The following is a 57,671-nucleotide window of genomic DNA, read 5'->3' on the forward strand; positions in this document are numbered from 1 at the left end:
CTTCTTTAATATGTTTAAGATATTTCCAAAAGCTGAATTTATAAATGTAGCAGATCAGGTTCAATATCACAAAAATGAACAACGCCATGGTGATATAAACCGATGTCATGAGCAAAGCAAGCGGGCGAAGCGTTTCGATGCCGTAAGTGCCCACTGTATAAGCCATCCCGCCAAAGGCACCTATAGGGGCAACCTTCATTACGATGTGCATGATATTGAAAAAAACTTTAGATAGTTTCTCAAACAGGTCGGTTACTACTTTGCCCGAGTCGCCCATACGGCTCAACCCGAAACCGAAGAGGATCGCAAAGAAAAGTATCTGCAAAATATCGCCTTTGGCAAAAGCGTCGAAAGCATTGCCGGGCACAATATGGAATATAAAGTCGCTCCAATGCATTTCGGAAGCAGCTTTTTGGTACACCTCAAGTTTGCTGATATCGGCTTTAACTGTTGTTACAAAACCCTCGCCGGGTTTCACAAAGTTGGCTACAGTTACACCAATGATGAGCGCAAACGTGGTGACGATCTCAAAATACAGTAAAGCCTTACCGCCCACACGGCCCACCTTTTTCATGTCGTTCATGCCGGCAATGCCCAGCACAATGGTGAAAAATATAATGGGAGCAATCAGCATAGTAATTAAGCTGATAAATGTCTTGCTGATCAACTGTGCGGTCGGGGCAAATGACTTAAAGTAAAGCCCCACAATAATGCCCAGAATAATAGCAACAAGTACCTGAAAGGTAAGGTTGGTAAATAGTCGTTTCATTATAACAATAATACGATTATTAAGAACATAAAAAAGCCCGCCTTAAAACAAGACGGGCTTTTTAACACGGCTGGCAATATTTATCTCCAGTAACCGGCAACCCATACATAACCGCCGCGGCGATGATCCCAATGGCCCGGAACCCAAACTGCATGAGGACGAGGAGCTACGGCCCAATAGCCTGGGCGCTCAACATAAGTACGGCCTTTTGGCACCCATTCGCCTTCAATCCATACATGATGTGCCGATGGACGTGCGGGGCGTACAACCACACGGCCGTGGTGATACAAGCGGGTTTTAACTACAATTTGTGCATTACTATCGACGGCTAAAAATAGCAGCAAAGCTGCCGATACAAATAAAATTCTTCTTAGTGTTTTCATGGCTGTATTGTCTGTTGTTAATTATCATAAAGACATCAGCCCCGAAAAAAAGTTTAATTTTTAGTAAGGATGTTTTTTAAGATTGAAATTTTGGCGCCTTGAATGGTCAAATCCTTATCTTCGCTCCTATGTCACCTGCAGAAGCAAAACAACAAATTGAGGCACTATCGGCCGAGTTAAAGCAGCATACTTATAACTATTATGTGCTGGCCATGCCAACAATATCCGACTTTGATTTTGATAAAAAACTGGAAACGCTGGCTGCGCTCGAAAAGCAGTTTCCCGGGTTTTTAGACCCCGATTCGCCTACACAAAGAGTGGGTGGTTTTATTACTAAAGAATTTCAAACGGTACGGCATCGCTGGCCCATGCTATCATTAGGTAATACCTATAATGAGCAGGAGTTGCTGGATTTTGATCAACGCATCCGCAAAGCTATAGGCGATAATTTTCAATACGTGTGCGAACTGAAATTTGACGGCCTCTCCATGAGCCTGACTTACCAGAACGGCAAGCTTATCCGCGCGGTAACCCGTGGCGACGGCACACAGGGCGACGACGTAACCACCAACGTAAAGACCATACAAAGCATCCCCAAACAACTCAAACATGGCGATTACCCTGCCGAATTTGAGATACGCGGAGAGGTGTTTATGCACCTGAAAGCCTTTGAGCGCCTGAACCAGGAGCGTGTAGAAAACGGCGAGCAGCCTTACGCTAACCCGAGAAACTTTGCCTCAGGTACTGTGAAACTGCAGGACTCGAGCGAGGTAGCTAAACGTCCGCTGGACTGCTTCTTATACTTTTTATATGCCGAAAGGCCGCCATTCAAAACTCATTGGGAAAGTCTGCAAGCTGTAAAAAGCTGGGGTTTTCATGTAAATGAACATAGCCGCCTGTGTAATACGATGGATGACGTACTGGCTTTTATAAAAGAGTGGGACAAGCGCCGTTTCGACCTGAGCTATGATATTGACGGTATCGTTATTAAGGTAAACAGCTACGCCCAGCAGGAAGAGCTGGGCTTTACGGCCAAATCCCCTCGCTGGGCCATATCTTATAAATTTAAAGCTGAGCAGGTGCAGACCGAATTACTGGCGGTAACTTATCAGGTGGGTCGCACCGGGGCTGTAACCCCGGTGGCTAATCTAAAACCGGTATTGCTCGCAGGCACAACCGTAAAACGTGCTACGCTGCATAATGCCAATGAAATGCTGCGCCTCGACCTGCATAAAGGCGACTGGGTATTTGTCGAGAAAGGTGGTGAGATCATTCCCAAGATCATCGGCGTAAACATGGAAAAACGCGTGACGGGTGCACCGACTATAGACTATGTAACCGAATGCCCGGCCTGCGCTACACCGTTAACCAGGGTAGAGGGCGAAGCCGCATTCTACTGCCCTAATGATGAGGGATGCCCGCCGCAGATCACGGGTAAGATACAGCACTTTATTGGTCGAAAGGCTATGAATATTGATGGCTTGGGCGACGAGACTATAGAGGCACTGTATCAGCGCGGTTTTATACACCATATCAGTGATCTGTATAAGTTGTACGAGCAAATTGACGACCTGAAAAAGATGGAACGTTTCGGTGAAAAATCTATCAACAACATGCTGGACGGTATTGAAAAATCGAAGCAGATGCCTTTTGAAAAGGTGTTGTTTGGTTTGGGGATACGCTACATCGGTGAAACCGTAGCCAAAAAGCTGGCCGTGCATTTTAAAAACATTGATAACCTGATGGCCGCTACATTGGATGAATTGGTTGTCGCCGAGGAGATAGGCGACCGGATAGCCCATAGCATTATTGAATATTTCGGCAATGAACATCATCGCGAGGAAATAAAAAAACTAAAAGCAGCCGGCTTACAGTTTGTGGCCGAAGAAAAAGAGGTGGTGCTGCAAAGTGAAGCATTGGCTGGCAAGACCTTTATTATATCAGGCACATTCGAAAAATCGCGCGATGAACTGAAGGATATCATCGAACAAAACGGTGGTAAGATACTGAGCAGTATATCGGCCAAACTTAATTACCTGGTAGCCGGCGACAATATGGGGCCGTCTAAATTGGAAAAGGCACAAAAACTGAATATCCCTATCATCAGTGATGAGGAATTGATGGGGATGATAGGCGGGTAATTTATCTTATCAGCATAATAAAAAACGACATTTCGAGCAATAGCGAGAAACGAAATTTTTGTTTTTGTATTTTCTCTCGTCACCCTCATGTAAACATCCTCCCCAAGAACAATCGCGACCAATTTTTTGTCGTATTTTGTAGCAAGGCGACCATAGAAATGTCGTTTTAATAACTCAGCTACTTAATTTAAATTAATATGAAATACAATGAATTAACCCCGGACGAAGAGTGGGTAATACTGCATAAAGGTACTGAGCGCCCTTTCACCGGTGCTTTGTTAAATAACAAAGCGCAGGGGTTGTATGTATGTAAACGCTGCGATACCCCGCTTTATACTTCTGAATCAAAATTTGAGTCGCACTGTGGCTGGCCAAGTTTTGATGATGAGATATCTGGCGCAGTTAAACGTATATCTGATGCCGATGGCCGCCGTACTGAGATTGTATGCGCAAATTGCGGCGCTCACCTGGGCCACGTTTTCGAAGGCGAATACCTAACTCCAAAAAATATAAGACACTGCGTGAATTCGCTGTCAATGAAATTTGTGCCGGCGACATAACAAATTGCCTGCCGATAAAAGTCACATTCCGATAATATTTATTTAACAGGCTCTTTTTCAGTGGCTAAGACTATCAACAAAAAGTTTGTGAATAACTTATAGGTGATGTGAATAACTATCACTAACAACCAAAAAAATCATAGCCTATCTTTGGATTACAAGTTCTTTAAAACGCTCCTGAATGCCGGCGACCTTGTCGGTTTTGAGTTTTAAGGGCTTCAAATTTATCAAACGGCGGACACGCCGGCACACACTGTATAGACGTAGTTTTGTGGCGATTGGTGAGGGCGATTGACTAAGTAGTTTAGATGATAATTGAAGTTATCGTCAATTAAAATTAACTGCTGTGTGGCATTGTCGACTAAAATTTACCAGCCATAAAGCTTCGGTGAATAAAGTTTGAAAGGTTAAGAATTAAATATAAAGCATTAAGCGCATGGCAGAGGAAACTGAATTACTATTAAAGGAAAACAAGGATCGTTTTGTTATTCTTCCTATCAAATACCCGGCTATTTGGGAGATGTATAAAAAATGTGAAGCCAGTTTTTGGACCGCCGAAGAAATTGATCTTTCTGATGATATGAAACATTGGGAAAATCTAAGCTCGGGCGAGCGTCATTTTATCTCACATGTGCTTGCTTTCTTTGCCGCAAGCGATGGTATTGTGAACGAAAATCTGGCAATTAATTTCATGAGCGAAGTGCAGTTGCCTGAAGCCCGTTGTTTTTACGGTTTCCAGATCATGATGGAAAACATCCACTCTGAAACCTATGCGTTGCTGATTGATACTTATGTAAAAGACCCAACCGAGAAGGACCGCTTGTTTCATGCTATTGATACCGTGCCATGTGTAGGTAAAAAAGCGCAATGGGCACTACGTTGGATAAACAACGGCACATTTGCCGAGCGTTTAATAGCCTTTGCTGCGGTTGAAGGGATTTTCTTTTCAGGTAGTTTCTGCTCTATATTCTGGTTAAAAAAACGCGGCTTAATGCCGGGCTTAACCTTTAGCAATGAATTGATATCGCGCGACGAAGGTATGCACTGTGAATTTGCCTGCCTGCTTTACCGCATGTTAGAAAACAAGTTATCAAAAGAAGCAGCAACTGCCATTATTACTGATGCTGTTGAGATAGAAAAAGAATTTATCAATGACGCCTTACCGGTTAGTTTGATTGGTATGAACGCTAAGTTGATGAGCCAGTATATAGAGTTTGTTGCTGACAGGTGGTTGTCTGAGTTAGGATATGATAAAGTATACGGCGCAAGCAATCCGTTTGACTTTATGGAAATGATATCACTGCAGGGCAAAACCAATTTCTTTGAGAAACGCGTAGGTGATTACCAGAAGAGCGGTGTATTGAACAATCAGGAAAACAAATCTTTTTCTTTAGACGAAGATTTTTAATCAATAAGATATAGCATCCAGTTAAATAAATAAATAGTAACCCCGGTTGGGTCCAGTCCAGCCATAAAATGCCAAAATTATGTTCGTAGTAAAAAGAGACGGTAAACAAGAGTCTGTAAAATTTGACAAAATAACCGCACGCATCGAAAAGCTGTGCTATGGTTTAAACCCTGCACTGGTTGATCCGGTCGATGTGGCAAAAAAAGTAATTGAAGGTTTATTTGATGGTGTTACTACGTCAGAACTGGATAATCTTGCTGCCGAAACTGCGGCGTCGTTAACCACCAAGCACCCGGACTACGCGTTATTGGCATCGCGTATTGCTGTATCAAATTTGCATAAAAACACGGTTAAATCGTTCTCAGACACCATGCGTAACCTGCATACCTATATAGACCCCAAAACGGGTAAAAACGCTGCGTTACTGGCTGATGATGTTTATGAGATCATTGAAAAAAATGCTGAAGAACTGGATAGCAGCATTATTTATGATCGCGATTTTGGTTTTGATTACTTCGGTTTTAAAACTCTGGAAAAATCATACCTGTTAAAACTGGATGGCAAAATTGCCGAGCGCCCGCAACATTTGTTTATGCGTGTATCGGTAGGTATCCACAAAGAGGATATAGCCAGTGCGATCAAAACTTACAATCTGATGAGTGAGCGTTGGTTCACGCACGCTACACCTACTTTGTTTAACGCAGGTACTCCAAAACCGCAAATGTCATCATGCTTTTTGTTAACCATGAAGGATGACAGTATTGATGGTATTTATGATACTTTAAAACAAACTGCTAAGATATCGCAAAGCGCAGGTGGTATCGGCCTGAGCATTCACAATGTGCGCGCGACAGGTTCATATATCAGCGGTACTAACGGTACCAGCAATGGTATCATCCCGATGCTGCGTGTGTTTAACGACACAGCCCGTTATGTAGACCAGGGCGGCGGTAAACGTAAAGGCGCCTTTGCTATTTACTTAGAGCCTTGGCATGCGGATATCTTTGAATTTTTGGACCTGCGTAAAAATCACGGTAAAGAAGAAATGCGTGCGCGCGATTTGTTTTACGCACTTTGGGTGTCTGACTTGTTCATGCAGCGCGTTGAAGCTAATGAGGACTGGAGCTTATTCTGCCCGCACGAAGCACCTGGCTTAGCTGATTGCCATGGTAAAGAATTTGAAAAACTCTACAAAAAATACGAGAAAGAAGGCCGCGCCCGTAAAGTGATCAAAGCACAAGAACTTTGGTTTGCAGTATTGGATGCCCAGGTTGAAACCGGTACACCTTACCTGTTATATAAAGATGCTGCCAATAGCAAATCTAACCAGCAAAACCTGGGTACTATTAAAAGTTCGAACTTGTGTACAGAGATTTTAGAGTACACATCTGCTGATGAGATTGCGGTTTGTAACCTGGCTTCACTGGCCTTACCACGTTTTGTGCGCGAAGGTAAATTTGATCATGAGAAATTGTACGAAGTAACTTATCAGGCTGCTGTTAACCTGAACAAGATCATCGACAATAATTACTACCCGGTTGAAGAAGCGCGTACTTCAAACATGCGTCACCGCCCTATTGGTTTAGGTGTACAAGGTTTGGCCGATGCTTTCATCCTGCTGCGTATGCCATTTGAAAGCCCGGAAGCAAAGCAACTGAACAAAGAGATATTTGAAACCATCTACTTTGCTGCTATGACGGCATCAAAGGACCTGGCTATAAAAGATGGCCCTTATGAAACCTTTAAAGGTTCGCCACTGTCAAAAGGCGAGTTCCAGTTTGACCTTTGGAAAGTAAAACCTGAAAGCGGCCGTTGGGATTGGGAAAATCTGCGCTTAGACGTAATGAACCACGGTGTGCGTAACTCGCTCTTAGTAGCACCAATGCCTACTGCTTCGACTTCGCAAATTTTGGGTAACAACGAATGCTTTGAACCATATACCTCAAACATATACACCCGTCGTGTATTAAGCGGTGAGTTCATCATCGTAAATAAACATTTGCTGCGCGATCTGGTAAATCTTGGTATTTGGGACAACACCATGAAAGATAAGATCATCAGTGCAAATGGTTCGGTCCAGGATATTGCTGAGATTCCGCAAGATTTGAAAGACTTATACAAAACTGTTTGGGAGATTAAGATGCGTGACATCATTGATATGGCTGCCGACCGTGGCGCTTATATCTGCCAGTCGCAGTCATTGAACTTGTTCATCAACTCACCAAACGCTTCGAAACTGACTTCAATGCACTTCTACGCCTGGAAAAAAGGTTTGAAAACCGGTATGTACTACCTGCGTACACAGGCAGCATCGCAAGCGGTTAAATTCACTGTTGAAAATCAAGGCGGCAAAAACATGGACCCGGTTATACCGGAAGTGGTACAACAAGTTGCCGACGAAATACCGGCCGGCCCAACCTGCTCAATGGAAGAAGGCTGCGTGACTTGTTCGGCGTAAGTAGTTAATGGTTCATGGTTGATAGATCATAGAACTAATAAAATAAGACCATAGCCATGTCAGAAAGAAGAAATTCGGCTGACAATGGCTATGGTCTTTTTGTTTTACCTTTGTTTTTGATTGACATGGGCCATGAACTATGAACAATCAACAATGATCCAAATGTCCAAACACGAAATCATATCCTGCGACCGTTGTGGCGACCGCATTGAATGTAAGGCCAATTCTTACACAAAATGCCAGTGCAGCGTGGTGCCGCTAACCATCAACGAGGTGCAGTACATCAGCGAGAATTATGATGGTTGTATGTGTGCTAAATGTTTGCTGGAGTTGCAGGGCGAGTATAAAGAGATAATGGCTTAAATGGTATGTTACCCTGGGTACTCAAAGGGTGAGCGTAGACTTTGCCTCAGCGAGATACACCCTAGTACATAATTAGTAAATTATGCTAATTTAGAGCATCAATGTCCACCACCGTAAGCACATATATCCTCGTTATTAACGGCAAACCCGAAGGCCCGTTCACTATCGATGAGTTGAAAGCCCGTAACATCAAACCCACCGACTTCGTCAAAACCGAAACCATGGACGACTATAAAGAAGCCCATGAAGTTGCCGAGTTACGCGAGTTGTTTGGTTTTCAAAAGCAAGTGTTACTACAATACTATGGCTCGTTCGACCAACGGGCTACCGCTGCCTTTGTAGATTGGCTGATCGTATCAGCGATGTGTATTATACCCTCATTTTGCATTACCTTTTTTATTACTGACAAAACCATTGGCCTGGGTTTAGCGCTCAGTATGTTTGCACTGATACCCTTAGCTAACCTAATTTATCATATCCGGATGGAAAGCTCGCCCAAGCAAGCTACTTATGGCAAGCAATTACTCAAAATACGGGTTTGCGATATGCACGGTAAGCGGTTAACACTGACCCATGCTGCCAAACGGAATCTGGTTAAGGTGTTGTCGGTAGGTACTTTAGGTATCGGTTATTTATTTGCTTTCTTTAATAAGCAGCAGCAATGTTTGCATGATAGGGTAGCGGGTACGTTAGTGATTAAGGATAGGCTGTAACTTTCCTTTTTGTCATTCTGAGCAAAGCAAAGAATGACAAATGGTTTAATATCTTAGTACAAATTATAAACTCATGAAACCTGTTTTCCTGCTGTGCGCCTTGTTGGCCGCAATGACCACCAATGCGCAATCAATTCAAAAAGATACCATCCAGGTAGCCGACCCGACGATATTTTATGAGAATGGCCAATATTATCTATACGGAACAGGCAGCAACCGAGGCTTCCCGGTCTATCAGTCGCCCGACCTGATCAATTGGAAAGCAAACGCAGGGAAAGCTGAAGGCGGGTTAGCGCTGGTAAAAGGCGACAGCTATGGTGATAGATTATTCTGGGCGCCGCAGATCTTCAAAAACAAAGGCAAATACTATATGGCCTACGCCGCTAATGAAGACGTCGCGATAGCAGAAAGCGACAGCCCCCTCGGGCCGTTTAAGCAGTCGATGATCAGGAAGATATCTGGACCGGTGCACCAAATCGACCCTTATATATTTAAAGATACCGATGGCAAGTTGTACTTGTATTTTGTACGGCTGCAAAATGGTAACCGCGTGTTTGTCGCTCCGTTAAAAGATGATCTGTCGGACATTGACACGGCTGCGGCCAAAGAATGCGTAAACTCAAGTCTGGAATGGGAGAACACCGCGCACAAAAGCTGGACGGTATGCGAGGGCCCTACGGTGCTTAAACACAATGGGCTTTACTACCTAACCTATTCAAGTAACGATTACCAGAATATCGACTACGCTATTGGCTACGCTACCTCAACATCACCAATGGGGCCGTGGACAAAGAACCCGACTAATCCTATCATCAGCCGTCATACCGTAGGGTTTAATGGTACCGGGCATGGCGATGCATTTGTGGGTAAGGATGGAGGGCTGTACTATGTACTGCACACGCACTTCAGCAATACCAGGGTACAAAGGCGCAAAACGGCTGTTATCAAGTTGGCGTTTAGTAAGGATAAGCCTGCTAAGCTGATGGCTGATAAGGACAGCTTTAGGTTTTTGACGATAGATAAGTAATTTAAAAGAGTGTCCCCCCTTGAGGCACTCGAAGGGTGAGCGTCGGCCTGTAAAGCGTTTATCGGCCGTTGCGCTCATACTTCGACGGCTCAATATGGCACCCTGTTTTTTTTCTACACTTATGCGCTTAAAATAGCCGCCATATACTCGCGGCATTTAGCTACCTCTTTAACGTCGGTGGAGCCGGCCGGTACTTTGTATTCCAGCTCGATAGTGGCCGGGAACTTGTATTTTTTCTGTTTCATCAGCAGCAATACTTCTTTTATCGGAGTGTCGCCTAAGCCAAACTCAGTATTTGGGCCATTGTTAACTTTACGGTCCTTGAAATGCATGCTGGTAATGCGGGCGTGGTGCTTTTCTATAAAGGCGAGTGTGTCGGTATTATTACCTGCTACGTAATGCCCAATGTCCAGGTTAATACAATTATATTCAGATTGCGACATGGCAGTGTCCCACAATGTTGGCGTCGATTGGGTATGCGCGTGATAGCCTATGCGGATTTTATGCTTAGCGGCTATGTCGCCAATGCGCTGGGTCAGCGCATCGTTGTGCTCGGGCATTTCGCAATTACAATGATTTGCACCTAATGCCTTCGCTGCGTTAAAAGCGTAGTTAATTTCCTCGTCGGTATTGCCTGGGCCAAATACTACCGGTTTGTAGGCATAAATGGTAACGCCTGCATCTTTATATAGTTTACCTATTTCCTTAAATTTATCCATAGGGACGTTGGCGCGCCAGTTGGCCATTGCCTTGTTAAAATCAGTTGCAGATTGGCCCGCAACTTTTTTAGGAGCACCAGCCGACAGCTCCATAGCATCGCCACGCAGCTCAACACCACTGATATTGTCCTGCAAACAATATTGTAGCATATCCTCGGCTGTAACATTTTTCATGTGGCCGTAAGAGTAAGTGGTAACACCAATCAACACCCCGCCGACTACCGAGTTTGGTTTATCAGCTCCGCTAAAAATAGCGCTTGCAAAATTAGTTTTAGGCAATATCAACATACCGGCAGCGGCCAATGCACTACTGCCAATAAAGCCACGGCGGGACAGGTGTTTAGTTTCCATACTCGAAAATTGTGTTATAAATGGTTGCGGTAAGGTAGCAAAAATTTGGAAAGACCAACGATTGTCGGCCTAAAAACACCGTAACAATTTAGTTAGTACTGTTAAAATATGCCAGGATAGCTTTAGCTTGTTTCAGGTTTATTACTTCCAGTAAAGCTTCTTCATTAGCTTCGCGGATCTTCTTAACCGACTTAAAATATTTCAGCAGTTTCTCGGCTGTAGTTTTGCCAATACCATCGATCAGTTCCAACTCGGTAGCGAGCGTACCTTTGTCGCGTTTTTTACGATGGAATGTGATGCCGAACCGGTGAGCCTCGTCGCGCAGATACTGGATGACCTTTAGGGTCTCTGATTTTTTATCTAGATACAGCGGATACTGATCGCCCGGATAATATAGCTCCTCCAACCGTTTAGCAATGCCGATGACGGTAACTTGTTTATCAATACCCAGCAGCCTGAGGCTTTTCATGGCGGATGACAGCTGACCCTTGCCACCGTCAATCAGAATTAATTGCGGCAGGCCGGTATCTTCATCCAACACCCGACGGTAGCGGCGGAAAACCGCTTCTTCCATAGTAGCAAAATCATTCGGGCCCTCAACGGTTTTTACGTTAAAGTGGCGGTAATCTTTTTTGGACGGTTTGCCATCCTTAAATACCACAATAGCCGATACCGGATATTTACCCTGGAAATTGGAGTTATCAAAACACTCGATGTGTCGCGGTAGTTGGTTCATCCGCAGGTCTTTCATCATCTGTGTAAGCAATCGCTCAGTGCGCACTTCCGGGTTCAGTTTTTCATATTGGTCTATGCGCTCTTTTTTGAAGAACTGCACATTCTTTTGCGACAGATCGAGCAGTTTGCGTTTTTCGCCCAGTTTGGGTATGGTAAATTTAATACCGGCATCGCCCAGATCGGGTTTAAAGGGAACGATCACTTCTTTTGAAGTACTGTTATACCGGCTCCTGAATTCCATGATGGCTAATGTTAACAGCTCTTCATCGCTTTCGTCCAGCTTTTTCTTTATCTCGATGGTTTGAGTTTGGATGATGGTGCCGTTCATCACTTTCAGGAAGTTTACAAAGGCCATTTTTTCTTCGGATGCAATGCTGAATACATCGACATCAGTGATTGAAGAATTAACTACTGTCGATTTACTTTGATAATTCTCCAACAGGTCAAACTTACGCTTCAAACGGTGCGCCAACTCATAGTTCATGTTGGCAATGGCGTTTTCCAATTCGGCTTTCATTCTACGCAAAACCGAGCCGATCTTGCCATTTAAAATGTCTTTTATCTCTTCGATATTAGACTCGTAATCTTCTTCGGTCTGAAAGTCCTGACAGGGGCCTTTGCAGTTGCCTAACTGGTACTCTAAACAAACCTTGAACTTACCCGCCTCTATGTTTTGCCGGGTAAGCGCCAGATTACAAGTGCGTAGGGGGTATGTTTCTTTAATTAAACCTAAAATAGCATGCATCATGCTTATCGAGGCATAGGGGCCAAGATACCTGGAGCCATCCTTTACAATGCGGCGTGTCCAGAATATACGCGGATAGTTTTCGTTTTTGATGATGATCCAGGGGTAGGTCTTGTCATCTTTCAGCAACACATTATAGCGTGGCTGATGCTTTTTAATCATGCTGTTTTCCAGCAGCCAGGCATCGACCTCTGTATCAACAATAGTAAAAGTAATATTGCGGATTTTAGATACAAGCACCCGCGTTTTTGCATTGACGTTGGTATCTTTAACAAAATAAGAACTAACACGATTACGCAAATCTTTAGCCTTACCTATATAAATAAGTTCATTATCCTCATTCCAGTACTGATAGACGCCTGGTTTATGAGGGATATTTTTTAAAGCCGCACGATAATCGAATTTGCTCATATTTATACACTCATCACTACTTCCATTGCCAACGCATTATTGCGAAGAGGTACGACGAAGCAATGACGTGGGTGCGGTGGTTTAGAAGCTTAACTTCTTGTCAACGTCATTAGTGCCTTTTTGCTGTTGGCTATAAAGATCACAGTCAAGTACCGTAGTAAGCCCGCCTTTGGGTAATTCAAAGTCAATGTTCTTTTTGATGCCTAATGATTGATCGGCATAAACTTTTTTAAGATACAGTGCAAAAATCGGCAAGGCTGAATTTGAACCCTCACCCATACGCGTAGTGCGGAAATGAAAGTCACGGTTTTCACAACCTGTCCAAACGCCGGTAACCAACTTTGGCGTTACGCCGATAAACCAACCGTCAGAGTTATCAGATGTGGTGCCGGTTTTGCCGGCTATCGGGTTGGTAAAATTATATTTCCAACGCAGGCGGTTACCTGTGGCGCCCTGCATATCTACAACACTTCTCAGCATGTCAACCATTACGTAGGCGTTTTGGTCGTTCATCACTTGTCTCACTTTTGGCGTATGGTTATAAATTTCGTTGCCGTTTTTATCCTCAATACGCAGCAGATAGGTTGGTTCTGTCCAGATACCATGATTAGCAAATACGGAATAGGCAGCAGTCATATCCATTACAGTGGCATCAAATACGCCTAAGCAAATACTTGGATAAGGCGGCACATCAGTATGAATACCCATTTTCTTGATCAGTTCGACTACCGGCGGTGGTGTTACCTCATTCATCATATAAGCTGTTACCCAGTTTTGTGAGTGGGCAAGCGCAGTGCGCAAAGTGATCATGCCCGGCACAGTTTCTAATGGCGACGATCCCGGAGTCCAATCAGGCGCGCCCGGGCTCTTAATGGTGATAGGCACATTGTCAACCTGGTAGCATGGCGAGTAGCCATTGTCGATAGCTACTGCATATGTAAATGGCTTAGCAGTCGACCCTACCTGGCGTGCACCTTGTTTTACCTGGTCATATTTAAAGTGTTCAAAATCAATACCACCTACCCAGGCCTTTACATAACCCGTAGTTGGGTCCATGCTCATGAGTGCGTTACGCAGCAGCATTTTGCAGTACACAATCGAGTCGACAGGCTTCATTACCGTATCAATATCACCTTTCCAGGTGAACAGGTTGAGTGTATCAGGCGTATAAAAGTTGTGAATGATATCTTCTTCAGACATATCCTGGGCTTTCAACTCATGATAGCGGTCTGACTGATGAATGCCTTGGTCAATCAGTAATTTAAAGTTCTTGATCTTGGCAGATAGCTTAACACCTTTCCATTGCATATTGAACTGGTTTTGCAGGTCTCGCATGTATTCGCGCTGTGCCTCTTCGGCATATTGCTGCATGGTGTAATTAATGGTGGTATAGATCTTTAATCCATCACGGTCGATATCATATGGGGTACCATCTGCTTTGGTAATGGTTGACAATATTCTTTTTACATCATCTTTTAAAACCGATCTGAAATATGGAGCCAGCCCCTCGTTATGGTTCATAGGATGATAATCAATACCCAGCGGTTTAGCGCGGCATTCTTCAGCTTCCGCTTTGCTCAGAAATCCTTCTTCAACCATACGGCCTAAAACAAAATTACGCCTGGTAAGCGAATTTTTGGGATTCCGGATAGGTGAGTATAGCGTAGGGCCTTTAAGCATAGCTACCAGTACGGCAGCCTGGTCGGGCGTTAAGCGGGCAGGGGTAGTGTTAAAGTAGGTTTGAGCTGCCGATGCTACACCGAAGGTGTTACTGCCAAAGCTAACACTGTTGAGATACATGGTAATGATCTCCTGCTTGGTATAATGTTTTTCAATGCGCACGGCGATGAGCTGCTCTTTTAGTTTTTGTACGAAGCGGTTAATTACATTATGTGCCCGCCCCTCACTTGAAAACTGATTAAGGGCCAATTGTTGTGTAATAGTGCTTGCCCCTTGTTTATGGCCTATCAGGTTATAAAAAATAATGCTGAAAGTACGCCAGAAATCAATGCCCGAATGCTGATAAAAATGATTATCTTCTGTAGCAACCAATGCATTAATAACGTTTGGCGAAATGTCTTTAAAAGTTACATTAGAACGGTTTTCAACATAATATTTGCCAAGTATCTTTTTGTCTGACGAGATTATCTCTGATGCCTGGTTGCTTTTAGGGTTTTCAAGATCACGCAGCGAAGGTAACGTACCAAATATGCCGAAGGAGGTAAGCCCTATTAATAGCAACACAAATACAAAGCAGCCAATAAAAAACCTCCAGATGTACCAATTATATTTTCTTATATCCTGGGGCGATAACTTTTCACTCATTTTAATAGGGTTTGTTGATAATATTCAATATAATCATCCAATATTTTTTTGTCGGCTAATTTATCCAGATTTTCTTTGGTAACGATAAAAAAACTGTATTTATCGGCAGGCACCTTCATAATCTGCGGCATTAACGGAATAATGCCACGGGCATAATCCTTAGCTGCGTTTAAGTTGCGTAATGGACCTACATAGATCAGCTGGTTGTCTGCGCCGACGGTTTTTAGCTGATGGCTGATAGTATTTGCCCGAAAATTGATCCGGTTATACTGCCCGACGCCAAAACGCGACGATGACAGATCTATTGTGCCTGTGCTTACATTGATAACGAAATAGTAGTTGGTACTATCGTGCTCATTAAATAACGTTGACGCTTTTTCAGGCGCGGCAGTTGCCGTTATTTGCTGGTTCGCTGCATCGGCGGGTTTTATAACTCCCGGTACCATAGGTTTCTCCGTTGGTTTTTCAGCCGGCTTTTCAATTATTGTTGAAAATTGACGGTTGCGGTTAAATACGGCATCTTTTTCATACTCAACAGGCGGGATAAATAAAGCGCTCGTTGTATCAGTATTCATAATAGCAAAAGGTTGTGCCGAAAGTTCCGGCAAGTTCGCATCAACGTAAGCCAGGTGTTGTTTTACAAGCGGGGTGATTAATAGATCGTTAGGATAAGCATTAGCAATTTGTTGTAATTCGGCGCGAAACGGAGTAACCTTTTCAAGGTATCCGGAAGCGACAACTCTCAGGTAATAAATTTGCGGTGTGTATTTATTAGCCGGGTATTGTTTTAATAAACTATCGGCATTGATAATAACCTGGTCAAAATTTTTGTGACTATACAGGTCATACAGTTTATTATAAGCCTCAGTTAATTGCGCGTCTTTGTCATCCAGCTTTTTGCTATAACCGGGGTCGATGATCACTTTAGCATATACGGTTTCGGGATATGCTTTCAGGATGCGGTTTTTATAGTTATCAGACTTGGCAGCATCGATATCGCTATACAAGCGATAAAGACTATAATATATAGGTGCCTTATTCGGATCGTTTGGGTATTTGGTCAACAACAACTCATAATTGGTTATGGCCTCTTTTTTTTCTTCAAGAACGTCACGATAAAAGTTAGCCATGTCCAGATAAGCGTTATAAATCCGTGCGTTTGATTGTTCGAGCAGGGCAGTGGTGGTTGGCAAATCCTGCAGTAACTGTTGACGGTAATTGCCGGATGGTATCTGGTTGGTATTTTTTGGCTTATCTGCAGTCGGGGCGTCCGGGTCGGTCATTCCGGCTATAGCCAGATTTGTATTGCCGGTAACGCTGTTATTATTGCCTTTGCTGGCTTTGCGCCAATTGTCTTCTAATTTGCGATTGCCCCATTTTCGCTTAAACTCGGCATATCCCTGGCTTACTGCCACTGCGTTGTAAAAATAAAAGCTGCTTCCGGTGGCTGCCCTAGGCTGGGCCTGCAATCTGTTAACGGGGCTTGCAAGGCCAGAGGCAGAGCCGCTATTGCCTGTGTTAACCACTGTAGCAGTGGTTGGTTGCTGTAAAACGTGCGCATTAACTAATGAATCAATCGCTTTGGCGCGGGCCAGTTCGTCCAGTTTTGCTAAATTTTGTAAAGTATCTTCACGGGCTATGATCTGTAGTTTATCAACCAGCACTTGCAGGTTATTGCTTTTCTTTTGGATGGTTTGATAGCCAGGGTAGGCTGGCGGCAGGTTGATTAACGTGCTGTCGTAATATTTTTTGGCGTTAACGTAGTCGGCACGGTTGTTAAAATCAATGTCAGCAATACGCAGGTACGCTAACCCTTTTTGGTTTTGATTTTTCAAACTGCTGTGTACAGATAACTTATAATACTTTAACGCGTTGGGTATATCCTTGTTAGCGGCATAAATTTCGGCCACCTGGAAATAGATCTGGTCATTAAAGTCGATGTTGTTCTCGTCTTTCAATAAACTCAACAGTAAATCAATGCGGTTAACTTTAACACCATTATGCATTTGCTGTATACGGATGCGATTCAAGTTGGCATTAAAAGCCATTTCAAACGATGCGTTACTTTTTGCAACGCGGTTATAGCTTAATAAAGCGTCGTCGGCTTCATGGTTAAGTTCTTGCAGCTGCCCCAGGATAAACGTCCACCGCAGTTTTTCGTCAGCGTTTTTTGTTAAGCCAATGGCTTTTTTGGCGGCCGTCTCAGCCTCTGTATAATTTTGGATGTTGATATTATACTGCAAGGCCGCAGCATACACTCCTGCAGGCAGATGTTTCTTTTTTGTAAAATCTGATAAAGCCGAATCTAAAGTAGCCTTAGCTTCCCTGGTATTATTTAGATATAACAAAGCCCTGATTTTCCACGCATAAGCTTCCTGGGTTAACCTGATCTCTGTGGGGAAAGAATGGATTACATAGTTAAACAGTTCCACTGCATCAAAAAATTTACCATCAAAATAGTTGGCTTTGCCCATTACCAGGTAAGCACTACCTATATATTTACTCTGCTCTTTCTCATTAATAATAGTATTAGCGCGAAAGATTACCGCCTCCAGATCTTTATCCGCTGTGCCATTATGCGCAACAGTGTCCTGATATACGCTTAAAACATCCGCATATTCATCGATATAGGTAGCAGCATACGTTTCCTGTTTCTGGCGCAAAATCTCATCAGCATTATATAATATATTATAATGAGCAGTTACGTTTTGCATAAAACGATTAAAGCCGGTCTCTTTCTCGAACGAACAGGCAGCTAACAGTAAGATCAACAATCCTGCGAAAAAGTTAAATAGCTTATTTATAGTAGATATGTAGATGCGCTTCAAGTTAAAATCGGAATTATAAAAGCATTGCTAATTTAGTAAACATTATGCAATAGGATTTAATAAATTTGCGGATGTCAAAAAACGAATCAAACAATAATACCGACAGGGGTGCCCTGGCAAAATTTACAGGTATTGCCTTCCAGATGGTTGCGGTTATTGGCTTATTTGCATTCGCCGGTTATAAAATTGATGAAGCTGCCAGTCACCAAACCAAATGGGTGACCGCAATTCTGTCGCTCATCGGGGTGTTTATTTCATTGTACATTGTTATCAAATCCATAAAAAGTTGAAGCTGCCCGGCAAAATATTATCGTATTTATTATTTGTTATGATTTTAGCTGCGCTACCGCTGTGGTTGCACTATAGCGGCCATGCCGAGCTGCTAACGACTCATTTCTGGTTGCTTTTTTCCTTTTTATCGGCGCTTACACTGGTAGTGGTTATTGCGGTAATAAAGGGCCAGCAAATTAATGCCGAAAGGGGTTCTCAAGTGTTTTTGGCAGCTACGGTTTTTAAGATACTGGCCTGCCTTGTTTTTGCCCTTGTTTTCTTGCTGAAAAACAAGGTAAACAAGCCCATTTTTGTGGCTGATTTTTTTTATATATATTTCTTAAATATGGCCTTTGAAGTTTATACTTTGTTGCGTAACTTGCGCAACCAAAATTTAAGGTAAAAAACTTCATTTTGATGTATAAAAAGTCGATTTTGAACTCAAAAAAAATTAAGCAATTATTATTTTCTGCCGTTTTAATAATGGTTTCTGTTTGGTCGCTGCCGTCTTTTGCACAAGAAAAGGAGCATAAAGCAGAGGAGAAATTTAATCCGAAGGATGTGATCTTTGAGCACATTGGCGACTCGCATTCATGGCCTGTATTTGGCGATGTGATATTGCCCCTGCCTGTTATTTTATATACTGATAAGGGGCTGGAGGTATTTTCATCAGCAAATATCCGCGAAGAGGAAGTTAATGGTAAGCCGGAGAAAAAAATATATCAGGGCAAATATTATTCATATACAGCCGAACATGATAAGGTAGCTGTTGTGGACGCCGCCGGAAAAGTAAACGAAGAAGCCAGCAAAAAAATCCTGGATTTTTCTATCACCCGTAATGTAGCGAGCATGTGGCTGGGAATGGCAATACTACTGATTGTATTTTTAAGCATGTCATCGGCTTACAGAAAACGTAGCGGCAAAGCACCCAAAGGAGTCCAATCTGTATTGGAGCCGCTGGTAATGTTTGTGCGCGATGATGTGGCTATCCCTAACATCGGTGCCAAATATCAAAGGTTTATTCCATTACTGTTAACCATGTTCTTTTTTATCCTGATCAATAATCTGTTAGGATTGGTGCCTTTCTTCCCTGGAGGTTTCAACCTTACCGGTAATATTGCGGTAACCATGGTTTTGGCACTAATTACCCTGGTTGTAGTTAATGTGAGCGGTAACAAATACTATTGGAAACATATTTTCGCTCCTGATATCCCCCTTTGGTTATATATCATCATGGTTCCGGTTGAGATCATTGGTATCATTTCAAAGCCATTTGCGTTAATGATCCGTTTGTTTGCTAACATCACTGCGGGGCACATTATCGCGCTTAGCTTAATATCACTGATATTTATATTTAAAACATTGTGGGTTTCGCCTGCATCAGTATTGTTTGTGGTATTTATGGATGTCATAGAACTGCTGGTTGCGTTTTTGCAAGCCTATATTTTTACGATGCTTACAGCGCTGTTTATAGGCATGGCTGTCGAAGAGCATCATCATTAATCTGAATTAATTATCTATTAATATACACGTTTAAATTAACAAACAATGACTGGAAGTATTGCTGCAATTGGTGCAGGTTTAGCTGTAATAGGCGCCGGTATCGGTATTGGACAAATTGGTGGTAAAGCCGTTGAAGGTATTGCCCGTCAGCCTGAAGCTGCATCTAAAATCCAAACTAACATGATCATCGCTGCTGCACTTGTAGAAGGTGTGGCTCTGTTCGCGGTGGTTGTTGCCATGATTGGTGGCTAAAAAACTAAAAGAACAACCCGGAGCGGTTGGCACCGGGTCTGTTCTTTTTTTAATTATTTAAACACGATAAACATTATAAGATATATAACATGGAATTAGTTACCCCACATATTGGATTGGTTGTTTGGACAACGGTGTCATTCCTTATCCTGCTAACCATATTAGGTAAATTTGCCTGGAAACCTATCCTGGGTGCCATTAACGAGCGCGAGCGCTTTATTGAAGACGCTTTATTAAAAGCCGAGGCAGCTAAAGAAGAAATGTCTCGCCTTACCAATGAGAACGACGCTTTGTTAAAACAAGCCCGTGCCGAGCGCGATGTAATATTAAGTGAAGCTAAGAAGCTTAAAGATCAGATTATTAGCGAAGCTAAGGATGCTGCACATACAGAGGGCGCACGCATGATAGAGTTGGCTCGTATCGAGATCAATAACCAGAAGGCTATTGCCATGGCTGATGTTAAAAACCAGGTAGCGACTTTGTCATTAGAGATTGCAGAAAAGGTATTGAAAGAACAATTAGCCGATCAGCAAAAACAAAACGAGTTGGTTAGCCAGCTTTTAAAAGAAGTGAAATTATAAGATTAGTGATTGGAGGTTGGTGATCAGAGATTAGTTAAGTCTCACATCTCAAATTTCATGTCTCACATCTCATTAAAGAAAATATGTCAGAATTAACGGTAGCATCCAGGTACGCCAAATCAATCATTGATCTTGCACAAGAGCAAAACGCACTTGAGGCGGTAAATAATGATGTGGTGTTTTTCCTGAAAACCTTAAAGGCAAACTCGCAGTTGGCTGCGGTTTTAAGTAATCCTATCATATCGCACCAAAAAAAGCTGGCGATCCTTACATCGTTGTTTGGAGATAAAATGAACAAGTTTACCATTGAGTTCTTTAAACTGATGATAAACAAAGGCCGCGGAGATGTTTTATATACAACCGCTCATGAGTTTATTAACCAGTATGATGTGTTAAAACACATTACTCAGGCTTCTGTGGTATCTGCTACCCCATTGTCGGATGAAAATAGAGCTAAAATTTTGGCTGAAGTAAAAGCTAGTGTAGGTGGCGAGGTGACACTGGAAGCCAAAGTTGACCCGTCATTGATCGGTGGTTTTGTATTAACCGTTGGCGACAGACAGATAGACACCAGTATTGCAAGTAACTTAAGGAAATTGAAAAAGAACTTTGCTAAAGGCATTGTTTAATAATTACGTAAAAATCTCAAAATTTAAATAAAACTATGGTAGAGGTAAGACCAGACGAAGTATCAGCCATTTTGCGTCAGCAGTTGGCAGGTTTCAAGTCAGAATCTGAATTAGAAGAAGTGGGTACGGTACTCCAGGTGGGTGACGGTATTGCACGCGTCTATGGTTTAACAAAAGTACAATCGGGCGAGTTGGTTGAGTTTGACAACGGCTTACAAGGGATCGTGTTAAACTTAGAAGAAGATAATGTTGGTGTTGTATTATTGGGCCAGTCTGACGAAATTAAAGAAGGTGATACTGTAAAACGTACCAACAAAATTGCCTCTATTAGAGTGGGTGAAGGTATGCTTGGCCGTGTTGTGGATACTTTGGGTAACCCAATTGACGGTAAAGGCCCGATATCTGGCCAAACTTACGAAATGCCTTTAGAGCGTAAAGCTCCGGGTGTTATCTATCGTCAGCCGGTAACCGAACCACTGCAAACCGGTATCAAAGCTATCGATGCGATGATCCCTATTGGTCGTGGTCAGCGTGAGCTGGTAATCGGCGACCGTCAGACCGGTAAGACTGCGGTTTGTATCGATACTATCATTAACCAAAAAGAATTTTATGAGGCCGGCAAACCGGTTATCTGTATATATGTAGCTTGCGGCCAAAAAGCTTCAACCGTTGCAAACATCGTTCGCGCGTTAGAAGAAAAAGGTGCAATGCCATACTCAATTATTGTGGCTGCAAATGCGTCTGACTCTGCAACCATGCAGTTCTTTGCACCATTTGCAGGCGCCGCTATCGGCGAGTACTTCCGCGATACAGGGCGTCCGGCTTTGATCGTTTATGATGACTTGTCAAAACAAGCGGTGGCTTACCGTGAGGTGTCATTATTATTGCGTCGTCCGCCGGGCCGTGAGGCTTATCCAGGTGACGTATTCTATCTGCACAGTCGTTTATTAGAGCGTGCTGCTAAAATCAATTCAAACGATGCGATTGCTCAGTCAATGAACGATTTGCCAGAATCTATCAGAGGTATCGTTAAGGGTGGTGGTTCATTAACTGCTCTTCCAATTATCGAGACGCAGGCAGGCGACGTATCTGCATATATCCCAACCAACGTAATTTCAATTACAGACGGGCAGATATTCTTAGAGTCAAACTTGTTCAACGCAGGTGTTCGTCCGGCTATCAACGTAGGTATCTCTGTATCACGTGTAGGTGGTAACGCGCAAATCAAATCAATGAAGAAAGTAGCGGGTACCCTGAAACTAGACCAGGCTCAATACCGCGAGTTAGAAGCTTTCTCTAAATTTGGTTCAGATCTGGACGCTTCAACTAAAACCGTACTGGACAAAGGTGCACGTAACGTAGAAATTTTGAAACAAGGTCAGTATGCACCGGTAACTGTTGAAAAACAAGTTGCTATTATTTACTTAGGTACTAAAAACCTGATGCGTAATGTACCGGTAAACAGAGTGCGCGAATTTGAAAGCGAATTTACCACGCAGTTAGAGCAACGTCACCCCGAAGTACTTGCAGGTTTAAAAGCAGGTAAGTTTGACGATTCATTAACAAGTGTACTCGAAACAGTTGCAAAAGAACTGGCAGCGAATTATAATTAATAGTAAGCAGTCTAAAGTCTTAAGTCCCGAGTTGGTAGACTTAAGACTCAAGGCTTTGGACTTAAGACTAAAGCAATAAATGGCTAATTTAAAAGAAGTAAGAAACAGGATAAGCTCGGTTAATTCAACCCAGCAGATTACCAAAGCTATGAAGATGGTTTCGGCTGCTAAGCTGAAACGCGCTACAAACGCTATTGTTGAGCTGCGCCCTTATGCTAAAAAGCTTAAAGAGCTATTATCAAACTTATCTGCGAGTGTAGAGGACGGGTCATCGCCATTTTTACAGCAGCGCGAACCGGTGCGTGTATTGGTGGTGGCAGTTACTTCAAACCGTGGTTTGGCCGGTGCTTTTAACTCGAACGTTATCAAAACCGTTAACAACCTGATTGCTGAGAAATACAGCGAGCAGTTTAAGGCCGGTAATGTTTCTATTGTTGCTATCGGTAAAAAAGCGCAGGAGTTTTATGAGCGTCGTAAATACAATGTTATTGGTAACAATAATGAAGTTTACAACGATCTTAATTTCAATACCGTATCGGCTATTACTGAATCAATTATGGAAGGTTTCCTGAAAGGCCAGTATGACCGTGTGGAGATTGTTTATAACCACTTCAGAAACGCCGCCGTACAATTTTTGATCACTGAGCAGTTATTGCCTGTACCAAAATCAGAGCAGGAAGCTGAAGCTAAAAGCGCTAAACAGATCGACTATATCCTTGAGCCATCTCAAAGCGAGATTGTTGAGCAACTGATCCCTAAAAACATTAAGATACAATTGTATCGTGCAGTTTTAGATTCGGTAGCTTCTGAGCACGGCGCTCGTATGACCGCTATGGATAAAGCAACAGAAAACGCAGGCGACCTGTTGAAAGCTCTTAAACTTTCATACAACCAGGCCCGTCAGGCAGCAATCACCACTGAGCTTACCGAGATAGTAAGTGGCGCTGCAGCGTTGTCAGCATAGTAGTATCCACTAATGTATAAACAGAAAGCCCGTTTCATTTAGAAACGGGCTTTCTTGTTTTATAATTTGTCATTGCCACGCTTCGCTCCCAATGACAAGTGACTATACTATATCAAATCAAACCCAATGTCTTTCCTGAAATAACAGCCATCATAATAAATACGGCTGGCATCGGCGGTGGCTTGTTGCAGGGCATCGAACATATTGTCGCGCAATGCCGTAACCATCAGCACCCGGCCACCGGTGGCTAAAACATCCTCGCCGCTTTGGGTGGTGCCGGCTTGAAATACATGCGACCCCCGTACATTCTCAATACCGGTGATTGGCCTGTTTTTCAGGTATTCGCCCGGATAGCCGCCAGCTACGCATACAACAGTAGCCGCAACTTTATCAGATACTGCAAAATCAACTTCACGTAGAGTTCCGTTGGCTACGCCCAATAACAGGTCAACCAGATCAGCCTCTATACGTGGCAGTACGCTTTCGGTTTCCGGGTCGCCCATACGGCAGTTGTATTCAATCATATATGGGTCGCCACCGCAGTTCATCAGCCCTATAAAAATAAAGCCTTTGTAAGGAATGCCTTCCTGCTTTAGTCCGTTTACGGTTGGAATGATGATACGATCCTCAACTTTTTTGATAAAGGTTTCATCGGCAAAAGGTACCGGAGAAACCGAACCCATACCGCCGGTATTTAAACCCGTATCGCCTTCGCCAATACGTTTATAATCTTTGGCCGACGGTAATATTTTGTAGCTGCCGCCATCAGTCAAAACAAAAACGGATAATTCAATACCACTCAAAAATTGCTCAACCACTACCTTAGCGCTGGCTGCACCAAATTTAGCTTCAGTAAGCATGGCTTTTAGCTCTTGTTGCGCTTCTTCGAGCGAGGTGCAGATCAGCACGCCTTTACCGGCAGCTAATCCGTCGGCCTTCAATACAATGGGTAAGCCGATAGTTGGCAGATAAGCTAAGCCTTCTTGTAAAGTATCTGCAGTGAAAGTTTGCGATGCCGCCGCCGGGATGTTATGGCGGGCCATGAATTGTTTCGAAAAATCCTTACTACCCTCCAGTTGCGCCCCCTCTTTCTGCGGGCCGATAACTGGAACACCTTTAAGCTGATCATCCGCCAGGAAAAAATCATGTACACCGCGTACCAATGGTTCCTCGGGGCCAACCAGTACCAGGTTAATGTTGTTACTCAGAACGCATTGCTTAATAGCCTCAAAATCATTTACGCCGATGTTTACGTTGGTGCCGTACTGGCTGGTACCCGCATTACCGGGAGCAATAAACAATTTGTCGCATTTTGGGCTTTGAGCTAATTTCCAGGCGAAGGCACTTTCCCTTCCGCCCGAACCGAGGATCAGGATATTCATGGCCGCAAAGATAATTATTTGGTGGTAGGATATAATATTTTATAAATTAGATGAAATGAACCTGCATCACCTATGAAGTGCCAGTTTTTTTTAGTCCTCTTTTTATTAGTTTTATCACCAGCCGTATTTGGACAATTTACTGGCGACTCCTATAAAGATGCCAAGATTAAAGGCAAAGTAGACAGTGTCATTGAAACCAGATACTTAATTGATAACGATACAACGGATAGAAGCCGTTTTGATAGGTTTGTTTATATATTCAACGAAAAGGGCCGGATAGTGAAATCCACAGAACATTCTATGAATGGCTATTTTACATTGATAACAGTTTATAGTTATGATGATAAGGGTTATATTAAAGAAAAGCGCATTGATGAAAAAGATAAAAAGGTTGATACGCTTAGCCCCGTTTCAATCACAACTTTTACTTACGCTGCAAATCATCAGTCGGTTAAAGCCGACCGCCGTCAAACTTCTAAGAATAAGCCCGATTTCCTGACTGATTTTACGGTTAGAATTGATCTTGACAAATCGGGAAAGAGACTCAAGGACAGTTCTTTCTATTTTGGAACATCTCAGATAACACACCGGCACAACTATCGCTATAACACTAAAGGTGTTCTTGTTGAGCTGCGTGACGCTGAAGGGGCTTTAGGTATCATACCTTCTAAAACGTTTTTTACTTATGATGATAACGGTAACTTAGTCAAAGAAACGCGTATGTCATATCGCGGATATTACAATAAACCGCAAGCGCTTATAAAAACGTATATCCGTATATACACCTATCCCAAAATAGATAGCAAGCATAATTGGCTTATCAAAAATGAATACTTTGAAGGCAAGCTGGATAGGATAACAGAGCGCCAAATTACCTATTACAAATAGCCAACCTTTAACCTTTTTCTCCTTTAACCTTTCACCTCAAAAATGTACCTTTGCCTGTCATAATGACTTTAAAAATACAATGGCTTAATTATTGAGTTCGAGCCATTATATAAAACCAAATATGTTAAATTTTATAAGTAAGCTTTTCGGAAGCAAATCAGAACGCGATGTAAAGGCCATTATGCCTTTAGTTGAGAAGATAAAGGCAGAGTTTGCCAAGCTTGATCAGATAACTAACGATGAGCTGAGAGCCAGAACTATAGCCTTTAAAGAGACTATTAAGCAAGGGCTGGCATCAATAGATGAAGAGATACAGTCTATAAAAGACCAAACCGAAAACAACCCCAATATGGATGTTCAGGAAAAGGTTGAGCTGTACACCCAGTTAGATAAATTACAAAAAGACAGGGATAAAGAGCTTGAAGTTATCCTGTTAGATATATTGCCAGAGGCCTTTGCAGTAGTAAAAGAAACTGCCCGCAGGTTTACCGGTAACCCAACTGTTGAGGTTACTGCTACCGAGTTTGACCGCCATTTAGCTGCTAAAAAGAGTAACGTTATTATTAAAGGCGATAAAGCCATACACCATAACACCTGGATTGCTGCCGGTAATGAGGTAACCTGGAATATGGTACACTATGATGTTCAGCTGATTGGTGGTATTGTATTGCACCAGGGTAAAATATCAGAAATGGCAACTGGTGAAGGTAAAACGCTGGTAGCTACATTACCTGCATACCTGAACGCGCTGGCCGGACAGGGTGTGCATATTGTAACCGTGAATGATTACCTGGCACGTCGTGACTCTGAATGGATGGGCCCATTATATGAATTCCACGGTTTATCTGTAGATTGTATAGATAAGCATGAGCCAAACGGCGAGGAGCGTCGTGCTGCTTACCTGGCAGATATTACATTTGGTACCAATAACGAGTTTGGTTTTGACTACCTGCGTGACAATATGACACGCAGCCCTGAAGAACTAGTGCAACGTAAACTACATTACGCCATGGTGGATGAGGTTGACTCGGTATTAATTGACGATGCCCGTACGCCTTTAATTATATCAGGCCCTGTGCCACGTGGCGATGAGCATGAGTTTTATGAGTTAAAACCACGCATCGAGCGTTTGGTTAACGCGCAGAAAGCTTATATCAATACCGTATTAAACGAAGCAAAAAAAGCTCTCGCCGAGGGCAAAACCGGTCCTGACGAAGGCGGCATGTCATTATTACGTGCTTATCGTGGCTTGCCCAAAAACAAGGCTTTAATCAAGTTCCTGAGCGAGGGTGCTAACAAGCAAACCTTATTAAAGAGCGAGAACTACTATATGCAGGATCAAGAGAAAGAGATGCATAAAGTTGATGCAGAGCTTTATTTTGTAATAGACGAGAAACAAAACTCGGTTGAACTGGCAGAGAAAGGTATAGAATTGATCACCGCATCAGGCGAAGACCCTAACTTCTTTATAATGCCTGATGTAGGTACTGAAATTGCCGAGATTGAAAAATCTGATCTGTCTGCCGAAGACAAGATCGCCAAAAAAGATGAGCTGATGCGCGATTTCTCTATCAAGTCTGAGCGTATCCACTCGGTTAACCAGTTATTAAAGGCTTATACCTTATTTGAGAAAGATACTGAGTATATCATTGACGAGGGTAAGGTTAAGATAGTTGACGAGCAGACCGGCCGTGTACTGGATGGCCGCCGTTACTCTGATGGATTGCACCAGGCTATCGAAGCTAAAGAGAATGTGAAGGTAGAAGATGCTTCGCAAACTTTTGCAACCATCACCCTGCAAAATTATTTCAGGATGTACCACAAGCTTTGCGGTATGACAGGTACTGCCGTTACTGAAGCAGGCGAATTCTGGGAAATTTATAAGCTGGACGTTGTTGAGATACCAACCAATACGCCAATAAGTCGTTCTGATAAAGAGGATTTGGTTTACCGCACCGTTCGCGAAAAATATAATGCAGTTGCTGACGAGATTGTGAAACTGACAGAGGCCGGTCGTCCGGTACTGGTAGGTACAACTTCTGTTGAGATATCAGAATTACTAAGCCGTATGCTTAAACTACGAGGTATCAAGCATAATGTATTAAATGCCAAAATGCACCAGAGAGAGGCCGAGATTGTTGCCGAAGCCGGTACTACCGGCACGGTGACCATTGCTACCAACATGGCGGGTCGTGGTACAGATATCAAGTTAGGTGCTGGTGTTAAAGAAGCCGGAGGTTTAGCTATTGTAGGTACCGAGCGCCACGAGTCGCGCCGCGTCGACAGACAGTTACGTGGTCGTGCAGGTCGTCAGGGCGACCCGGGTTCTTCTCAGTTCTTTGTATCGTTAGAGGATAACCTGATGCGTTTATTTGGCTCAGAGCGTATATCAAACCTGATGGTGCGTATGGGTATTGAAGAGGGTGAGGTGATTCAGCACTCCATGATATCAAACTCTATTGAACGTGCCCAGAAAAAGGTCGAAGAAAATAACTTTGGTACCCGTAAACGTTTGCTGGAGTATGACGACGTTATGAACTCGCAGCGTACTGTGGTTTATACCAAACGTAAAAACGCACTATTCGGCGAGCGTTTGGACGTAGATTTGAATAACACTGTTTTTGATGTTGTAGAGGATGTAGTTTCTGAGTACAAAGATATGAACAACTACGAAGGTTTCCGCCTGGAGATCATTCGTCTGTTCTCTGTCGATCCGGATATTACGCAAGATGAGTTTTCAGGTACCTCTGTAAACCCGTTAACTGATAAAGTATTTGCCGAAGTAACGGAATTTTATAAACGCAAATCAGAAAGCATTGCACAACAGGCTTACCCTGTATTAAAAGATGTTTATAATACTCGCGGTAACATAATCGAGAGCATTGTTGTACCATTTACTGATGGTATGCGTGGCTTACAGGTAGCTGTTCCACTAAAAAAGGCAGTGGAAAATAATGGTATTGAGGTGATTAAATCATTCGAGAAAAACGTTACGCTGGCCTTGATCGACGATGCCTGGAAAGAACACTTGCGTGAAATGGACGAGTTAAAGCAATCTGTACAAAACGCGGTTTACGAACAAAAAGATCCACTCTTAGTTTATAAATTTGAAGCATTTAACCTGTTCCGCTCTATGTTAGCCACTGTTAATAAAGAGATGGTAAGTTTCTTGTTCAGAGGTGGTATTGCCGTGCAGCAATCGGCCGGCGACGTACAAGAGGCTAAACCTCAGCCAAAAACCGATATGCGCCAAATGCGCACCTCAAAACCTGAGATGGTTGGCGATGGCGGCGGTTTACCTGGATTTGAAGACACCCGCGAACCGCAAAAAGCTACTCCTATACGTGTCGAGCAAAAAATAGGTAGAAATGACCCCTGCCCTTGTGGCAGCGGTAAAAAATATAAAAGCTGCCATGGCATAGGCCAGGCGTAGTTATTTAATTTGTCATCGCGAGCGTAGCGTGGCGACCGCAAGGAGAAAAGAATAAAGCGTGCGATTGCTTCGTTCCTACCATGACAAAAAAAATAACATTGTCATCTCGAGCATAGCGAGAAAATCTATATATAGACATACACACATGCTCAGCATGTGTATAGATCTCTCCTGTTGGTCGAGATGACATCAAAATTATTGTCATTGCACCTTAGAGTCCTATCGGATTTTATTACTCGCAATGACAACAGTAAAATATGATGAAAAAAGCACCAGTTTATAGCGCACTTATTAGCCATATAATCGGGTGCTTTTTTTTTATGTCTATGTTTTTCGCTACAGCCGCCCACGCCCAAACCCGCGGAACAGTTGATGTAGTAAAAGACCCGCGTATTGACACGCTGGCTGCCCGGCGCTCTACCTTAAAAGTTGCAGGCGCTCCCGCAGCAGTGTATTCAACTTCGGGGTACGGCTATAGGGTGCAAATATATAATGGTTCAAGCCGTAAGGAGGCTTATAATGCACAAGCCCGGTTTGTTGAAGAATTTCTGGGCACCCGCACTTATATTAGTTATACTGTGCCCAACTATAAAGTTAGGGTAGGCGATTTCAGAACCCGTCTTGAAGCCGAAAAATTATTACAAGAATTAAAAGGTAAATTTACCAGCCTTTTTATCATATCAGGTAAAATCAACCCACCAAAAATATCTACAGGAAATGATTAAACAAAAGATACAAGAACTTTCTAAAAGCCTTTTTAATGAAGTGATTGCCAATCGCAGGCATATTCATAGCCATCCTGAGTTATCTTTTCATGAGGTTGAAACGTCAGCTTTTGTTGCTAAAAAACTGGATGAATTGGGTATTGGCTGGGAGCGCATGGCCGACAATGGGCTGGTAGCTTTAATAAAAGGCGAGAAACCTTCTGATAGGGTGATTGCCCTTCGTGCTGATATGGATGCGTTGCCAATTTATGAAGCTAATGATGTGCCCTACAAATCGCAAAACGAAGGGGTAATGCATGCTTGCGGCCATGACGTACATACCTCGTCATTGTTAGGCACAGCAAAAATTCTGACTGAATTAAAAAGCGAATTTGGCGGTACTGTTAAATTGATTTTCCAACCTGCCGAAGAAAGGCTGCCGGGTGGCGCAAGCCTGATGATTAAGGAAGGCGTGCTGGAAAATCCAAAACCAGATGCCGTATTAGGCCAGCACGTAATGCCTTTGATTGATGCCGGTAAATTTGGTTTCCGTGCAGGTAAGTACATGGCCTCTACTGATGAATTGTATGTTACCGTAAAAGGCAAAGGCGGCCATGGTGCCCAACCTCAACAAAATGTCGATCCGGTGATTATTACTGCACATATATTGGTAGCATTGCAACAGATAGTAAGTCGCTTTGCCGATCCTAAAAACCCTACCGTATTGTCCTTCGGTAAAGTGATTGCTGAAGGCGCAACTAATGTTATTCCAAACGAAGTAAAGCTGGAAGGCACTTTCAGGGCATTAAACGAAAAATGGCGGGCCGAAGCTCATATTAAAATGAAGAAGATGGCCGAAGGTATAGCCGACGCCATGGGCGGCAGTTGCGAGTTTAATATCATGAAAGGTTACCCCTTCCTGATCAATGAGCCTAAGCTCACCAACGAGACCCGCGCACATGCCGAGGATTACCTGGGCAAAGAAAACGTGGTCGACCTGGATATCTGGATGGCCGCAGAGGATTTTGCATACTACTCTCAGGTTTCTGATGCTTGTTTTTACCGCATGGGCACCCGTAACGAAAGTCGCGGAATCACCTCGGCCGTACACACCCCAACATTTGATATTGAAGAAACCGCGTTAGAGCAAAGCGTAGGTTTGATGGCTTATCTGGCTATTAAACAGTTGGGTAATTAATTGAATGTAATCTGAGCGCTGCTGTCATCCTGAGGCACTCAAAGCATGAGGGAAGGCCTTTACGCTCACCCTTCGAGAGCTTCAGAATGACACCAATTTTAATGCTAAGATCTCCGTTTCTACCCATGACAAAAAGTAAGGTTGTCATTTCGAGCAGAGCGAGAAATCTATACACGGACATTCACACCATGCTTAGCATGTGTATAGATATCTCCCTACGGTCGAGATGACATACACAAAATATTGTTATTGAACCTTCAGGGGCACGGATTTTATAACTCAGCAATAAATCGTAAATTGATTATGATCAAAAAAAGCTTATTAGCTCTGTTCTTCATGCTCTGCGCTTTCAATCTTAAAGCGCAGCAAAGTAATCTTAATAAAGACACTGTACTTAATGTAGTAATTGATTCGGTCATCAATATCCGGTCACATCGTTTAAATGCTCAGGACTTTATCGACGCAATACTGGCGGACACAGGTTTTTATAAAGCCTTTCGTAACATGAAACGGTATGGCTTTACTGCCGCTAACGACATTTACACTTACGATAAAAAGAACCGCGTAGACGGCGAAATTCATCGTCGCATCAGGCACACCATTGTAGCCGGCAAACCTAAAACCGAATATCTTTTTAAACAGGACAAAGGCAACGTATACAAGCACAACGGTAAATATGAGTTATATACTGTCGAGATGTTTGATTACATCTTTAATAATGCTTACAACTCGGGCTTCTCAGCTGCCGACCCGCTGGCTGGGGTAGGTAAGAACGGTTCTTACAAAGACAAACTTAAAACACTCATCTTTACGCCCGGGCGTAAGGTTACTGGCATTCCGTTCATCAGCGGTAAGACAGAGATTTTTGGACGTGATATGCGTCAGTTTTATTACTACGAATTTGCCCGCGGTAAATATCTGGATACTATACCGGTATATCGCTTTAAAGTGATCAAAAAGCCAAGCGTTGCCGATGGAGATGTCGTGATCCGCGAACTGACCACTATCTTCGATATGCGTACATTTAAAATACTGGGTCGTTATGTAGATATGAAATACAGCAACCTGTTTTTTGATTTTGATGTCAGGATGAACATCGAACTGCTTCCCTTTAACGGCGAATTACTGCCGGCTAAGATCAGCTATCAAGGCAGTTGGAACGTGCCATTTCACAAAGAGGAGCGAGCCAGTTTTTTGATTGTGCAGAAGGATTATCATAAATAGAACATATATATCTACGAGGTAAAGGGGCTCTCATGCTCATGCCCGAAGCATAAGCGCCGGCCTCTCAAGTATTAATAAACCCTGCACTTACCCTTCGAGCCTCAGGGTGACAGCCAAGTGCTTATAATAAAAAGCCCAACCATTACCGGCTGGGCTTTTTGGCATCGGTAACGTCTTATTTTCCGCCTACTTCTTTCAGCATTTCTTTTACGGCAGCTTCCAGTTGCTGGTCGTCGCCGGTTAATACGTTGTTATAGTCGTTAGTTACCCTGATATCCGGTTCTAATTCATGGTTCTCTGTCGGGTGGGTTTCATTAATGCCCCAGCTCGATATCATTGGTATACCAAAAGTTATCGAATTATCGATCTGGTTTTCCCACCAAACAGCGGTACCGGTACCGGCAACCGGCATGCCTATAAGTTTACCTATGCCCAACTCTTTATAAGCATACGGAAACATAAATGCATCGGAATAATTCCCCTCGCTTATCAGTACGCAGCTTGGTTTATCCCATTTATTGGCCGACTCACCGCCGGTAGTTTTATGTCCCTGCGGGCGCAGGTCAAAATAACGTTTACCACTTAAAAAGGTAACCAATTCATCGTGCAGCCAGCCGCCACCGTTAAAGCGGGTATCAACTATCAATGCTTTTTTGTTAATGTTTTTACCTAACACTTTATCGAAGGTAACACGGTAGCTTTCTTCGTTCATGCCCTGTACATGTACATAACCTACTTCGCCATGCGATAAACTATCAGTCAGGTGCTCCATTTTACGTACCCAGCGGTCATACAGCAAATTGTTTTCGGCACCGGCACCGATGGGTTTAACAGTTTCATTGTAAGTTGCTTTTGAGGCCGGGTCGTGGAAAGTAACCAGCGTATATTTACCGGCCTTGCCATTCAGTAATTTAGACCAGTCGTCGTCGGCTGTAATAGCATTTCCGTCAATCTTGTCAATTACATAACCACGTTTCATGTTGGTTTTGGCTATCGCGAAAGGTCCGCCGGTGATGATGTCTTTTACCACCAGGCCATCGCCGCCTTTTTGATAATCATAAATCAGGCCCAATGCTGCGGTGCGTTCGCCGTCGGGAAAGCTTGCTGAATAAATGCCGCCTGTATGCGATACGTTAAGTTCGCCAAGCAACTCGCTCAACAGCACCTGGAAATCGTAGCCATTGCTAACGTATGGTAAAAACTTTTTGTAGTTCGCAGTATAGTAAGCCCAATCTGCACCGTTTAGTTTAGGGTCATACAGTTTTTTAGGCACCTCTTTGCAAGCGTGGTCATAAATGTATTCGCGCTCTGCCGCCGCATTCAGTGTAAAGGTTGAATTAATAGGCACAGAACTTACTTTGCCATCGTCAACACCAATGCGCATAATGCCGCCGCCGGACAGCAGAAATAACCACTTTCCGTCCTTGGTCATTTCTAACGATCCACCTCCCGAATTGATCTCAGCAAGGATGCGGGTTTCGTGTGTGCGTGTTGAAAGTACCCAGAGATTGTATCCTTTATCGAAGCGGGCCAGATAGTAGAGCTTTTCGCCGTCTTTTGATAGTTTTGAATCGCCGATATGTGTTGAAACTGTGGTCAGGCGTCTGGTACGGTCTTCCAGGTTGTCCAGGTTTGGTACAAATTCAGGAACAGCTGGCGGCGTGATTTTTTTCTTTTGCGCTCTGGCAATGCTATCTGCCTTGGCTGCAGCTTTTTTAATGTCGACAGAATCGCGTTTATCGATCTCTGTCTTGAGACCCAGATCTTCTTTGCTCAATTCAAATTTGTCCCACGTTGCCTGGTCAAAGAACATGGCATAAATGTCGCCCTGAGCACCGCGGCTCAGGTTTTTCATGCCTTGTTTATCGCTCACCCAGTACATCATTTTATCGTTCATGCCAAACTGCGGATTGTTATCATCAAAGCCGCTTTCAGTAAGGTTAACACGGCCTTTCGAGCCATCCGCCTTAATTAAAACAATCTCGCTGTTGCCCAATGCATTAGCTTCTGACGATTGTGCCAAAATGTATTTGCTGTCTGCCGACCAAACAAAGTTCTGATCGCCATCGGCATAAGAATAGTTAACGCCTTCTGGTAATATGTCAATTGATTTTTTGCTGGCGATATCAAACACCTTAATTACATTACGCTCTTCCAGGTAAGCTATCTTTTTGCCGTCAGGCGATGGAACGGGTTCAAACTCATCTTTGTCGGTTGCAATAACAGGCTCAGTATTTAATGTAGTAGCGGCATAAAAATAAGGTTCGCTTTTGCTGGCGATAGTGACTTTATAAATATCCCATGATTTTTTGTTTTCAACCGAATAGATAATGCTTCTGCCATCGGGCGCAAATTTGATCATGCGCTCCTGGTAAGGCGTGTTGGTTATTCTTTTTACTATACCGCCCTCGGCAGCAGCGGCAAATATTTCACCGCGGTAAACAAAGGCAATTTCCTTACCGTTGGGCGATACTGCCATTTCTGAAGCGCCGCCCCTTACGGTTACGTTTTGGGTTTGATCGGCATTAAAATCTGCATTGATATCAATGGTAACCTTTTGCGGTTGGCCGCCTTCTTTAAGGGTGTATATTTCGCCGTTTTGGGTAAAGGCAAAAGTGCCGTTTTCTGCACGGGATAAATTACGTACTGGGTTTTTTTCGAAGGTGGTGAGCTGATTGATCTTGTTAATATCAGCTTCGCTTGAGCTGAAAAGGTTTTGATTACCGTTGCGCTCGCTCAGGTAATAGAACGTGCCGCTATTACCCCAAACCGGCTCGCGGTCTTCACCTTTATAGGTTGATACCTTAGTGTAAGTATTGTTTTTGGTGTTATATATCCAGATGTCGCGGGTTATGCCGGAGGTGTGGTGTTTACGGTAGGGGTTTTCATAGCCTTTGCTATCCTGAAAGATAAATTTATCGCCGGTTTTGTTAAAATGTACAAACTCGGTACCGGCCGAGTTTACCATAATACTGCGACCGCCTTTAGCCGGTACCTTATACAATTTGATAAAGTAGCCGTCCTCTGGAAAACGGACTGAACTTACTACGTCATGACGGCGGCTGCCGAAATAAATAGTCTCATCATCGGCCGAAAACTCATTGGGTATATCCCTGCTTGAATCAAAGGTAATTCGTTTGGCCATACCGCCATCGGCAGGCATCGTATAAACGTCAAAATTACCATAGCGGTCGGACGCGAAAGCAATGGTTTTGCCATTGTGGCTCCAAACCGGGTATCCGTTGTATGAGCTGTTGATGGTTAATGGTATGGCTGCGCCACCTGTGGCAGCTACCTTAAACAGGTTGCCTTTAAATTCAAAGGCTATCCAATTGCCGTCAGGCGAGATAGCCGGTTGCTGCATCCACATGGCGTGAGTTTGGGCAAATGAGTGGCACGCAGCAATGCCAATCATCAGCATAATCAGTGAGAACTTTTTCATTATGATAAGTTAATTTCAAGGTGTAAGATAAGTAAAACCAGATGATGTTACAACAGCCTTGGATGGACTTTAAAACTTTAATTTGCCCCGGGGTTTTGAATAGCGGGGAAAGTTGCCTTTAACTAAGGCGTATTGCCGGTATATCAGATGTATCACCTGTATCATGCTACAGTACAATACTTTTTGAATAAATCTGTCATGTTGTCATCTCCTTTAGATTAGCTTCAATAATGATAATAACCTATACTATTTTGTTGAAGCTAATCTAAAGAAATGACAAGGTGGTTAGGGCTTTAGTTAATCAGTTTGGGAAAGACTTACCAGTTTCAAAAACTTCGTAAGTCTTATGTTATGTTATGTTAAAACTCCGCGTTCTTTGGAAATCTTGGGAAAGGTATCACATCGCGGATGTTACCCATGCCGGTAACAAACAGCACCAAACGCTCAAAACCCAAACCAAAACCGGCGTGCGGACAAGAACCGAAACGACGGGTATCCAGGTACCACCACAATTCGTCTTTGGGTATGCCCAGTTCGTCCATACGTTGTTCCAGTTTTTCCAGGCGCTCTTCGCGCTGCGATCCACCTACAATCTCGCCAATACCGGGAAACAGAATGTCCATTGCGGCTACAGTCTTGCCATCCTCATTCTGGCGCATGTAGAATGATTTGATCTCTTTCGGATAATCGGTCAATATCACCGGTTTTTTAAAGTGCTTTTCAACCAGGTAACGCTCATGTTCTGATTGCAGGTCGGTGCCCCAGCCTTCAACCAGGTATTGAAACTTTTTCTTTTTGTTAGGGGTCGATTCTTTCAGAATATCGATAGCCTCGGTATAAGTCAACCGCTCAAAGTTGTTATCCAAACAGAATTGCAACTTTTCGGTCAATGTCATCTCTGAACGCTCGTTTTGCGGCTTTTGCTTTTCCTCGTCCAGCAAACGTTGGGTCAAAAACTCAATATCTTCTTTATTTTTATCCAGGGCATAGGCAATTACGTATTTCAGTAAAGCCTCGGCAGTATCCATGTTGTCGTTAATATCGGCAAAGGCCATTTCCGGCTCAATCATCCAGAACTCGGCCAGGTGGCGGGTAGTGTTTGAGTTTTCGGCACGGAAGGTAGGGCCGAACGTATAAATATCGCTCAGTGCCATCGCCCCAAGTTCGCCCTCTAACTGGCCCGATACTGTCAGGTTAGCCGAGCGGCCAAAGAAGTCCTGTTTAAAATCAACCTCGCCATTGTCGCCTTTAGGTACATTATTCAGGTCGAAGTTGGTAACGTGGAAAGTCTCGCCCGCACCCTCTGCATCACTGGCAGTGATGATTGGCGTATGCAGGTAAACAAACCCACGCTCTTCAAAAAATTTATGTATAGCAAATGCCAGGCTGTGGCGTACCCTGAAAATCGCCCCAAAAGTATTGGTGCGGAAACGCAGGTGTGCTATCTCACGCAAAAACTCCAGGCTGTGTTTTTTTGGTTGCAGTGGATACTTTTCGGGATCGCTGTCGCCTAAAATCTCGATAGTTTTAGCTTTGATCTCGACCGACTGACCTTTACCCAGCGACGGCACCAAATGGCCAAACACGCTGATGGCGGCGCCGGTGGTGATGCGTTTCAGCAGGGCAGGGTCGGTATTTTCAAAATCAACTACAACTTGTATGTTATTATTGGTCGAACCATCATTTAAAGCGATGAATTGATTATTGCGGAAGGTGCGAACCCATCCTTTAACGGTTACATCAATGTCTGTCTGTGTGCTTTCTAATAATGCTTTGATCTTAATGCGCGTACTCATTGTAGTAAAAAATTTAGAGCCGCTAAATTACAATTATTTGCCTTAACTGGTGGCCTAAATTTATAAGGTTGATCTCTGACATCCGAAATAAAAACAATAATTTAGGCACCATGAAAGGTTTGGGTAAGCTCATCTGGCGTTTTGTTAAATTATTCCTGATTTTGTTTATAAGCATCACCGTTTTATGGGTGATTACCTATCGCTTTATTGATCCGCCGGTTACCTGGTTAATGATAACACGTGGCTTTGAACGCAAAGCAGACGGTAAGGACTGGAAGATCGACAAAGAATGGCGCGACTTTGACGATATAGCCGATGGCATGAAGCGTGCCGCCGTAGCAGCTGAAGACCAGACCTTTTTAGAAAATCATGGATTCGATTTTCATGCAATAGAAAAAGCTATCGAGAAAAACTCGCGCAGCAAAAAACTGATTGGCGGCAGTACCATATCGCAGCAAACAGCCAAAAACGTTTTCCTGTGGCCGGGCCGGTCATGGGTGCGCAAAGGCTTTGAGGCTTATTTTACTTTGCTGATAGAAGTATTCTGGAGCAAGCGCCGTATTATGGAAGTGTACCTGAACGTAATTGAAATGGGCGACGGCATTTATGGCGCCCAAGCGGCGGCACAGGCCTATTTCCATAAAGATGCTTTTGATTTGACTCGTGCGCAGTCGGCTGCTATAATCTCTATTTTACCAAGCCCGCTTAAATGGTCGCCAACTCATCCGAGTGATTTTGTACGACATCGGCAGTACCTGATCATGAAGAATATGCGCAGGTTAGGGCCGTTGGATTTTTAACGTTTCCGGTAATCTGTCGTTCTGAATAACGAAGAATATGCGAACGTGCTATCTCCGCCCGGCAGATGCTTTGTTCCTCAGCACAATGTACGTTGGTGGTTATTTTCGCTTAAATAAGATTCGTCGCTACCGTTCAGAACGACAAATATTCGGTATGACCAATGATAGTACAGCAGCATAACCTACTGAACCAAGTCCCTGAACAATTGTATATGCCAGCTATCTTTAAAGGGCACTTCCCATTTTGAATTAAGCTCAGTAAGGTTTTGCACCAGGTTGTTATAAACAACAGTATCAGCGTTGATACTTCCGTCTTTTAATTTTTCTTCAAACTGATGACGGGGCAGTGAAAGCACTTCATCGGCTTTTCGATAGGCCAGGTTAAAGCGGTCAAATAAATTTAGTCCAAATTCCTGTTCCAGGCGTTTCATAAAATTCACTGATTTATCAATAGAGCAGCCACTGGCTCCTGCCTGGGTCTCGTCGACAATCAGGATGAAAAAACGGTTATAGCGAATTTCGGCTTTAGCTTTTAGCTGGTTGTTATGGGCGGTCCACTCGGCAGCGAAAGAGTCAAGGCGTTGTTGTATTTGCTGTACTGCGTCGTCTGACAACTTTTTGTCAGACTGATAGATCCATACTCTCGAATTTTCAGAAAATTGCATATGCAAAAATATCGATTTATTAATTTAGAGCGTTATTTTTGTTGTCATGGCAAAATCAGTTCTGTCAAAAAGCAGAAAAATAGTATTCTTATTTTCCATTATTGCTGGCGCTGTGGTTAGCTTGTGCTTTGTGGCGGGCATGACTGACCAGGACTGGCTGAGCTGGGGAAACAAATGCCTCAACGAGTCGTACGACCCATCGACAGACATCAAGATCAAAAAATGGGAACTGAGCCTGACCGATGACTCTTTCATCCGCTTGAGAAAAACTTATCAAAACGGTAAACAGGAGTATTTCTCGTTTTATCTTCAAAAACTCGACGACATCGAGTACCTGGGCAATGTAAACAATGGTACGCTTGAACTTAAAAGCAAATCTGACGATATCATCGTTCAAACCTATAATGACCGCAAGGGCAACGTCGACTCAATGGCCAGCGTGCTCAATATCCCCGTAAAAAATATGGGGAATGAACGTTTGGATAGCCTGGAGCAGGCACTCAACTATTTTAAATCAAAAGGATTATAATCCGTTTGCCCGGGCTGTAATTTCGGCAATATCCAGTACCTTTATTTCATCCTCTTTGTTGTGATTTTTCACACCGTCGCTGAGCATGGTCATGCAGAAGGGGCAGGCTGCGGCCACCACCTGCGCATTTATGGAAATTACCTCGTCGATACGTTCCATGTTAATGTTTTTATCGCCTTTTTCGGGCTCTTTAAACATCTGCGCACCACCCGCACCACAGCACAGGCCATTGCTTCGGCAGCGTTTCATTTCAACGAGTTCGGTATCTAAAACTTCGAGTGCCCGGCGCGGTGCTTCGTAAACATCGTTACCGCGACCCAAATAGCAAGGGTCATGGTAAGTGATGCGCTTGCCTTTGAAGCTTTCGCCGCCCTCGGCTTTTAGCTTCCCGTCGTCAATGAGTTGCTGTATCAGCTGCGAATGGTGGATCACTTCATAAGTGCCACCTAAACCTGGGTACTCATTTTTTATGGTATTAAAACAATGCGGACAGCCGGTCACTATTTTTTTGATGTTATAACCATTTAGTACCTCGATATTGGTCATGGCCTGCATCTGGAACAAAAACTCGTTGCCCGCACGTTTGGCAGGGTCGCCGGTGCAGCTTTCCTCTGTACCCAATACGGCGTAATTAATACGTACGTGATGCAATATCTTGCAGATATCGCGGGTGATTTTTTGCGCGCGCTCATCAAAGCTTCCGGCACACCCTACCCAGAATAGTATTTCAGGTTCTTTGCCTTCAGCAACTAATTGGGCCATGGTAGCGACTTCACCCCAGCCCTCTGCAGAGGGCTGGGAATGTTGATTTATATTGTTTGTCAGATCTTCCATAATTGAATTATTAAAGTCCTTCTCTTTGGGGAGGATTTAGGTGGGGTGCCCAATTAAAACGGTCGGCATTGCTATATTTCCAGGGCGCACCATTGTTCTCCACATTGCTGAACATACTGTTCAAACTTGACGGGGCCTGCGATTCTTCCATCACAACATAGCGGCGCATCTCCATAATAATAGCCAGTGGATTAATATTGACCGGGCAGGCGTCTACACAAGCATTGCAGGTGGTGCAGGCCCAGAGTTCTTCGCGGGTAATGTAGTTGTCCAGCAATATTTTGTTGTCTTGAAAGTCCCTGCCATGTTTGTCGATGTTATTACCCACCTCAGTGATCCGGTCGCGGGTATCCATCATGATCTTACGCGGCGACAACAGCTTGCCGGTGATATTAGCCGGGCAAACCGATGTACATCGACCGCATTCGGTACAGGTGTAGGCATCCATCAGGTTTTTCCAGGTTAGGTCGGTAACGTCTTTGGCACCAAAGCGTCCAGGTGTGGTACTTTCAGGAACATAAGAGGGATCAAGCATAGCTTTAACTTCTCCGGTTACCGAAGCCATATTGGTGATCTTACCCTCGGGTTCCAGGTTAGAGTACCAGACATTGGGAAAAGCCAGCAAAATATGGAAATGCTTGGAATAAGGCAGATAATTCAGGAAAGCTAGTATACCCGCAATATGGAACCACCAGCAAGCCCGCTCTGTTATTGCCAACACATTTGGGTTATCAGACAGGAGAGGAGCAATTAAACTACTTGCCGGGAAACTGCCCGCTTTTATATAATGACCAAAATGTAAAGCCTGCAATTTATAATCGGCTGCGTTCATGGTAATAAAAGCGGCCATCAGGCATATTTCTATAATCAGGATATAATTGGCATCGCTTTTAGGCCATTCGGTCATTTCCACTCCGTTAAAACGTTTCAGGTGGGCAATGTTTCTGCGAGCGAGAAAAGTTACGCAAGCTATCAGCACCAGTACGGCCAGTATCTCAAAACCGCCAATCAATAACCCGTATAAACTGCCCAACGGTTTTGAGAAAACACGATGCGAGCCGAATACCCCATCGATTATGATTTCCAACACTTCAAGATTGATGATAATAAAGCCGATATAAATAAAGAAATGCATTACTGCAGCCAGCGGGCGCTTGGTCATTTTGGTTTGGCCTAACGCAACTTTTAGCATCACAGCCCAGCGTTGGGCGCGACGGTCTGATCTGTCAATATCTCTGCCTAACAATATATTACGGCGTATTTTAACCGCGTTGTTGGTAAACAGGTAAATGGCAGCTAACAATATAAAAATGAAGATCAGTTGTGAAATCATTATGCGTGCATAGTATTAATCAAAGATAGATTTATCTGTCGTCTATAAAAATAATAGAATGCAATTACGGCCGTAAAGTTTACTGGTGAATTTTAACTATTTGATTTACTGCTGAATTTGTAGCAGTTAAAAAGAAATTTGAAAAAAAAATATCGATAAATAAAAAAAAAGCTACATTTGCAGTCCCGAAACGGGCGATGGTATCATAGCTCAGTTGGTAGAGCAAAGGACTGAAAATCCTTGTGTCGCTGGTTCGATTCCAGCTGATACCACAAAATCCAAAAAAGCCTTTAGACTTTAAGTCTAAAGGCTTTTCTGCTATTTAAAGGATGGTCCATCTAATTGGGTTAACAGATGGAAATGTTATAATACTGTCAACTATGGCATGGCTACTAACGGTGGCTTTGGTCTGCCCGGCAAGCCAGGAGTTCATCGCAAATATCTGGCCGCAGCTATGCTGGCAGGATTGGCTGTTGGAGCTTTCTTAGCAAGACTGTAAAGGTCATATACCTAATTAATTATTTCCATAAATCAAAACAGGAATTATAGGTAACTTAAAGGACATAAAATCTTTTATACCCTAACAATTTGATAACCTTAAACGTTATAAAGTTGCTATGCTGTCTGATACCGAAATCATTCATATCCTTACCAGATCCAAAGATGCAACGGCGATTTACGATGACGCCGAATTGCATATTAGATTTGTTAATGATGCTATGTTGCACATTTGGGGTAAAGACAGAAGTATCATCGGAAAGACGCTGGAGGAAGCGCTGCCTGAACTTAAAGGCCAACCTTTTGCTGATTTATTAAAAAATGTTTGGGCGACAGGCGAAACCTACCAGGCTACCGACACGCCGGCCACATTAATAATAAACGGCGAGGTAAAAACATCTTATTTTGATTTTGAATTCCGGGCGTTGCTTAACGATACCGGACATACAGCGGCTATATTGCACACTGCTACTGACGTAACCAGCCGGGTATTGGCATTGAAGCAAGTCGCAGAAAAACAACAGCGTGAGGAACAATTGGTCGAGGAATTGTCTGTCACAAACGAGGGCTTTCTAACGGCTAACAATAACCTGCTGGCAGTGAACCACGATTTGCTGATCTCCAATGAAAGCATTAACCGTTTAATTTCCCGTTTGCAGGAATCTGAGGAGGATTTTAAGCGTTTGATGGCCCAAGCCCCAGTAGCTATTCTGGTTTTTAGAGGACCCGCAATGGTAATCGAAATGGCAAATGCGCCTATGCTCGAAATCCTGAATAAAGACGAGAGCGTCATCGGCAAACCTTTACTGGAAGGTCTTCCTGAATTGAAAGGCGAGCATGCGGCTAACTTGCTGTTTGATGTTTTTAACACAGGTAAACCATTAGACGGAAGCGAGGTGCCTGTGCGTTTGATACGTAATGGTGAACTCGAAATACGATATTTTAATTTCAGTTATCAACCTTTGCGTGACGAGAACCATGTCATTGGCGTAATGGATGTTGCCGTTGAGGTAACAGCCCAGGTTATGGCCCGAAAAAATCTGGAGTCTATAATTACCGAACGGACGGCGCTTGAACAAAATCTTCGTGGTAATGAACAGCGATTGCAAGGTATATTGGATACCATGGCCGAGGGCGTAATTATTGTCGACGTAGATTGCGCACCAATTTATGCTAACCCTATGGCGCAACGGATTATGGGCATGTCGCAGCAGACGTTTTTTGACCATAAATACAATGATATGAAATGGCAAAATGAACGTGTTGATGGTACACCGATGCCTATGGATGAGCATCCCATCTATGTAGCTTTGAAAACCGGCCATTCAGTTTACGATCAGGAGATTGGCATTGTGACTCCGAGTGCTGAAAAGATATATATATCAATTAACGCCGCACCGATAATTAATGATCGGGGCCAGATCACCGGTGGTATTGTAACTTTTACAGACGTTACCAACCGTCGCAAAATACTACAACAAAAAGACGATTTCATCAGCGTAGCCAGCCATGAACTAAAAACTCCACTTGCCTCGCTTAAAGGGGCCTTACAATTACTGGATCGAATGTTGCCAGATATCTCGCCCGAAATGCTGACAAAATTAGTAGGGCAGGCCAACAAGAGCTTGAACAAACTTACAGACTTGGTTAATAGCTTACTCAACAGCAATCGCATCAGCCAGGGGAGTTTTCCGATTCATAAAACAACTTTTAATTTAAAAAATATGATTGATGACTGCTGTCAGCATATCCGGTCTGCCGACACTCATACTATAACATTAAAAGGAGATGCTGAACTCTCGGTTTGCGCTGATGAACAATTGATTGACCAGGTGATTGTCAATCTTATAAACAATGCGGTTAAATATGCTCCGTTGTCAAAAAAAATTGTCATTAAGATTGAGCGCTTGGACGACCATGCAAAAATTTCTGTAACAGACTTTGGACCGGGTATACCACCAGATAAGCTTCCCCATGTTTTTGAACGTTATTTTCGCGCAGATTATGGCAGCGTCAAATTTTCAGGACTGGGGTTGGGTTTGTATATATGTGCCGAGATCATCGAAAAGCATGGCGGAAGAATTGGCGTACATAGCAACTTACGAAAAGGCAGTACTTTTTGGTTTACGTTGCCCTTAGATGCTTAATTGCAATCCTATTTTATATTCTCATTCTTCTCTTTTTTGCCTCTCTGTTTGCGGATAATAAACCACAGCGCTACAATTACAAAACCTATAATAAATACAAAAGCTAATGGTAACAGCATATCTTTTTGTTTTAAGAGTAACAACCCTTTGCAGGCTTAGTTTTTGTAAATCATAGAAATGGTGTTTAACACCAAATTAACAGGTATTAATTCGCGAGTGATATACGGTTTGTTAACGAGTTAAAGGCCAGATAAACAAAGCGGCAGTGCCCGTGTTAATAGTCTGAAGATAAAATATAATGACAGAGCAGCTCAAACTTGATAAATTATATAGCAAGGCTTACGATTTCCTTCTGTTATACGGGCCGCGATTTCTTATAGGAATGATTGTGCTTTTTGTTGGCTTTTGGCTCATCAAAACAATGCTGAACTGGTCGCAACGCAAAATGCACCACAAACAGGTAGATCCAACCATCAAGCCATTTTTGATTAGTCTTATTGGCGTTGCATTACGCATAATGCTCATACTATCAGTAATGCAGATTATTGGTATTCAAATGACGCTGTTCAATGTGTTGATCGGTGGTTTAAGCGTGGCCGCCGGTTTAGCTTTGGCAGGTAATTTGCAAAATTTTGCCAGCGGCATTGTCATCTTACTACTTAAGCCTTTTATTGTAGGCGACAATATTAATACGCAAGGCATGGAGGGCACGGTCACCGCTATTCAGATATTTTATACCATTGTTACGACATTTGATAACCGCACCCTCATTGTTCCTAATAGTCAGCTTTCAAACCAGGTAATAATTAATACAAGCCGCGAAGGTAACCGCAGGTTGGACATCAACTATAAAATTCCTAACAACGTGGATATTAAACAGGCTAAAGAGATCATTGCCAAGACGCTGGACAATTCTGAAGAATGCCTTATATCGCCCCAAAAACGTATTGGTGTGGGCGAACTGCTGCCTGACGGCTACGTGTTAAGCATTAGCGTATGGGTAAACGCACACGGGTTTCAGGATACCAAGTTGCTTGTTCAGGAAAAAATTTTACAGGACATTAAAGACGCCGGCATCAAAATACCGGGAATGTAATCAATGCTGTTGTAAAAACACCTTTTTTACTGCTTCAAGATAACCGTAGCCGTTGACGTTGTCGGGCTGCAGATAGCTTGTTTCGGTCCACTCGTTCCAGCTGTTTATGGTAATAAGCGGTGTTTGTTTAGGATGCGCATCGGCATAATCCCTGGCCATGCGCAGCGCTTTTTCGAAATTTTGCGGTGTGTTGTTTTTTACCACGGCGCTTTTACCTGTCCGCGGACTGTTGTCCCACCCAATGCTGATGTGCGGATAGTAAGGGATGTCAAATTCTTTGTCAATTTTTGCCCACTCTTTTTTAACCGTTTCAAGGATGTTTAGGTAATCATCATTAACATTTATAAAGTGCGCAAACTGGTAGTGCGTTGCGCTGGTAAAGCCCAATTGCTGCAATACTGCATTTTTGGGTTTCTCACCTTTATTGGCATCAAAGCCACTAAAGTTAAAATTGCTGCTCCACATAGTAAATTGCAGGTCGAGGCCGGGGAACCCTGCTTTCTTTGTCTCATCGCGAAACCATTTCAGTGCGGCTATGGTTTGCTGTAAACCACCTAAACCGTTGATCAGATTAGGCAGGTCATAGATCATAAATACCGGTTTACCGTTAATCTTGTAATACTGTGGCAGCTTAAAATATTTACCGATGTTGCGTTTGCAGATTTTTTCAAATTCGTCACGGTCGACTTTGCCGGTCCAGATCACATTGTCTTCGTGATATTTATTTAAGCGGGTATCCCAGGTGTTTACAACGTCATGATTAGCCCACATCAAATAAAATTTCATCTTATTATTGTTAGCAGCTTTCAGAAAACCATTATCCAGCGTAGTTTCCATAAACGGGCGTCCATCATACCAGTACCAATCAAAGATAAACACGTTAACTCCATGCCCTGCAGCCTGGTCAATCTCCATAGACATTACAGCCGGATCAGCTTCATTAATGGTACCCCATAGCGGTTTGCGGTTCCAATAGTGGCCAGGGTAACGGTCCTGCATATTCATGACCGTTTCCCACTCACCAATACCTGATGGCCAGAACGGGCGCAGACGCGGATCGTCGCTGGCATAGGCGGGATATAAAAATGCAGCTACATCATAATGGCGTTTGTCGACTGGTTTTTTTTCTTGTGCCGATGCTGATAAACAGCTTAAAAAAGTACCTATTAAAATCGCAATAAAATTGATCTTTTGCTTCATGGGTAATATATCAGGCATAGCGTAGATTTGCTCTAACAGTTTATAAATTGGTTGGATAATTGGCAACGGGAGCTCAATTATCCCTATAAAAGTATCTGATCTTATTTTAGTAACTGTCCTCAACTGTCCTGTTTACTAAAATAAGATCTTTCGCTAGCTCGGAATGGCAAGCTTATCAATACTTGTCAGGCTTCTTTATTTCGCTTGTTCAGTAATCCATTTTTTCCTTAAAAATCTGCGGATAGGCTCGTCTAAAAATTTCAATACTACATAAGCCAGTAATATCAATAAAGCTGTACCGATGACAATGATCCAGGTCATTTCACCAAGCGATGGTTTATATTTTGCAACATAGCTCATAAACAACCATATAAACGGATAATGGATCATGTAGAGTGGATAGGAAATCTCGCCCGACCATACACACAGCTTTTCAAAACGCGATGTCAGCCCTGCACCCACGCCTAACGACAGGATCAACGGGTAAACAAACACCACGATCAGCGGCTCGGCAAACCAGTTGGTTGAATTGGAATAAGGCGTTAGGAAAGTTGTGAAAAGTAATATAGCCAAACCGGGAAAGCCTAATTTAGATTTGATCTTGGCACCTGTGCGATAGATCAGAATGCCGGCTAAAAAAGAGAATAATACCCTGGCGCCGCCACCCCAAAAAGTGTCCCCGCTCCAGCCTACGCTAAGGTTAGTTGCCTGCTTTGATTCATAAAACAACAAGGCCGCGCCAACAATTACCAACACCCAAAGCAGTTTATTGCGGTTACGTAATTTTACCAGTACCAAAGCATAAACGATGTTGGCAATATACTCCCAAAACAATGACCAGGTCGGCGGGTTCAGGTGAAACAGGTTAAAATAACGCTCGCGGACAATGGCGTACGGTACCATGGTGCATCCGCTTAGCAGCAGCAGCCAAAGTTTATCGGCATAAGTTTTCCATAAGTTAGCGTATGGGTCGAGTACAAAAGCTACCAGCCCCCAAACCGCACCGATGATAACCAGCGGGTGCAGACGTATCAGCCTCAATTTAAAGAATGAGCCGATACCAATCTTTTCCAGTTTGGCGTCATAAGCGTAAGCAATCACAAATCCCGACAGGCAAAAAAAGAAATCGACCGCCAGGTAAGCGTGTGCTATAAAGCTTTTAGTATAATCAGGTACGGCAATCTCCATAAAATGGAAAATCACTACAGATATGGCAGCAATGCCGCGAAGGCCGTCAAGCACCTCGAAATGCTCTTTGGTTTTTAACAAACCCGCAGTGGGGTGGGTAGTGGTCATCAATCAGTCCCTCTATTGTTGTTTCAAAATCTCATCAACTGATTTACGGCTCAAACCATAAATAAACTTTTGGCCCGGATAGTATTTTTCGCGAAGCTCAAAGTTTTCAAACGCCGGCCCTCCCGGAAGGTTGACATATTGTCTGGGGTCCGGGCTGGCACCGGCCCAATAGTTAGCACGGCCATTTACCCTTATTTGTAATGAGGGGTCATAGCTTGCGCCATCCTTGCGCCAGTATTGGGTTAGTTTAAAATCAGGGCGGTAGCGCCAGCCTTTTTTGGCACTGTAGGCGCTGTCTGTTGGCCATGTGTTTAATTGGGCCAGGCTTTCGTTTTGGGTGGCCAGGGCTATAGGGCTGCCGTCCTTTAGTTTAAGCATTTGGGTTACGGGGTAAGCCTCTTTTTCGATAAAGTCAATACCCGCATAATCGCTGTATAGTTTACGCGAGTCTATCACTTTATTATTTAAATGCAATAACCTTAACCGCGAATAATTGCCCATAGTAGCGGTCAAGGCACATCGGTCCATGTGGGCGCTGTTAGCTTTGTTGTTGATCTCGAAACAAATTTCCTCCGGCCGATCGCTGCGAATGCTGATCTTCAAATAGGGTGCAGCTTTATCTAAATACTGTTCCATAAACACAAACAGGGTTAGTTGCTCAGTTTGTGGATGTTTTGAATCTGGATGCGAGATGACGCCGTGACTGATACTTACCGGGTTATAAGCATCATTGGTTTTTGTATCACTGGCCCACATAAGTTTGCCCCATTTGCCGTCGGTAGCAGAAGGTGATATTTCGCTGAATTCAATCTTCCCGTCGACAATAGGCTCAATGGCAATGTAATTAATCAGGTAAATTTTTCCGTTGTACTCATAGCCAACCTGTATCAATCCTCTTGGGCCGCCAGAGCCTTTATGGCCGGTTTCAACAGCGTTTGGCCATAAGCAGAATACAATGCCATTATGTATGCCCCACATCGGTTTGTCTGATGATGTTTCGGGCCGTATCCATTTGGCTTGTGCCTGGGCTGCACTATTGAACAGCAAAGTAAATAGGAATGCGAAGTAAAAAGCTAACAGCTTATTTTGATTATCAGGGTTATTTGTAAAAGGCATTGTCGATTTATTGATAAAAAGGCTTAAAGATATTTTTTATCACTTAACCCCGCAAGAAAATTGACTGCAGATAAGAAAATTGTTATTTTACAAAATATGATCAAAACGCTGGAAGGTTACTATCTGTCAAAACCTGAGCCGTACCAGAGCTGCCTGCTGGCGCTGCGCGATATTGTACTTAACACTCGTCGGGATATCTGCACGAACGTAAGTTTCAAATCCCGTTCTTTACCTACAAAGGCAAGAAGCTGGCATACCTATGGTTAGATAAGAAAAAGTTAAAGATGGGTTTTTGCCTGGACAAAAGATTGCAGCCGGTAACTGAAGGCATCAAGCTAAAAGATAAATATGAGTCGATGATTATTGACCCTAATGATGATATTCAGGTAGACATCATCTTGCAAAAATTAGAACATTATATAGCGCTTATTGATCGGGCTTTGTAATTAAGCTATTATTAAGCTATTATTTAGTGTTTAAAAATGTTGAGCCTATAATTTAACATTTCTTTAGAGTCAAAAGTTGCAAGTAAAAATTTTGTGCATAAGGCCATGTGCATCAGGACATAGTTATATTTGTTATGTTGGTTAGTGGCTAAACTTAGCAATAACCCATGTAATTAGACGCTAATTAAACCAAATCCTAATATAATGAGAGCAAACCTTCGTGGCAGTAAGTTGACTTTTTTATTGCTGTTGACGGGCATAATAGCTGGTAATCGGTCAATGGCCCAGACTAATGATAAACCTTTATATCTCGATTATACCAAACCTGTTGAGGCCAGGGTTAAAGATCTGATATCGCGGATGACACTGGAAGAAAAGGCCGAGTATCTGAATCATAAGGGGCCTGACATTCCGCGTTTCGATATTAAGTCAGACAAATGGAATCAGAGCTTACATGGCGTAGTTTGGACGCAGCCAACCACAATGTTCCCGGTATCAATAGCTATGGCAGCAACGTGGGACCCTAAACTGGTTTATAACGAGGCGTCTGCTATATCAGACGAAGCACGTGCCATTTACAACGGCTGGCATAACGATCCTGATTTTAAGGGCGAAAAGAAGGGCTTGATCTATCGCTCGCCGGTAATTAATATCAGTCGTAACCCATATTGGGGCCGTATAAATGAGTGCTTCGGCGAAGATCCTTATCTGGATGGCCGCATCGGTGTAGCCCATGTTAAGGGTTTGCAGGGTAATGATCCTCATTATTTGAAACTGGTATCAACTTTAAAACACTACGCAGTTAATAACGTGGAAACTGACCGCACCAAACGCTCGGCCACGGTGAGCGAGCGCATGCTGCACGAGTTCTGGCTGCCGCACTTTAAAGATTGTATTGTTGAGGGAGGTGCACAATCTGTCATGGCTTCATATAATGCTATTAACGGCGTACCCAACAATATTAATCATATGATGTTAACCGACATCCTGAAAAACAAATGGGGCTTTAAAGGTTTTGTAGTGTCTGATCTTGGCGGCGTTAATACCATGGTTAATGGCCATGAAAAAGGTCAGATGAGTTATGAAGAAGCCGTTGCCAAATCTATCAATGCAGGTTGTGATTTTTCTGATAAAGAGTTTATGCAATATATCCCGGTGGCAGTTAACAAAGGATTGCTAAGCATGGCAAAATTAGACGAGTCATTATCCCGGGTTATGCGCGACCGCTTTTTGCTGGGCGAATTCGACCCACAGGATAAAGTACCTTACAGTAAAATACCAATGAGCATAATTGGCAGCTCCGGGCACATTGCGTTGGCATTAAAGGCAGCGCAGGAGTCGATGGTATTATTGACTAACAAAAATCACCTATTACCGTTGGATAAAAATAAGATCAAAACCATAGCAGTTATTGGTCCGCATGCTAACATGTTTACTGCCGGCGGCTACAGTGGTAAGCCTATTGATGCAATAAACCCTATGCAAGGTATTAGAAACCGTATGGTATCAGGTACTGAGATCATTTATGCCGCGGGTGCGCAGATAACCCCTCCACACAGGGCCAATGCGCCGGCATTTGATAAAGAAGCCGAGTTACAAAAGGCCGTAGATGCTGCTAAAAAAGCGGATGTGGCTATTGTATATGTGGGCACAACATTAAATGTAGAGGCCGAGGATAGAGACCGTACCTCGTTGGGCTTACCGGGTAATCAAGAAGATTTGGTTAAAGCGGTATTGGCGGCCAACCCACGCACTATCGTAGTGTTGATGAATGCAGGTCCGCTGACTATTCCATATATTAAAGAAAATGCGCCGGCAATTTTAGAAGCCTGGTGGCCGGGCGAACAGGGCGGTAATGCTATTGCCGATGCGCTGTTTGGCAACATCAATCCGGGCGGTAAAATGCCATTGACAGTTTATGCATCAGAGGCGCAGGTCCCATCGCAGGATGAGTATGATGTAACCAAAGGGTTTACCTATATGTACATTAATGGCGCACCTCTGTTTCCTTTTGGCCATGGTTTAAGTTATACGGCTTTTGCATACAGCAATTTGAAATTATCGGCCAAACAAATAAAAACCAGTGGCGATATCACCGTTTCTTTCAATGTGAAAAACACTGGTAAAGTAACCGGAGATGAAGTGGTACAATTGTATATTCATGACGTTAAGCCGAGTTTAAAGCGCCCTATGAAGGAGTTAAGGGGATTTGAACGTGTCACTTTAACGCCAGGTCAAACCAAGACAGTCAAGATGACTATACCAAGCAGCAGGCTTGCGTTTTATGATGAAAAAATTCATGATTTCAGGGTGGAGGCTGAGCCTATTGACGTGATGGTAGGCAGTTCGTCTGAAGATATTCGTTTAAAATCGCAGTTTGAGGTTGTTAATTAATAAAATAATTAAGACCCAGAAGCGTCGTCCGTTAAAACAGGCGACGCTTTTTGTTATAATTATATTCTAAATAAAACGCTAGTTGATTATTAATAGCTAATTTTAGAATCAATTTTTTAAATATCCCTTGAGAAAGTATCTATTGATTTTCTGCGTTTTAATCGCGCTGTTTAGTTGTAAAAAAAGCACCACTATGCCTGGTGATAGTAACACTCCAGGCAACAGCAATACAACCGTTACCGACGCTGACATAACATCAGCCAAAATAGAAGCAAAAAATAATAGCGGCAAAATTACCGACGACATTGACTGTACAATAGCCGGCGACTCAATAACCGCGATTATTCCCGATATGTCGGCCGGCAAAAAACTGGCATTAACGTTCACCACAAAAAGTGCGGGTACTATAGTTAAAGTAGGCGATACTGTGCAAAACAGTGGTACTACGGTAACTGATTTTTCAAAGGTTGTTGGCTATGCAACTGCTTCGACAAGCGGCGCTACCAAGTTATATAAAGTAGTTATCCGTTCGTTTACAGGCCTGCCGATATTTTATCTAAATACCAGCACAGGCGCGGATGTAACTTCAAAAGATGCGTATATAACCGGCAATCTGGTGGTTGACGCCAATAACAGTTATAAGCAGGATATAACCAATTTGTCGCTACAGATAAAAGGTCATGGTAACTCAACCTGGACTAATTACCCTAAAAAGCCTTACAAGATAAAACTCGATAAAAAAGCTTCGATGCTTGGCATGGGAGCGGCTAAGGATTGGATACTGCTGGCCAATTATAACGACAAAACATTAATGCGTAACAAGATTGCTTTTGAGCTTGGTCGACGCCTTAAATCTGACTTTGCACCCGAAAGCCGGTTTGTCGAGGTGGTTTTAAACGGACAGTACTGGGGTAATTACTTGTTGACAAGCGCAGTTGAGATCAATCCAAACCGGGTTAACATCAGTAAAATGACAGGCTCGGACGTAGTACCTACCGGCGGATTCCTGGTTGAAGAGGATTATAAACTGGATGCTGCGATCAATTGGAAGACAACCCAAAATGTACCATTTGCAGTAAAAGATCCGGATGAGCTTACTACCGATCAGGTTGCTTATATTAAAAATTATATGCAGGCTACAGAAGACGCACTTTACGCGACTAACTGGACCGACCCGGTTAGCGGCTACGCAAAATATATTGATGCCGACTCGTTTATGCGCTGGTATGCGGTTAATGAAACCGTAAAAAACCAGGACTCGTGGGATTTTAGTAGCATCTTTTATTATAAGGACAAAACCGGTAAGTTGGGCATGGGCCCAATTTGGGACTTTGATATAAGCCTGGGCAATTGCGATTATTCAGTATCAAAAGATCCGGAAAACTGGTACACCCGATATGGCAAATGGATGATTCGCCTGGCGATAGACCCCACATGGAATTTTAAATGGCGAGCCATGTGGAAATCTATACGAACAAAAGAAGTTGAACAAATATTTAAAGATATCGACCACACTGCAGCTTATCTTAAACTTTCACAGGAGCAAAACTTTAAGAGATGGCCGACTCTGAATACTTATGTATACCCTAACGCTGTGGTTTTAGGAACATATGATAAAGAAGTAGCTTATATGAAAGATTTCATTACCAAACGTGTGGCCTGGATGGATGCGCATATTAGCAGCTACTAAATTCCGCAGAAATTATAAAATAAAAGAGGGCTATTTACCGTCCTCTTTTTTTATGCCTTTTAGCAAAGCGTATATTGACATGGCATGGCCATGTCCCAGGTCAAAATCATCTTTTAACCATTTGGTAACGTCTCCGGCTTTTGCTTTTAACTCGCCGTTTTGTGTAAATCCTTTTTCTTCAGCCATCTCCCTGAAATCGGCGGGCGATTTGCCGGTCTTGGCTTGTATATTATCCAGATAAATGACATAGGTTATATTTAGTTGACCAATCAAATATAGCCGAACAATCTATTGTTTAAATCCGTCAGGTAAAAAATCAAGCGATACGGAGTTCATACAAAATCTTTTGTAAGTTGGTGCCGGTCCGTCGTCAAATATATGACCCAGGTGCGAGCCGCATCTGGCGCACAATACTTCCGTTCTCTCCATTCCAAACGATTTATCTTCGCGATATTTAACAGCATCTTTCCTTGCTGGCTCAAAAAAGCTTGGCCAGCCGCAGTCACTCGCAAATTTGGCATCAGACCGGAATAGCTTGTTTCCGCACACCGCGCAGTAATAGGTGCCTTTGTCTGTACTTTTCCAAAACTTGCCTGTAAAAGCCCGCTCTGTGGCTTGCTCGCGGGCAGTGGCATACAAATTTGCCGGCAGGATCTTTTTCCATTCAGCATTCGATACATTTAAATGGCGTGTATCGGTATTAGAGTAATAAGGATTATTTTCATGACCGCTTTTGGTTTTAAGGTGTTGTGCGTTGGCACCGCAAGCCCATCCTAAAAGCATAGTGCCTAAGAGCATTAATTTTTTCATCGTTTCAATTTGTTTTTAAACACTGCCTTAAATTTTTCCAGCTCAGGCTGTATCACATATTTACAATAAGGTTGAGAGCCGTTTAGGTTGTAATAGTTCTGGTGATAGTTCTCTGCTTTATAAAAAATCTTAAAAGGAACCACTTGCGTTACAATAGGCGATTTATAAGCTTTGGCCATATTTAGCTTTGCTATATAATAATTAGCCTTGTTTTTCTGATCGGAATTATGATAAAAAATAGCCGAGCGATATTGTGTGCCCACATCATTACCCTGCCTGTTTAGCTGGGTTGGATCGTGTGCTACAAAGAAAGCCTCTAATAGTTCATCATAAGTAATTTGTTTGGGGTCATAGATGATGTTGCAGGTTTCGGCATGGCCGGTAGTGCCTGTACAAACCTGGTCATAGCTTGGGTTAGCTATATGGCCGCCGCTAAAACCCGAGATTACTTTTTTAACCCCGCGCAGTTGCTGGAATTTTGCTTCAGTACACCAAAAACAGCCCATGGCAAAGGTAGCCGTGTCAACAACTGCTTTTGCATATAGCGGGTTAATAATTTTTGCCGGCGATGCAAAAAGCGATATAACGCCCGTCTGCATTACTATTAATAGACAGATTATCTTTTTCATAATATTATAACTAACGAAGATAGTCGTGTTTGGGATGTTTTCCTTACATCGAAGTGGCATATTCTGATAATGCACTGACAATCGGCGGCTAATAAAAATACTATAAAGAATTTGAAAATAATTGGTATTATGTATTGCATAGTACTATATAAATGTGTTATCTTTGGTTTGATTTAAAAAATGAAACATGAAAACCTTAACAATCAATTTAATAGGCATATACATGATAGTTGCAATGGCAGCTTGTCAAGGCTCGCACAGACATGTAGTAATTAAAACTGGCGACAATTACAATATGACATGTATAGAATATTGGGGACGTGTAGTTTTTAACACAGAAGGCACGGGTATTTTACATATCAGCCCCAATGGTTCTGTAAAATACAGCCATGATAATCAGCAACTGGTTGCCGAGAGTGATTACCGGGGCCACATTACCTACCGGATAAATGGCGGCGAAAAGGAACAGCAGCTTAGTCCGCCAGAAAAGTTATTTGTAGCCAGTGCCATCAAAGAGATGATTAAACACGGCCACAATGATCATTGATAAATAGAATGCAATCGATTGGATAATAAATGTAAATTATTAACTTTACCCCTTGACCCACAAGGGTAAAGAACCAATTTATATCCTATTTTCATGAAAATTATAGCGCGATTAGCACTAGCTATGGCCTTGTTGTGTCCGGCATTTGTGGCGCAGGCCAAGCCGGTTTTAAATGACGAAGTCGTTATTCAGGACGACTCATTACTGGTAGCATTCGACTCAGGCACGGGTGCCCTGGTGCGCATGGAACGCAAATCCACTCATTGGGTTATTCAACGCCGTCCCGAGCTGGGTACCACTTTCAGAATGCTGGTGCCCCTGCCTAAGCAACGCAGTAACTACGTGATGGGAACCGGGCAACCGGCTCGTGTTGAGAAGATATCAGATCATGAAGTGCGCATCCATTGGGATAAACTGACTAGCGATCACGGCGGCGTATTGCCGATGAAATTTACAGGTGGTGTTGTTTTAAACCATGGTAAGCTTACTTTTTCCGGATCATTAGAAAATAATTCTGACTTAACTGTCGAGACAATCGATTATCCATATCTGGGCGATTTTTCACGCCCGGCCAAAACATCGCCAATGCAAGTTAAAGCCATGTGGTATGGTAACCTGGAGTCGGCTGAATTATTTCCGAATTTTGGTAACGACAAAGGCTATTGGGGTACCTTTACTCCAATTAAAACTTTTGATACCAACCGCAGCCTTTTTATCTTAATACAGACCCCGGGTCAGGGTATCTATGTCGAAATGCAGGATCCATTTCAAAAGTATTTATTGGAGTTTACTTTTGTACAAAATCCCGGCGTCGAACAATCAGTTAATGCACCGGTGCCGCAGGTTGATGAGATTGATGGCCACCCGGTGAATCTTGAATTTCGGACCTGTCATTTCATTTTTGCGCATCCGCATACAAAATATGACCTGGCACCTGTAGTAATACAGTGTTATAGCGGCGACTGGCATAATGGCGTCGACTTGTACAAAAAATGGCGTAATACCTGGTTCAAGGCACCGCACGAGCCGGCCTGGGTTCAGGATGTGCATTCATGGTTCCAATTACAGATCAACTCGCCCGAACAGGATTATCGGGTTAAATATAAAGACATTGTACAGTACGGGAAAGAATGTGCCGAAAACGGCGTTGGAGCCATACAACTGGTAGGCTGGAACGAGGATGGCCAGGATGGCGGGGACCCAAGCCAAAATACTGATCCGAATTTAGGCACCAGGCAGGATTTAAAAGACGCCATTAAAAAGGTGCAGGCCATGGGCGTAAAGATGATCATGTTTGGTAAGCTTAATTGGGCCGATAAAACTAAGGACTGGTACAAGAACGAGCTTTACAAGTATGCGGCTACCGACCCTTACGGCATTCCATACGAACATGGTGGCTACAGCTATTACACACCTACGCAACTTGCAGGTATTAACACCAGACGTCGTGCGGTGATGGATTTTGTAAGTCCGCAGTTTCGCGATCGTATTACCAAGGAGTTTCAAAAATTGTTAGACTTAGGGGGGGCAGGCTGGTTGTTTGATGAGAATTGCCATCACGGACCGGTTAAGTACAGCTTTGCTACCAATCATGGTTATACCGCGCCGGGTTATATTTATAGTGGCGACATGCCGCTGGCCTCGCAACTGCGTGCTGCTGCTGATAAGATCAGTCCTGATTTTCTTTTTGCGGGAGAAGGCCACATGGATTGGCTGATGCAGTATTATTCAACCTCATACTTCCGTATCAATGGTGGCTCGATACCAGTTTGCCGTTATTTAGATTCGCACTCGCCGCTGATTGTTGCCGTAAATGGTTTTGATGA

General features: G+C 43.2%; 48 protein-coding genes and 1 tRNA gene (2 of these 49 running past the window's edge). 31 read left to right on the plus strand and 18 right to left on the minus strand.

From position 1 onward, the window contains the following. Positions 1–769: the 5' portion of a C4-dicarboxylate transporter DctA gene (gene dctA, locus ABD772_RS09745; protein ID WP_345103354.1), read on the minus strand. It extends 455 nt beyond the left edge of the window; 769 of the gene's 1,224 nt are visible here — the first part of the coding sequence; the start codon lies at positions 767–769; its stop codon lies off the left edge, out of view. An 80-nt stretch (positions 770–849) separates the two neighbouring features. Further along, entirely contained in the window at positions 850–1,152 is a 303-nt protein-coding gene (locus ABD772_RS09750; RefSeq protein WP_345103356.1) for a hypothetical protein, read from the minus strand. 128 nt (positions 1,153–1,280) lie between these two features. Here ABD772_RS09750 and ligA point away from each other — a divergent pair, with 128 nt between their 5' ends. The 7 genes from ligA (at position 1,281) to ABD772_RS09785 (ending at position 9,822) form a co-directional block, all read left to right on the plus strand. Continuing rightward, a complete protein-coding gene (ligA, locus tag ABD772_RS09755) occupies positions 1,281–3,293 on the plus strand; it encodes an NAD-dependent DNA ligase LigA (RefSeq protein ID WP_345103358.1) in 2,013 nt (670 codons plus the stop codon). A 197-nt stretch (positions 3,294–3,490) separates the two neighbouring features. After that, entirely contained in the window at positions 3,491–3,853 is a 363-nt protein-coding gene (locus ABD772_RS09760; RefSeq protein WP_345103360.1) for a methionine-R-sulfoxide reductase, read from the plus strand. 436 nt (positions 3,854–4,289) lie between these two features. Next, positions 4,290–5,261, plus strand: coding sequence for a ribonucleoside-diphosphate reductase small subunit (locus ABD772_RS09765; protein WP_345103362.1), 972 nt, complete (start codon positions 4,290–4,292; stop codon positions 5,259–5,261). A 79-nt stretch (positions 5,262–5,340) separates the two neighbouring features. Continuing rightward, positions 5,341–7,719, plus strand: a complete 2,379-nt coding sequence (locus ABD772_RS09770; protein ID WP_345103364.1) for a ribonucleoside-diphosphate reductase subunit alpha — start codon at positions 5,341–5,343, stop codon at positions 7,717–7,719. Positions 7,720–7,881: 162 nt separating this feature from the next. After that, positions 7,882–8,082 (plus strand): cysteine-rich CWC family protein, encoded by a 201-nt coding sequence (locus tag ABD772_RS09775; RefSeq protein WP_345103366.1) that lies wholly within the window; start codon positions 7,882–7,884, stop codon positions 8,080–8,082. 101 nt (positions 8,083–8,183) lie between these two features. Next, positions 8,184–8,795: an RDD family protein gene (locus ABD772_RS09780; RefSeq protein ID WP_345103368.1), complete on the plus strand. Its 612-nt coding sequence runs from the start codon at positions 8,184–8,186 to the stop codon at positions 8,793–8,795. Positions 8,796–8,868: 73 nt separating this feature from the next. Continuing rightward, entirely contained in the window at positions 8,869–9,822 is a 954-nt protein-coding gene (locus ABD772_RS09785) for a glycoside hydrolase family 43 protein (RefSeq protein WP_345103370.1), read from the plus strand. Positions 9,823–9,941: 119 nt separating this feature from the next. Here ABD772_RS09785 and ABD772_RS09790 read toward each other — a convergent pair whose 3' ends face one another. The 4 genes from ABD772_RS09790 to porW all read right to left on the minus strand — a co-directional run bounded on the left by ABD772_RS09790 (position 9,942) and on the right by porW (position 17,936). Then, positions 9,942–10,892: a sugar phosphate isomerase/epimerase family protein gene (locus tag ABD772_RS09790; RefSeq protein WP_345103372.1), complete on the minus strand. Its 951-nt coding sequence runs from the start codon at positions 10,890–10,892 to the stop codon at positions 9,942–9,944. A gap of 88 nt (positions 10,893–10,980) precedes the next feature. Beyond that, the gene (uvrC, locus tag ABD772_RS09795) at positions 10,981–12,783 is read right to left on the minus strand and encodes an excinuclease ABC subunit UvrC (RefSeq protein WP_345103374.1); all 1,803 of its coding nucleotides are present in this window, start codon (positions 12,781–12,783) and stop codon (positions 10,981–10,983) included. 81 nt (positions 12,784–12,864) lie between these two features. Next, complete coding sequence (locus ABD772_RS09800; protein ID WP_345103376.1) at positions 12,865–15,108, minus strand: penicillin-binding protein 1A; 2,244 nt, start codon at positions 15,106–15,108, stop codon at positions 12,865–12,867. After that, positions 15,105–17,936: a type IX secretion system periplasmic lipoprotein PorW/SprE gene (gene porW, locus ABD772_RS09805; RefSeq protein WP_345103380.1), complete on the minus strand. Its 2,832-nt coding sequence runs from the start codon at positions 17,934–17,936 to the stop codon at positions 15,105–15,107. Before porW ends, ABD772_RS09800 begins: the two co-directional genes overlap by 4 nt. 71 nt (positions 17,937–18,007) lie before the next feature. Here porW and ABD772_RS09810 point away from each other — a divergent pair, with 71 nt between their 5' ends. The 8 genes from ABD772_RS09810 to atpG all read left to right on the plus strand — a co-directional run bounded on the left by ABD772_RS09810 (position 18,008) and on the right by atpG (position 23,748). Next, positions 18,008–18,226: an AtpZ/AtpI family protein gene (locus tag ABD772_RS09810; protein WP_345103382.1), complete on the plus strand. Its 219-nt coding sequence runs from the start codon at positions 18,008–18,010 to the stop codon at positions 18,224–18,226. 38 nt (positions 18,227–18,264) lie between these two features. Next, positions 18,265–18,609, plus strand: a complete 345-nt coding sequence (locus ABD772_RS09815; RefSeq protein ID WP_345103384.1) for a hypothetical protein — start codon at positions 18,265–18,267, stop codon at positions 18,607–18,609. A 32-nt stretch (positions 18,610–18,641) separates the two neighbouring features. Next, positions 18,642–19,709 (plus strand): F0F1 ATP synthase subunit A, encoded by a 1,068-nt coding sequence (gene atpB, locus ABD772_RS09820; protein ID WP_345103386.1) that lies wholly within the window; start codon positions 18,642–18,644, stop codon positions 19,707–19,709. A gap of 45 nt (positions 19,710–19,754) precedes the next feature. After that, entirely contained in the window at positions 19,755–19,961 is a 207-nt protein-coding gene (gene atpE, locus ABD772_RS09825) for an ATP synthase F0 subunit C (RefSeq protein WP_345103388.1), read from the plus strand. Positions 19,962–20,050: 89 nt separating this feature from the next. Continuing rightward, positions 20,051–20,542, plus strand: coding sequence for a F0F1 ATP synthase subunit B (atpF, locus tag ABD772_RS09830; RefSeq protein WP_345103390.1), 492 nt, complete (start codon positions 20,051–20,053; stop codon positions 20,540–20,542). 83 nt (positions 20,543–20,625) lie between these two features. Next, the gene (gene atpH / locus ABD772_RS09835; RefSeq protein WP_345103392.1) at positions 20,626–21,171 is read left to right on the plus strand and encodes an ATP synthase F1 subunit delta; all 546 of its coding nucleotides are present in this window, start codon (positions 20,626–20,628) and stop codon (positions 21,169–21,171) included. Between the two features lie 35 nt (positions 21,172–21,206). Further along, entirely contained in the window at positions 21,207–22,784 is a 1,578-nt protein-coding gene (gene atpA, locus ABD772_RS09840) for a F0F1 ATP synthase subunit alpha (protein WP_345103394.1), read from the plus strand. Between the two features lie 79 nt (positions 22,785–22,863). Then, positions 22,864–23,748, plus strand: coding sequence for an ATP synthase F1 subunit gamma (gene atpG / locus ABD772_RS09845; protein ID WP_345103396.1), 885 nt, complete (start codon positions 22,864–22,866; stop codon positions 23,746–23,748). A 107-nt stretch (positions 23,749–23,855) separates the two neighbouring features. Here the strand turns inward: atpG and purD are convergent, their stop codons facing one another. Beyond that, the gene (purD, locus tag ABD772_RS09850) at positions 23,856–25,130 is read right to left on the minus strand and encodes a phosphoribosylamine--glycine ligase (protein ID WP_345103398.1); all 1,275 of its coding nucleotides are present in this window, start codon (positions 25,128–25,130) and stop codon (positions 23,856–23,858) included. A 72-nt stretch (positions 25,131–25,202) separates the two neighbouring features. Between purD and ABD772_RS09855 the strand changes: the two genes are divergently transcribed. From ABD772_RS09855 to ABD772_RS09875, 5 genes are all read left to right on the plus strand, one after another. Further along, a complete protein-coding gene (locus tag ABD772_RS09855; protein WP_345103400.1) occupies positions 25,203–26,018 on the plus strand; it encodes a hypothetical protein in 816 nt (271 codons plus the stop codon). A gap of 121 nt (positions 26,019–26,139) precedes the next feature. Next, on the plus strand, positions 26,140–29,451 hold the full coding sequence (gene secA, locus ABD772_RS09860) for a preprotein translocase subunit SecA (RefSeq protein ID WP_345103402.1): 3,312 nt from the start codon (positions 26,140–26,142) through the stop codon (positions 29,449–29,451). Between the two features lie 320 nt (positions 29,452–29,771). Beyond that, positions 29,772–30,176, plus strand: coding sequence for an SPOR domain-containing protein (locus ABD772_RS09865; RefSeq protein WP_345103404.1), 405 nt, complete (start codon positions 29,772–29,774; stop codon positions 30,174–30,176). Next, positions 30,169–31,353 carry a M20 metallopeptidase family protein gene (locus ABD772_RS09870; protein ID WP_345103406.1) on the plus strand — a complete coding sequence of 395 codons (1,185 nt, stop codon included), beginning with the start codon at positions 30,169–30,171 and terminating at the stop codon, positions 31,351–31,353. The genes ABD772_RS09865 and ABD772_RS09870 overlap by 8 nt, the downstream gene beginning before the upstream one ends. A 303-nt stretch (positions 31,354–31,656) precedes the next feature. Beyond that, positions 31,657–32,577: a hypothetical protein gene (locus tag ABD772_RS09875; RefSeq protein WP_345103408.1), complete on the plus strand. Its 921-nt coding sequence runs from the start codon at positions 31,657–31,659 to the stop codon at positions 32,575–32,577. A gap of 175 nt (positions 32,578–32,752) precedes the next feature. Here ABD772_RS09875 and ABD772_RS09880 read toward each other — a convergent pair whose 3' ends face one another. Together ABD772_RS09880 and asnS are read right to left on the minus strand one after the other, a co-directional pair. Beyond that, complete coding sequence (locus ABD772_RS09880; protein WP_345103410.1) at positions 32,753–36,019, minus strand: S41 family peptidase; 3,267 nt, start codon at positions 36,017–36,019, stop codon at positions 32,753–32,755. A 359-nt stretch (positions 36,020–36,378) separates the two neighbouring features. After that, positions 36,379–37,815 (minus strand): asparagine--tRNA ligase, encoded by a 1,437-nt coding sequence (gene asnS, locus ABD772_RS09885; RefSeq protein WP_345103412.1) that lies wholly within the window; start codon positions 37,813–37,815, stop codon positions 36,379–36,381. 110 nt (positions 37,816–37,925) lie between these two features. On the opposite strand from asnS, the gene mtgA reads away from it, so the two are divergent. Beyond that, positions 37,926–38,615 carry a monofunctional biosynthetic peptidoglycan transglycosylase gene (gene mtgA, locus ABD772_RS09890; protein WP_345103414.1) on the plus strand — a complete coding sequence of 230 codons (690 nt, stop codon included), beginning with the start codon at positions 37,926–37,928 and terminating at the stop codon, positions 38,613–38,615. 182 nt (positions 38,616–38,797) lie between these two features. On the opposite strand, the gene ABD772_RS09895 is transcribed toward mtgA, so the two are convergent. Then, on the minus strand, positions 38,798–39,280 hold the full coding sequence (locus ABD772_RS09895) for an ABC transporter ATPase (RefSeq protein ID WP_345103416.1): 483 nt from the start codon (positions 39,278–39,280) through the stop codon (positions 38,798–38,800). 46 nt (positions 39,281–39,326) lie between these two features. Here ABD772_RS09895 and ABD772_RS09900 point away from each other — a divergent pair, with 46 nt between their 5' ends. Beyond that, a complete protein-coding gene (locus ABD772_RS09900; protein ID WP_345103418.1) occupies positions 39,327–39,809 on the plus strand; it encodes a hypothetical protein in 483 nt (160 codons plus the stop codon). Here the strand turns inward: ABD772_RS09900 and ABD772_RS09905 are convergent. Beyond that, entirely contained in the window at positions 39,804–40,571 is a 768-nt protein-coding gene (locus tag ABD772_RS09905) for a (Fe-S)-binding protein (RefSeq protein ID WP_345103726.1), read from the minus strand. The two genes, ABD772_RS09900 and ABD772_RS09905, sit on opposite strands and share 6 nt — an antisense overlap. 82 nt (positions 40,572–40,653) lie before the next feature. Beyond that, a complete protein-coding gene (locus tag ABD772_RS09910; protein WP_345103420.1) occupies positions 40,654–41,976 on the minus strand; it encodes a 4Fe-4S dicluster domain-containing protein in 1,323 nt (440 codons plus the stop codon). Between the two features lie 199 nt (positions 41,977–42,175). Here ABD772_RS09910 and ABD772_RS09915 point away from each other — a divergent pair. The 3 genes from ABD772_RS09915 to ABD772_RS09925 all read left to right on the plus strand — a co-directional run bounded on the left by ABD772_RS09915 (position 42,176) and on the right by ABD772_RS09925 (position 45,717). Then, positions 42,176–42,248 (plus strand) — tRNA-Phe (locus ABD772_RS09915). Positions 42,249–42,593: 345 nt separating this feature from the next. Next, positions 42,594–44,621: a sensor histidine kinase gene (locus tag ABD772_RS09920; RefSeq protein ID WP_345103422.1), complete on the plus strand. Its 2,028-nt coding sequence runs from the start codon at positions 42,594–42,596 to the stop codon at positions 44,619–44,621. 298 nt (positions 44,622–44,919) lie between these two features. Further along, a complete protein-coding gene (locus ABD772_RS09925; RefSeq protein WP_345103424.1) occupies positions 44,920–45,717 on the plus strand; it encodes a mechanosensitive ion channel family protein in 798 nt (265 codons plus the stop codon). Here the strand turns inward: ABD772_RS09925 and ABD772_RS09930 are convergent, their stop codons facing one another. From ABD772_RS09930 to ABD772_RS09940, 3 genes are all read right to left on the minus strand, one after another. Beyond that, positions 45,718–46,935, minus strand: coding sequence for a glycosyltransferase WbsX family protein (locus ABD772_RS09930; RefSeq protein WP_345103426.1), 1,218 nt, complete (start codon positions 46,933–46,935; stop codon positions 45,718–45,720). It abuts the gene before it with no gap. A 177-nt stretch (positions 46,936–47,112) separates the two neighbouring features. After that, on the minus strand, positions 47,113–48,213 hold the full coding sequence (locus ABD772_RS09935) for an acyltransferase family protein (RefSeq protein WP_345103428.1): 1,101 nt from the start codon (positions 48,211–48,213) through the stop codon (positions 47,113–47,115). Positions 48,214–48,225: 12 nt separating this feature from the next. Next, positions 48,226–49,329, minus strand: coding sequence for a hypothetical protein (locus ABD772_RS09940; RefSeq protein ID WP_345103430.1), 1,104 nt, complete (start codon positions 49,327–49,329; stop codon positions 48,226–48,228). 60 nt (positions 49,330–49,389) lie between these two features. On the opposite strand from ABD772_RS09940, the gene ABD772_RS09945 reads away from it, so the two are divergent. From ABD772_RS09945 to ABD772_RS09960, 4 genes are all read left to right on the plus strand, one after another. Continuing rightward, a complete protein-coding gene (locus ABD772_RS09945; RefSeq protein WP_345103432.1) occupies positions 49,390–49,596 on the plus strand; it encodes a hypothetical protein in 207 nt (68 codons plus the stop codon). Between the two features lie 17 nt (positions 49,597–49,613). After that, positions 49,614–49,775: a hypothetical protein gene (locus tag ABD772_RS09950; protein ID WP_345103434.1), complete on the plus strand. Its 162-nt coding sequence runs from the start codon at positions 49,614–49,616 to the stop codon at positions 49,773–49,775. A gap of 204 nt (positions 49,776–49,979) precedes the next feature. Continuing rightward, entirely contained in the window at positions 49,980–52,169 is a 2,190-nt protein-coding gene (locus ABD772_RS09955; protein ID WP_345103436.1) for a glycoside hydrolase family 3 C-terminal domain-containing protein, read from the plus strand. A 193-nt stretch (positions 52,170–52,362) separates the two neighbouring features. Continuing rightward, positions 52,363–53,859: a CotH kinase family protein gene (locus tag ABD772_RS09960; protein ID WP_345103439.1), complete on the plus strand. Its 1,497-nt coding sequence runs from the start codon at positions 52,363–52,365 to the stop codon at positions 53,857–53,859. 30 nt (positions 53,860–53,889) lie between these two features. Here ABD772_RS09960 and ABD772_RS09965 read toward each other — a convergent pair whose 3' ends face one another. The 3 genes from ABD772_RS09965 to msrA are packed head-to-tail and all read right to left on the minus strand — an operon-like array spanning position 53,890 to position 55,298. Then, positions 53,890–54,132, minus strand: coding sequence for a DUF4287 domain-containing protein (locus tag ABD772_RS09965; RefSeq protein WP_345103441.1), 243 nt, complete (start codon positions 54,130–54,132; stop codon positions 53,890–53,892). 15 nt (positions 54,133–54,147) lie between these two features. Next, positions 54,148–54,669 (minus strand): peptide-methionine (R)-S-oxide reductase MsrB, encoded by a 522-nt coding sequence (gene msrB, locus ABD772_RS09970; RefSeq protein WP_345103443.1) that lies wholly within the window; start codon positions 54,667–54,669, stop codon positions 54,148–54,150. Continuing rightward, positions 54,666–55,298: a peptide-methionine (S)-S-oxide reductase MsrA gene (gene msrA / locus ABD772_RS09975; protein WP_345103445.1), complete on the minus strand. Its 633-nt coding sequence runs from the start codon at positions 55,296–55,298 to the stop codon at positions 54,666–54,668. The genes msrB and msrA overlap by 4 nt, the downstream gene beginning before the upstream one ends. 187 nt (positions 55,299–55,485) lie before the next feature. On the opposite strand from msrA, the gene ABD772_RS09980 reads away from it, so the two are divergent. Then, positions 55,486–55,845, plus strand: coding sequence for a hypothetical protein (locus ABD772_RS09980; protein WP_345103447.1), 360 nt, complete (start codon positions 55,486–55,488; stop codon positions 55,843–55,845). Positions 55,846–55,938: 93 nt separating this feature from the next. Beyond that, positions 55,939–57,671 carry the 5' portion of a DUF6259 domain-containing protein gene (locus tag ABD772_RS09985; RefSeq protein ID WP_345103449.1) on the plus strand. Its footprint extends 406 nt past the window's final position, so 1,733 of the gene's 2,139 nt are visible here — the first part of the coding sequence; it begins with the start codon at positions 55,939–55,941; the stop codon falls past the right edge of the window.

This window comes from Mucilaginibacter panaciglaebae, from assembly GCF_039539265.1.
Lineage (GTDB): Bacteria > Bacteroidota > Bacteroidia > Sphingobacteriales > Sphingobacteriaceae > Mucilaginibacter > Mucilaginibacter panaciglaebae.

Coding starts and splice junctions, on each gene's coding strand:
- ABD772_RS09750 (WP_345103356.1), bottom strand. CDS start 1,152: ATGAAAACACTAAGAAGAATTTTATTTGTATCGGCAGCTTTGCTGCTA.
- ligA (WP_345103358.1), top strand. CDS start 1,281: ATGTCACCTGCAGAAGCAAAACAACAAATTGAGGCACTATCGGCCGAG.
- ABD772_RS09760 (WP_345103360.1), top strand. CDS start 3,491: ATGAAATACAATGAATTAACCCCGGACGAAGAGTGGGTAATACTGCAT.
- ABD772_RS09765 (WP_345103362.1), top strand. CDS start 4,290: ATGGCAGAGGAAACTGAATTACTATTAAAGGAAAACAAGGATCGTTTT.
- ABD772_RS09770 (WP_345103364.1), top strand. CDS start 5,341: ATGTTCGTAGTAAAAAGAGACGGTAAACAAGAGTCTGTAAAATTTGAC.
- ABD772_RS09775 (WP_345103366.1), top strand. CDS start 7,882: ATGTCCAAACACGAAATCATATCCTGCGACCGTTGTGGCGACCGCATT.
- ABD772_RS09780 (WP_345103368.1), top strand. CDS start 8,184: ATGTCCACCACCGTAAGCACATATATCCTCGTTATTAACGGCAAACCC.
- ABD772_RS09785 (WP_345103370.1), top strand. CDS start 8,869: ATGAAACCTGTTTTCCTGCTGTGCGCCTTGTTGGCCGCAATGACCACC.
- ABD772_RS09790 (WP_345103372.1), bottom strand. CDS start 10,892: ATGGAAACTAAACACCTGTCCCGCCGTGGCTTTATTGGCAGTAGTGCA.
- uvrC (WP_345103374.1), bottom strand. CDS start 12,783: ATGAGCAAATTCGATTATCGTGCGGCTTTAAAAAATATCCCTCATAAA.
- ABD772_RS09800 (WP_345103376.1), bottom strand. CDS start 15,108: ATGAGTGAAAAGTTATCGCCCCAGGATATAAGAAAATATAATTGGTAC.
- ABD772_RS09810 (WP_345103382.1), top strand. CDS start 18,008: ATGTCAAAAAACGAATCAAACAATAATACCGACAGGGGTGCCCTGGCA.
- ABD772_RS09815 (WP_345103384.1), top strand. CDS start 18,265: ATGATTTTAGCTGCGCTACCGCTGTGGTTGCACTATAGCGGCCATGCC.
- atpE (WP_345103388.1), top strand. CDS start 19,755: ATGACTGGAAGTATTGCTGCAATTGGTGCAGGTTTAGCTGTAATAGGC.
- atpF (WP_345103390.1), top strand. CDS start 20,051: ATGGAATTAGTTACCCCACATATTGGATTGGTTGTTTGGACAACGGTG.
- atpH (WP_345103392.1), top strand. CDS start 20,626: ATGTCAGAATTAACGGTAGCATCCAGGTACGCCAAATCAATCATTGAT.
- atpA (WP_345103394.1), top strand. CDS start 21,207: ATGGTAGAGGTAAGACCAGACGAAGTATCAGCCATTTTGCGTCAGCAG.
- atpG (WP_345103396.1), top strand. CDS start 22,864: ATGGCTAATTTAAAAGAAGTAAGAAACAGGATAAGCTCGGTTAATTCA.
- purD (WP_345103398.1), bottom strand. CDS start 25,130: ATGAATATCCTGATCCTCGGTTCGGGCGGAAGGGAAAGTGCCTTCGCC.
- ABD772_RS09855 (WP_345103400.1), top strand. CDS start 25,203: ATGAAGTGCCAGTTTTTTTTAGTCCTCTTTTTATTAGTTTTATCACCA.
- secA (WP_345103402.1), top strand. CDS start 26,140: ATGTTAAATTTTATAAGTAAGCTTTTCGGAAGCAAATCAGAACGCGAT.
- ABD772_RS09865 (WP_345103404.1), top strand. CDS start 29,772: ATGTCTATGTTTTTCGCTACAGCCGCCCACGCCCAAACCCGCGGAACA.
- ABD772_RS09870 (WP_345103406.1), top strand. CDS start 30,169: ATGATTAAACAAAAGATACAAGAACTTTCTAAAAGCCTTTTTAATGAA.
- ABD772_RS09875 (WP_345103408.1), top strand. CDS start 31,657: ATGATCAAAAAAAGCTTATTAGCTCTGTTCTTCATGCTCTGCGCTTTC.
- ABD772_RS09880 (WP_345103410.1), bottom strand. CDS start 36,019: ATGAAAAAGTTCTCACTGATTATGCTGATGATTGGCATTGCTGCGTGC.
- asnS (WP_345103412.1), bottom strand. CDS start 37,815: ATGAGTACGCGCATTAAGATCAAAGCATTATTAGAAAGCACACAGACA.
- mtgA (WP_345103414.1), top strand. CDS start 37,926: ATGAAAGGTTTGGGTAAGCTCATCTGGCGTTTTGTTAAATTATTCCTG.
- ABD772_RS09895 (WP_345103416.1), bottom strand. CDS start 39,280: ATGCAATTTTCTGAAAATTCGAGAGTATGGATCTATCAGTCTGACAAA.
- ABD772_RS09900 (WP_345103418.1), top strand. CDS start 39,327: ATGGCAAAATCAGTTCTGTCAAAAAGCAGAAAAATAGTATTCTTATTT.
- ABD772_RS09905 (WP_345103726.1), bottom strand. CDS start 40,571: ATGGCCCAATTAGTTGCTGAAGGCAAAGAACCTGAAATACTATTCTGG.
- ABD772_RS09910 (WP_345103420.1), bottom strand. CDS start 41,976: ATGATTTCACAACTGATCTTCATTTTTATATTGTTAGCTGCCATTTAC.
- ABD772_RS09920 (WP_345103422.1), top strand. CDS start 42,594: ATGCTGTCTGATACCGAAATCATTCATATCCTTACCAGATCCAAAGAT.
- ABD772_RS09925 (WP_345103424.1), top strand. CDS start 44,920: ATGACAGAGCAGCTCAAACTTGATAAATTATATAGCAAGGCTTACGAT.
- ABD772_RS09930 (WP_345103426.1), bottom strand. CDS start 46,935: ATGCCTGATATATTACCCATGAAGCAAAAGATCAATTTTATTGCGATT.
- ABD772_RS09935 (WP_345103428.1), bottom strand. CDS start 48,213: ATGACCACTACCCACCCCACTGCGGGTTTGTTAAAAACCAAAGAGCAT.
- ABD772_RS09940 (WP_345103430.1), bottom strand. CDS start 49,329: ATGCCTTTTACAAATAACCCTGATAATCAAAATAAGCTGTTAGCTTTT.
- ABD772_RS09950 (WP_345103434.1), top strand. CDS start 49,614: ATGGGTTTTTGCCTGGACAAAAGATTGCAGCCGGTAACTGAAGGCATC.
- ABD772_RS09955 (WP_345103436.1), top strand. CDS start 49,980: ATGAGAGCAAACCTTCGTGGCAGTAAGTTGACTTTTTTATTGCTGTTG.
- ABD772_RS09960 (WP_345103439.1), top strand. CDS start 52,363: ATGCCTGGTGATAGTAACACTCCAGGCAACAGCAATACAACCGTTACC.
- msrB (WP_345103443.1), bottom strand. CDS start 54,669: ATGAAAAAATTAATGCTCTTAGGCACTATGCTTTTAGGATGGGCTTGC.
- msrA (WP_345103445.1), bottom strand. CDS start 55,298: ATGAAAAAGATAATCTGTCTATTAATAGTAATGCAGACGGGCGTTATA.
- ABD772_RS09980 (WP_345103447.1), top strand. CDS start 55,486: ATGAAAACCTTAACAATCAATTTAATAGGCATATACATGATAGTTGCA.